The organism is Klenkia terrae, assembly GCF_900491935.1.
GTDB lineage: Bacteria > Actinomycetota > Actinomycetes > Mycobacteriales > Geodermatophilaceae > Klenkia > Klenkia terrae.
The window spans coordinates 1,176,774-1,232,684 of the sequence record NZ_UEXK01000004.1 but is presented as its reverse complement, the minus strand read 5'-3'; the positions used below and the strand labels follow the sequence as shown (position 1 = coordinate 1,232,684).

Here is a 55,911-nt window from a genome sequence, read left to right as displayed (position 1 = left end):
CGCGGCGGCCCTCGATGATCGTCGGGGTTGGCGGGGAACGCCGCGACGGGACGGTCGGGTTCCGACACACCGGTACCTGCGTGTCCGGGGTAGTGCGCGGTGCGCGGTAGTGTGCGATCCACCGACGAGGCCCGGAGGGCGCATGGACACCACGCAGTTGCTCAAGGGGGTGCTGGACCTCGCCGTGCTGGCCGTGCTCGACGGCGAGGACGGCTACGGCTACGACGTCGTCCGGCGGCTGCGCGCGGGTGGCCTGGAGGACGTCGGCGACGCGTCGGTCTACGGCACCCTGCGCCGGCTGTACGCCGCCGGGCACCTCACCTCCTACGTCGTCCCCTCCGTGGAGGGACCGCACCGCAAGTACTACGGCCTGAACGCCTCGGGCCGCGCCCAGCTGGAGACGTCGACCAAGACCTGGTCGGGGTTCGCGGACACGATGGCGGCACTGCTCGCCGGGAAGGCCCAGGTGGCGGCATGAGCGCACCGACCGGCACGCAGACGACCACCGACCCGGAGGTCGCGGCCTACGCCCGGCAGGTCCGCGAGGCCCTCGCCGACGTGCCCGCCGCCCGGCTGGAGGAGCTGCTCGAGGACCTGGAGGAGCACCTGGTCGAGGTCGCCGCGGAGACCCCCGGCCCGCTGACCGACCGACTGGGGTCCCCGGCCGACTACGCCGCGGAGCTGCGCCGGGCGGCCGGCCTGCCGGAGACGACGCCCGACGCACCGACCGGCACCGCCCGGCGGGGGCTCATCGAGCGGCTGCGCGAGCGGTACGGCGACCACTCGGCCGTCGTCGCCGTCCGGGAGTTCCTGCCCGAGCTGCGGCCGGCCTGGTGGGTGGTCCGCGGCTGGGCGGCCGTGGCGGCCGTCGACGCGGTGTTCACCGGCCCGGTGGACCTGCCGCTGCCGACCCTGGGGCTGGGGGTCATCGGGTGGCTGGTCACGGCCGGGGCGGTGGCCTGGTCGGTCCGCTGGGGCCTGCGCACCCGCGCGGCCGGGACGCCGCTGACCCACGCGACCGCCGCCGCCAACCTGGTCCTGGCGGTCTGCGCGCTGGTGGCGACGGTGGGCCTGGTCGCCGCCGCGCCGTCCCCGGACTACGCCTCCGAGGTCTCCTACGACACCGGGCCGACCACGCTGACCCACGAGGACGGGACGCCGATCACCAACATCGTCCCGTACGGCCCGGACGGCGAGCCGCTGACCGGGGTCCTCCTCTACGACCAGGACGGCCGCCCGATCGACAACCTGTCGACCTACACCATCGACGGCAGCGAGGTGCGCCCGCAGAGCGGGCCGGCCCAGCCGGACAACGCCTACCCGCAGGCTCAGGTGGTCACTGCGTACGACCAGTACGGCAACGCGCAGGAGACCGAGGTCCCGCTGCCGACGCCGACCCCGCCCGCAGCTGACCCGGCGGTGCCGACGCCGTAGGCAGGCCCGGTTCAGGGGCCCGCCGCGAGCTCGCGAGTGGTGGGGAGAACCGTGGCCCTACAGGAAGGGGCTGTTGAAGATGGCGAAGTAGACGGCGATGTAGTGGCAGGTGGCGGCCACGATCGTCATCGCGTGGAACACCTCGTGGTAGCCGAAGACGCCGGGCCACGGGTTGGGCTTCTTGATCGCGTAGGTGACCGCACCGACCGTGTAGAGCAGCCCGCCCGCGGCCAGCAGCACCATGGCGGTGACCCCGGCCAGGTCGAGGATGTCGCCGAGCACGAACACCGCGACCCAGCCCAGCGCGATGTAGATCGGGACGCCGAGCCAGCGCGGTGCGGTCGGCCAGACGAGCTTGAGCGACATCCCGGCCAGGGCGCCGGTCCAGACGATGCCGAAGATCCACCAGTTGGTCGGGTAGGGCACCGACAGGGCGGCGAAGGGCGTGTAGGTGCCGGCGATGAACAGGAAGATCATCGAGTGGTCGAGCCGCTTCATGAGCTTCCACCCGCGCGGTGACCAGCGGCGGCGGTGGTAGGCCGCGCTGATCCCGAACAGCCCGAGGATGGTCAGGCAGTACAGCGAGACCGGCAGCCCGGCCCGCACGCCGCCGTGCACCCAGGCCAGCGGGATGAGCACCGCGCCGGCCAGCACCGAGCCGAAGGCGGCGAACAGGTGCAGCCAGCCGCGCAGCCGCGGGCGGGTGTCGGGGTGGTCGAAGTCGGGGTCGCCGTAGTCGCTGTCCTGCCACTCCCCGGCGGGGCGGACGGCCTCGACCTGCTCGCCCTCGGCGAGGACCGTGGTCACCGCCTGGCCGGGCGGTGCCTCGAGCTCGGTCCCGTCGGAGGACACCCGGACGGTCTCCGTCGATCGGCTCGGCACGCTCATGCACCGAGGTTAAGGCCGTGGCCGGGCCGGCGACAGCCGCGGTGGCTGTGAGGCTGCCGGGGGTGCTGTGAGGTCCGACGCCGTCCGGCCCTCCCTGTGTGCCCGCCGTGGTCCTAGGGTGACCTTCCGTGGGGGCCCGCGAGCAGGTGCGTGAGGCGTTGACGGCGCTGTACGAGCGCCGACTGGTCCGCCGGCTGGACCGCAGCGCGGCCCCCCGGCACGTCGGCGTGATCGTCGACGGCAACCGGCGGTGGGCCCGGGCGACCGGCCTGGACGACGTCAACGACGGCCACCGGCGCGGTGCGGACAAGATCGTGGACTTCCTCGGCTGGTGCGACGAGACCGGGGTCGAGGTGGTGACCCTGTTCCTGCTGTCCACCGACAACCTGGCCCGCCCCGAGCCGGAGCTGACGCCGCTGCTGCGGATCATCGAGGGTGTCGCCGCCGACCTGTCGGGTCCCGACCGGCGCTGGGAGCTCAACGCGGTCGGCGCGCTGGGCCTGCTGCCGGCCGAGACCGCGGCGGTGCTCAAGCAGGCGGAGGAGGACACCCGCGGCCGGTCGGGCGCCTACGTCAACCTCGCGGTCGGCTACGGCGGGCGGCGCGAGATCGCCGACGCGGTCCGCTCGTTGCTGGCCGAGCACGCCGAGCGGGGGACGACGCTGCCCGAGCTCGTGGAGACCCTGGACGTCGAGCACATCGCCGGGCACCTCTACACCCGCGGCCAGCCCGACCCCGACCTGGTCATCCGGACCAGCGGGGAGCAGCGGCTGTCCGGGTTCCTGCTCTGGCAGACCGCGCACTCGGAGTTCTACTTCACCGACGTCTACTGGCCCGAGTTCCGGCGGGTGGACTTCCTGCGGGCGCTGCGCGACTACGCCGCCCGGCAGCGCCGCTTCGGCGGCTGAGACCGGCTGGGAGACTGGCGGCATGCTCACCGACGCGGTCGACGTCCCGCTGGAGTACGTCCGTCTCGGGCTGCGCTTCGACCGGCTCGAGGAGGGCTTCGTCGACGCCTACACCGGCGACCGGCGGATCCGGGCCGCGGTCGCCGACGAGCCCGCGCCCACCCCGCAGCTGCTGCGCAACCAGGCCCGCGGTCTGCTGCGCGAGCTGGACTCCACCGACCTGCCGGCCGACCGGGTCGCGCACCTCCGCGCCCAGCTGACCGCCCTGGAGTGCACCGCCCGGACGATGGCCGGCGAGCCGGTCGGCTACCGCGAGGAGGTCCGCGCCTACTTCCAGGTCGACGTCGAGCTCGGCGACCCGGCCGACTACGCCGCCGCGCACGCCGAGCTGGAGGAGCTGCTGCCCGGCTCGGGCAGCCTGGCCGAGCGGTACGCCCAGCACCGCCGCCGCGAGGAGTGCCCGCCGGCGTCGCTGGAGTCCGCCGTCCACGCGCTGTCCAGCGCGCTGCGCGACCGGGCGCGGGCGGCCTACGGGCTGCCCGAGGCAGAGACGGTGCAGTACGAGGTGGTCACCGACAAGCCGTGGTCGGGCTTCAACTACTACGAGGGCGAGTTCCGCTCGCGGGTGGCGATCAACGCCGACCTGCCGCACCGGATGAGCCAGCTGCCGCACCTGGTCGCGCACGAGTCCTACCCGGGGCACCACACCGAGCACTGCCGCAAGGAGCTGGGCCTGGTCCGGCGCGACGACCACCTGGAGCACACGGTGTTCCTGGTCAACACCCCCGAGTGCCTGATGGCCGAGGGGCTGGCCGACCTGGGCCTGGAGGCCGCGGTGGGTGCTGGGTGGGGCCCCTGGGCCGCCGAGGTGCTGGCCGACCTGGGGCTGCGGCTGGACGGCGAGCTGGCCGAGCGGATCGCCGCCGCGGCGGCCCCGCTGAACCGCGTGCGCCAGGACGCCGCGGTCATGCTGCACGACCAGGGTCTGGGCAGCGACGCGGTCACCGCGCACCTGCAGCGCTGGTCGCTGGTCAGCCAGGACCGCGCGACCCAGCAGCTGCGCTTCCTGACCCACCCGCTGTGGCGGGCCTACATCACCACCTACGTCGAGGGCTACGACCTGCTGGCCCGCTGGCTGGGTGCGCGACCGGCCGGGCAGCCGGTGGCCGACCGGTTCCTCCGGCTGCTCGACGAGCCCCTCACCCCGGGGCGGATCACCGCCGAGCTGACCGGGTGAGGCACACCGCGGGGGAGAAGCGGGTTCTCGGGCTGTGGAGCGCGGCCTGCCTGCTGGTGTTCCTCGTCGTCGGGTTGCTCTGGGTCGGCGACCTGTCGCTGCAGTGGCCGGTGCTCGCCGTCCCGGTGCTGTGGGCGGCGGTGGCGCTGCGGCCGCGCCGGTCGGAAAACGCTCGACCGCGCTGAGCCGGGGGAGGACACTCCCCGCGTGATCCACGCGCGCGGGCTGTCCCGCACCTTCCGCAAGAAGCGGGGCAAGCAGGCCAGCGAGGTCAAGGCCGTGGCCGGCGTCGACCTGGACGTCGAGGCCGGCGAGATCGTCGGGTTCCTCGGACCCAACGGGGCCGGCAAGACCACCACCATGCGGATGCTGACCACGCTGCTGACGCCCACCGCGGGCACGGCCACCGTGGCCGGCTGCGACCTGCTCACCGACCCGGTCGGGGTGCGCCGCCGGATCGGCTACGTGTCCCAGGCCGGCTCGACCGCCCCGGAGAACCGGGCCGGCGAGGAGCTGGTCTCCCACGCCCGGCTCTACGGCGTCAGCACCGCCGAGGCCACCGAGCGCGGGAAGCGGCTGTTCACCGAGCTGGACCTCGAGGGCCTGTGGGAGCGCCAGCCCAAGGCCATGTCCGGTGGCCAGCGCCGTCGCCTGGACATCGCGATGGGCCTGGTGCACGTCCCCGGTCTGGTCTTCCTGGACGAGCCGACCACCGGGCTGGACCCGCAGGCGCGGCCGGCCCTGCTGTAGGGGCCCGCGCCGAGCTTGCGAGGGGTGGGGGGCAGCAGGGTCCTTCTGCTACCTGGACGAGGCCGACGCGCTGTGCGACCGCGTGCTGGTCATCGACAAGGGCGCCATCGTGGCCAGCGGCACCCCTGACGAGTTGAAGAGCTCGGTGGGCGGCGACCTGCTCACCGTCACCGTGCCGCGCGCCGACCTCGCCGCCGAGGTCGCCGGCCGGATGGGCGCGCTGCCCGGGGCCGAGGCACCGACCGTCGACGGGGACCGGGTCAGCTGCCGGGTGCCGGCCGGCGGGTCGGCGCTGGTCGCCCTGCTCCGCGACCTGGACGCCGCCGGCATCGAGGTCGCCGGGGTGGAGAGCCGCCGGCCCAGCCTGGACGACGTCTTCCTGACCGTCACCGGTCGCTCGCTGCGCGACGGCGAGCACCCGGCCGAGCCCGCCCCCCAGCAGGAGCCCGCCCGATGAGCACCATGCTCCGCGACACCGGCACGGTCTTCGTCCGGGCGATGCGCACCTCGCTGCGCAACCCGGCCTGGCTGGTCATCAGCCTCATGCAGCCGGTGCTCTACATCGTGCTGTTCGGCCCGCTGCTCGAGCCGATCGCCGGCCAGCTCGGCGGGGCCAACGCCTACCAGGTCTTCGTGCCCGGGATCCTGGTGCAGCTGGGCCTGTTCGGCTCGGCGTTCGTCGGGTTCAGCCTGATCGCGGAGTACCGGGCCGGCGTCATCGAGAGCCAGCGGGTCAGCCCGGCCCCCCGGGCCGCGCTGCTGCTGGGCCGGGTGCTGCGCGACGTGCTGGTGCTCGCCGTCCAGGGCGTGGTGCTGGTGCTGGTCGCCGTGCCGTTCGGGCTGGACGCGTCGGTGGGCGGCGTCGTCCTCACGATCGTGCTGGTCGCCGTCCTCGGCGGGTCGCTGGCCGCGGTGTCCTACGCGCTGGCCCTGACGCTGAAGAGCGAGGACGCCTTCGCCCCGCTGCTGAACACCGTGCTGTTCCCGGTCGTGCTGCTGTCGGGGATCCTGCTGCCGATGACGCTGGCGCCGGGCTGGCTGCAGGCGGTGTCGGACGTCGTGCCGTTCAGCCACATCGTGGACGGCGCCCGGTCGCTGTTCGCCGGGGACTTCGGTGCGCCCGACGTCGGCTGGGGTGCGCTGTTCACCGTCGTCCTGGCCGGGTTGGGTGCCTGGTACGGCACGTCGCAGTTCCGCAAGGAGTCCGGCTGACCGACACGCCGGGGTGAGGAGTTGGCCGGAAGTCACCCGCCGGACATCTCGGCGGCCTAGCGTCCGGGGTGTCAGGGGAGCCCGACTCCCCGGACACGGGAGGCCCGGTTGGTCCGATGCGAGCTGTCGACCAGGGGGGCCGGTCCACGGCCTCTGCGCCGGGGCCCGGCCACCTTCGATGCGGGGCGCGTCCAGCGCCCTCCAGGAGTCGACTCGTGACCAACCGCCGCACGTACGTCCTCGACACCTCCGTCCTGCTGTCCGACCCGGGCGCGCTGGCCCGCTTCGGCGCGCACGACGTCGTCGTCCCCCTCGTGGTGATCGGCGAGCTGGAGGAGAAGCGGCACCACCCCGAACTGGGCTGGTTCGCCCGGCAGACCCTGCGGATGCTGGACGACCTGCGGGTGCAGCACGGCCGGCTGGACGCCCCGATCCCGATCGGCGACGAGGGCGGCACGCTGCACGTCGAGCTCAACCACTCCGACGCCTCGGTGCTGCCGGCCGGGTTCCGCAACGACAGCAACGACAGCCGGATCATGGTCGTCGCGCTGAACCTGCGGGCCGAGGGCCGGGACGTGTGCCTGGTGACCAAGGACGTCCCGCTGCGGGTCAAGGCGGCAGCGGTCGGCCTGGACACCGACGAGTACCGCGGCCTGGGGGCGGTGGACGCCGGCTGGACCGGGATGGCCGAGCTGTCGCTGACCGACGACGAGATCTCGGTGCTCTACGACGGGGGCACCCTGTTCGTGCCCGCGGCCGCCGAGCTGCCCACCCACACCGGGCTGGTCCTGCTCTCCTCCCGCGGCTCGGCGCTGGGCCGGGTGACCGCCGACAAGCACGTGAAGCTGGTGCGCGGGGACCGCGAGGCCTTCGGCCTGCACGGCCGCTCGGCCGAGCAGCGGATCGCGCTGGACCTGCTGCTGGACCCCGAGATCGGCATCGTCTCGATGGGCGGCCGGGCCGGGACCGGCAAGTCGGCGCTGGCGCTGTGCGCGGGGCTGGAGTCGGTGATGGAGCGGCGGGCGCACAAGAAGGTGGTCATCTTCCGGCCGCTGTACGCCGTCGGCGGCCAGGAGCTGGGCTACCTGCCCGGCTCCGAGGGCGAGAAGATGGCGCCCTGGGCGCAGGCGGTCTTCGACACCCTGGGTGCGCTGGTGAGCAGCGACGTGCTCACCGAGGTGCTGGCCCGCGGGCTGATCGAGGTGCTCCCGCTGACCCACATCCGCGGCCGCTCGCTGCACGACTCGTTCGTCATCGTCGACGAGGCGCAGTCGCTGGAGCGCGGCGTCCTGCTGACCGTGCTGTCCCGGCTGGGCACCAACTCCCGGGTGGTGCTCACCCACGACGTGGCGCAGCGGGACAACCTGCGGGTCGGTCGGCACGACGGCGTCACCGCGGTGATCGAGGCGCTCAAGGGCCACCCGCTCTTCGCCCACGTGACGCTGACCCGGTCCGAGCGCTCGCCGATCGCCGCGTTGGTCACCGAGATGCTCGAGGACATCCCCTTCTAGGGCAGCGTCCCGGCGTGGATCAGCTCAGCTGATCGAACTCCGTCCTGGCTCACCGGCGTCGGTGAGCCAGGACGGACTCTGCTGAACCCAGCTGATCCACGCCCGCGGGCCGGCGTCAGGCGTCGGCGGGTTCCTCGGCGGCCGGACGGCGGCGCCGGCGCCGCTGCGGTTCCGGCTTGGGCGCCGGGAAGACCGCGCGCAGCAGGCTGCTGGCCACCCACCCGGCCAGCAGGCACCAGGGCAACCGGTCGAGCACGTCGTCGGGGTCCAGCACGCCCGTCGCACCCAGCAGCAGGACCGGGACGGCGAAGAGCAGGGCTGCGCCGAGGACGTCCCAGCGCAGCGGGCTCATCGCCGCCCGGCCAGCCGCTCGCAGAGCAGAGCGGCCCAGCGGTGCGGGGTGGCCCGGGCGCCGTCGACGACGGCGACCGGCACGGGCAGGCCCTCGAGCAGCGCGGCCGGGTCGGGTGCGGAGTCGGTGTCGGTGACCACGACCGCGTCGACCCGGGGCAGGCCGGCCAGCCAGCTGCGCAGGGCGGCGGGCTTGCGGGTGGAGTCCAGGACGCCCCAGACGGCGGGGGCGTCCCATGCCTGCACCATCTGCGCCGCCCGGGCCCCGCCGGCGTCCCCGAGCGGGACGTCGACGGCGACCACGGTGGGCACGTCGGAGCCGGTCAGCAGCGCCCGGACCTCGGTGGCCGCGGCGGCACCGGAGATCTGGGCGTCGGCGGCGGCCAGCCCGGCCAGCGGGCCGCGCGTGCACCACAGCACCCGGGAGGGGTCCAGCCGCAGCGCGACGGCGAGGGCGCGGGCGGCGCCCAGCGCCTCGGCGCCGGGACCGACCACGACCAGGACGTCGCCCGGCTCGGACGGGATGGCCGGGGCGGCGGGCAGCGCCCGGCCCAGGGCCGAGGCGAGGGCGGCGAAGGTGCCCCGGCGGGAGGCCTCGGCGGCGAAGTCCGCGCCGAGCACCGACGGGGGGACCCCCAGGGCGGCGAGCCCGGCGGGTCCGCCCTCGGCCGGGCCGTCGGTGCCGCGGTTAAGGTGGGTGATGGTGGCCCAGCCCTGGCCGGCACCGCCGGCGTCGACGGCGTCCACGGCGTCCACCCGGGTGCCGCGCATCCGGGTGGAGGGGTGCGGCGGCAGCACCCGGGACCGGGTCGCCGACCCGGCCGGCACCGGCGGGCGCTGGCCGCGGACCCGGGGGGCCGCCGCGGGCAGGACGGCGCTCAGCGACGCCAGCACCGAGGTGGCGTCGGCGACCGGCGAGGGGTCGCTGGCCGTCCGGGCCAGCTCCTCGGCCATGCCGGCGGCCATCTCGTGGGCCATCTCCTGCACGAGCACGTCGGAGACCTCGGCGGCCTGCGCGGGCGCCTCGGCGAACTCGCTGTCGGCCACGGCCTGCAGCGACTCGATGAACCCCGAGGTCGCCTCGGCCGGGTCGTCGAGGGCGGTCAACCGGGCGGCCCCGACCACGGGCAGGTCGACCTGGGTGGGCAGGGTCCGGTGCCGGCCGGCCTCCTCGGCGCGGCGACGGCGGCCGGTGACGGCGCCCCCGGCCAGCGCCGCGGCGCGCAGGGCCTCCAGCGGGTCGGGCTGACCGGTCCGCGACGCACCGCGGGAGGCACCGAAGAGCACCTCGTCGTACCGGGAACCGGCCGAGTAGATCGGCCGGGGCTCGTCGACCACGGGGGCCGTGTCGTCCGCGGCGGCGGCGGTGACGGCCGGCTGCAGGCCGGTCGCGGTGCTGTGCCGCCCGCCGTCGGGCATGACCGACGGGACGGGCAGGGGACGGCGCACCGGGGTGCCCCACAGCGGGTCGATCTCGACGGGCGCGGGGACGTCGTCCTGCGCGGGGGCGTCGACGCGGTGGACGGTGCCGGCCGCGCGGGCCCGCTCGGCCGCCTCCCGGCGCTCGGCCCGGGTCCGGCGCCGGCCGATCTCCGAGCTGTCGCCCACGGCGGGGGAGGGCAGCTCGGTCCCGACCTGGGCGGCCTCGATCGCTGCGGCCTCGACCTCTGCAGCCTCGGCCTGGGCGGCCTCGGCCTGCGCTGCCTCGCGGGCGGCCCGCTCGGCGGCGGCCCGCTCCTCCTCGACGGCAGCGCGCTGGGTGGCCGCGGCGCGCTCGGCGGCGGTCCGCTCGGCCCGCTCGGCGGCGAGGCGGTCCGCCTCGGCCTGGGCGGCGGCGCGGCGCTGGTCCTCCGCGCGCTGGGCGGCGGCCTTCTCGGCGGCGGTGCGCAGGGCCGCGGCACGCCCGGTGGCGGCCTTCTCGGCCACGGCGCGGCGTGCCTCGGCGGCCGCGGTGCGCTCGGCCTCGGCGCGGGCGTCCTCGGCCGCGGCCTGCTCGGCGGCGACCCGGCGGGCCTCGGCGAGCTCGGACTGGATGCGGCGTGCCTCGGTCCGGGCGGCCTCGGCGGCGGCGGCCTGGGCAGCTGCCCGGCGGGCCTGGGCCTGCTCGGCGGCGACCCGTCGGACCTCGGCCTGGGCGGCCGCGCGCTCGGTCTCCATCCGCTCGGCCTCGATGCGCAGGGTCTCGAGCCGCTCGTCCTCGATGCGCTGGGCCTCGACGCGTAGGGCCTCGACCCGCTCGGCCTCGAGGCGCTCGGCCTCGTGCCGGGCGGTGTCGACGGGTGCCGACGGGGCCACGGCGGGCAGGGTCCGACGGGCCGGGGCGGCCTCGGCCAGCACCGGGAGGTCGGCGGCGGGCTGGTCGGCCGGCGGGGTGGCGGCGGCCAGCACGGACCGCAGACGGGCCGCGCGGTCACCGAGGGAGGGCTGAGCCGGCAGTGCCGACTGAGCCGGCTGCGCGGGGCGCTGGGCGGCCAGGTCGGCGTCGACGAAGTCGTCGAGCAGGTCGGGAGCCGGTCCCACCTCGGCGACCTGGCGCTCGGCCAGCTCCCCGGCGGCGCGGATGGCGGCCTCGCGGAGCTGGGCGGCCCCGGCGCGGGCCGCGGTCACCCGGGTCACCGCCGGTGCCGGCGGGCGCTGGGCGGCGGCCGGCATGCCGGCCCGGGGTGCGAGCTCGATGATGCTGGTGGCGTCCCACATCGGCTCCGGGGCAGCGGTGGGCGCAGCCACGGGCACCTCCGGCGTCGACGGCTCGGAGGCGGCCGGGCCGGGCCGGGCACTGCGACGGGCCGCGGCCCGGGCCCGGGCGGCTGCGCGTCGCTCCTCGGGGCTGCGCACCGGTGCTGCCGGTGCCTCCAGGGCCTCGGGGGCGGCGGTCAGCGCGGCGACCGCGATCGGCGGGGTGGTGCCGGCCCGGGCGGCGGCCACGGCCGCGGCCTCGGCGCGCTCGGCGGCGGCCCGCACGGCGGCGGCCCGGTCGTCCAGGGCACCGCTGTCCGTCCTCGACGCGACGTCGTGCTGCTCGGCGGCCACCCGCTGCTCCTCGTGCTCCTCGGCGTCGGCCACCGCGGCCTGCACCTCGTCGTCCTGGGTCACCACGCGCATCAGTGCCGCCGCGAACGGCGACGGCGGGGCCCCGCCGGCGTCGCTGTCGACCTCGGGCTCCACCGCCGGGTCGGCGGTCGGTCGCCCGGACCGGGAGGTCCGCTCCCACGCGGGGGCGGCGGGCTCGACCGGCTCCTCGGCGCGGCGGGTCGCCAGGGGACGACGCTCCGGCTGGGGAGCGGCCGGCGCCGGGGCGGGCTGCGGGGTGGAGGCCGGTCGGGCCTTGCCGGCCGGACGGGCCACCGACGTGGGGGAGTAGACCGCGACGTCGGAGCCGCCGGGGCCCAGCAGCTCGGCGAGCTCGTCGACCGGGTCGACCGGGGCCGGCGCAGCAGTGGCCGCGGTGCGCTGGGCACCGCGGACCTGCAGCGCGACCTCGAGCAGGTCGTCCACCGAGAGCCCGGACGACGGCCAGCCGTCGGTCTCGGCGGCGGGGGCGCCGGCGGTCCGGGGCAGCTCGGCGACCACCGTCGGGGTGGCGCTGCGGGCCGGGGCCACCTTGGGGCGGGCGGCCGCGACGGCCGGCTTTCCACCGGCGGGCTTGCCACCGGCCGGCTTGCCACCGGCGGGCTCGCCGCCGGTCACGGGGACGCGGGCGTCGTCCTCCCCGGCGCCGGGCAGCACGACGTCGGCGACGTACCGCTCCTGGCTGAAGAACCCGGCGACCCCGCCGCTGCGGATCCGGCGGACGCCGCGGATGCGGACACCCGGGCCGTACTCGGCACGGGCGGCCGCGATGGCCTCGTCACGGGTGTTCCCGGACGGCGCTTCAGGCGAGTGCGACGGCACCGTTCACCACTCCGATCGTCTCGATCTGGGCCGTACGGCTGACCTCGCCGTAGGAGATGACCGTGCAGCGGGCCACGACCTGGCGCATGAGCCGGGCCAGGGCCGGGCGGACCTGGGGGGAGCAGACCAGCAGGGCGGTGATGCCGAGCTTCTCGGCGTCGTCGAGCAGGTCGCTGGCGCCGCGGGCCAGGGCGTCGACCGCACCGGCGTCCAGGGCCAGGACCGCGCCCTGCTCGCCCTGGCGGACCGCGGACAGCAGGCGCTGCTCGAAGCCCGGGTCCAGGGTCATCACGTAGAGCTTCTCGTCCTCGGTGACGTAGGGCTGGCTGATCGCCGGGCCCAGCGCGCCGCGGGCGGCCTCGACCAGGCTGTCCAGGTCGGTGGCGCTCTTGGCCCGCAGCGACAGCGCCTCGAAGATCCGGACCAGGTCGCGGACGGAGACGCCCTCCTCGAGCAGGGCCTGCAGCACCTGCTGCACCTGCCCCAGGGTCAGGCCGGCCCCGGTGAGCTCCTCGACCACCACCGGGTGCGAGCGGCGCACCATCTCCATCAACAACTTGACGTCCTCCCGGCCCAGCAGCTGGGCGGCGTTCTGGCGCACGACCTCGGCCAGGTGCGTGGTGATGACCGACGAGCGGTCGACGACGGTCGCGCCGGCCATCTCGGCTTGGCGCTGCAGCTCGGCGGGCACCCACTTGGCGGCCAGCCCGAAGACCGGCTCGCGGGTCGGCTTGCCCGGCAGGCCCTCCAGGGAATCCCCGATGGCCAGCACGGTGCCCGCCGGCGACGTCCCCTTGGCGACCGGGACGCCGTTGAGCCACACCACGTACTGGGACGCGGGCAGGTCCAGGTTGTCGCGGGTGCGGACCAGGGGGATGACCAGGCCGGTGTCCATGGCGACCTTGCGGCGCAGCGCCTTCACCCGGTCCAGCAGGTCCCCGCCGCGGGCGGTGTCGACCAGCTCGACCAGGTCGAAGGCGACCTCGAGCTCCAGCGGGTCGACCCGCATCTTCTCGGCGATCGACTCCGGGGAGTCCGGGGAGGGCTCGTCAGCGGCCGGGGTGGGGTTCTCGTCCTCCACCGGGGGGTTCTCGTCCACCCGGGAGGCCAGGAAGAGGAACAGCGCGCCGGTGAGCAGGAACGGCAACTTGGGCAGGCCGGGGATCAGCCCGAGGCCGAGCAGCGCGCCGCCGGCGATCCGCAGCGGCTGCTTGGTACGGCCGAGCTGGGCGATCATGTCCGAGCCCAGGTCGCCGTCGGCGGCCGAGCGGGTGACCACGATGCCGGTGGCGGTCGAGAGCAGCAGGGCCGGGACCATCGAGGTCAGGCCGTCGCCGACGGCCAGCAGCGAGTAGGTGCTGACGGCGTCCCCGGCGCTCAGGCCGTTCTGCACCATGCCGATGACCAGGCCACCGACCAGGTTGACCAGCACGATGATGATCGCGGCGATGGCGTCGCCCTTGACGAACTTGCTGGCACCGTCCATCGAGCCGTAGAAGTCGGCCTCGGCGGTGACGTCGGCGCGGCGCCGGCGGGCCTGGGTCTCGGTGATCAGCCCGGCGTTCAGGTCGGCGTCGATGGCCATCTGCTTGCCGGGCATCGCGTCCAGGGTGAAGCGTGCGCCGACCTCGGCGACGCGCTCGGCGCCCTTGGTGATCACCACGAACTGGATGACGACCAGGATCAGGAAGATCACCAGGCCGACGACCAGCGAGCCGCCGATGACGAAGCTCCCGAAGGCCTCGATGACCGCGCCGGCGTAGCCGTCGGAGAGCACCAGCCGGGTGGAGGAGACGTTCAGCGCCAGCCGCAGCAGGGTGGCGATGAGGATCGCCGACGGGAAGACCGCGAAGTCCAGCGGGCGCTTGATCGACATCGCCACGAGCAGGATCAGCAGCGAGGCCGCGATGTTCAGCCCGATGAGCAGGTCCAGCAGCACCGCCGGCATCGGGACGACGAGCATCAGGACGATCATCACCACGCCGATCGGCACGGCAGCCTTCGTCCACTTCACGTGGTTGTTCATCGGCAGCCACGGGGGTCCCCGTGACCGCCCCGTCACGGGGGGAAGGCGTCAGACCCCGCCGACGCCGTCCACGCCGCCGGTGCCCCCGGTGGAGACCGGCTCGGCCCGGCGCCGGCCGGCGACCGGCAGCCCGGTGGTGTCCGGCGGGGTGAAGCCGGGCTGGTGGACACCGCCCGTGATGCCCTTGAAGCCCAGCTGCATGACGAAGGCCAGCACCCGGGCGACGGCGGTGAACAGCTGCGGCGGGATCTCCTGGCCGATGTCGCAGCTGCCGTGCAGCGCGCGGGCCAGCGGGATGTCCCGGACCTGGGGCACGCCGTGCTCGGCGGCCACCTCGCGCAGCCGGCGGGCCACCTCGCCGGATCCCTTGGCCACCACGCGGGGGGCGCCGAAGGAGGCGGAGTACTTCAGCGCGACGGCCACGTGGGTGGGGTTGGTGAGCAGCACGTCGGCGGTCTGCACGTCGGTCATCATGCGGTTGCGGGCCTGGGCGAGGGCGACCGCGCGGCGGTGGCCCTTGACGTGCGGGTCGCCCTCCTGCTGCTTGTTCTCCTGCTTGATCTCGTAGAGGCTCATCTTGAGCTTCTTCGTGCTCTGCATCTTCACGACCATGTAGTCGGCCACGGCGAGCACCAGGCCGGTCATGGCGGCCACCCGCAGCATCAGGAGCGCGGAGTCGGTGAAGACCGCGGCCACCGTGCCCAGCGGCATCGAGCCCGACGAGGCGACCAGGGACTTCGCGTCGTCGACGGTGAACATGATCGCCACGCCGATGGCGATGGTCTTGATCAGCGCCTTGACCGTCTCCCAGAGACCCTGGCCGCCGAACATGCGCTTGAGGCCGGGGAACGGGTTGAGCTTGGCGGCGGTCGGCTTCAGCGGCTTGCTGGCGAACACGACGCCGCCCTGCGCTGCCGAGGACAGCACGCCCACCACCATCACGCCGGCGGCCAGCGGCAGCGCAGCGGTGAGGAACGTGGACAGCGCCTGCCCGAGCAGCAGGTCGATCGAGGAGATCGCCGGCTGCCGGGCCACCTCCCCGATCTGCAGGAACAGCGCCTTCGCGCCGTCGTAGGAGCTGCCGACCATCGCCGGCAGCAGGAAGCTCGCCGCCACCGCGCCCAGCCAGGTGCCCAGCTCCTGCGTGCGCGGGATCTGGCCGTCCTTGCGCGCCTTCTTCAGGCGCTGCGGTGTCGGTTTCTCTGTCTTCTCACCGCCCGGACCGTCCTTGGCCACGGCGTCAGCCGGCCTCGAGGGCGAGCATCGCCCGGGTGGCGGTCTCCAGGAGGGAGTCCAGGGCGGTGGGCAGCAGCGGGAAGGTCAGACCCAGCATGACCATGGTCAGCATGATCTTGACCGGGAACCCCAGGGCGAAGATGTTCATCTGCGGCGAGGCCCGCGAGACCAGGCCGAGCGCGACGTCGGCCAGCAGCAGGACGGCGACCAGCGGGCCGGCGATCTGGACCGCGGCCAGGAACATGGTCGACATGGCGTGCACGACGGTCTCCCCGATCTGGTCGCCGGGCAGCACGGCGCCCAGCGGGAGCCCCTCGTAGGAGGTGAACAGGCCCCGGACCAGCATCAGGTGCCCGCCGCTGGTGAACAGCAGCGCGGTGGCCAGCAGGTTCTGCAACCGGCCGATCGTGGACGTGGTGCTCATCGACAGCGGGTCGTAGGCCGGCTGCAGGGAGAAGCCACCGGTGACGTCCAGGATGTCGCCGGCCAGCTGGACGGCGCTGAAGAACAGCTGGACGACGAAGCCCAGCGCCACCCCGATGACCACCTCGGTCAGCGCGGTGACCACCAGGTAACCCGTGGACAGGTCGCCGAGCTGGGCCTCGACCTGGGTCAGCACCACCAGCGCCAGGGCGACCGACATCGCGCCCTTGACCGGTGCGGGGATCGCCTTGGAGTTGAACGGCGGGGCCACCAGCACGAACCCGGCGGTGCGGGCGGTGGCCAGCAGCAGGGCCGCGAGCGTGGCCTCGGGGATGTCGAGGTCCACGCGGTCAGCTCCGGCCGAGCAGCGCCGGCAGGGTCTCGAAGAGGTGCTGGGTGAACGAGACCAGCTCCGACAGCACCCAGTTGCCGGTCAGCACCAGCGCGACCGCGACCGCGACGAGCTTGGGCACGAAGGAGAGGGTCTGCTCCTGGATCTGGGTCGCCGCCTGGAACAGCGAGATCGCGAAGCCGACCAGCAGCGCGGTCAGCAGGATCGGGGCGGAGACCTTCGCCGCCACGATCATCGTCTGCACCGCGAGGTCGGTGATCTGGGCGTCGCTCACTACCCGTAGCTCCCGTAGGAGCCCACCAGCGCGGTGGTGATGAGCGCCCAGCCGTCGACGACGACGAACAGCAGCAGCTTGAACGGCAGCGACACGATCACCGGCGGCACCATCATCATGCCCATCGCCATCAGCGCGGCGCTGACCAGCATGTCGAGCACCAGGAACGGGATGAAGACGACCAGCCCGATGATGAAGGCGCTCTTGAGCTCGCTGAGCACGAACGCCGGGACGAGGGTCAGCATCGTCACCGACGAGGGGTCGGCGGGCATGGTCTCGCCCGACAGCCCGACCATGAGCTTGAGCTCGTCCCCGCGGGTGTTGGCCAGCAGGAAGTCCTTGAGCGGTTCGACCCCGACGTCGTAGGCCTGGCCGACCGACAGCTGCCCGTCCAGGTAGGGCTGGATGGCGAGGTTGTTGATGTCGGCGATCACCGGGCCCATCACGAACAGCGTGAGGAAGAACGCCAGCCCGGTGAGCACCTGGTTGGGCGGGGAGTTCTGCAGACCCAGTGCGTTGCGGGTCAGCGACAGCACCACGACGATCTTGGTGAACGAGGTCACCAGCAGCAGCAGCGACGGGGCGATCGACAGCACCGTGATCGCCAGGATCAGGGTGATCGCGCTGGAGGGGCTGTTGCCGCCGATGTTGATGTCCAGCCCGCCGGTGGGGACGGTCGGGGCCACCGGCGCCGTGGGCGCCGTGGGGTCGTCCACCGCGAGGGCGGCGGAGGCCAGCAGGACCAGGAGGGTCGCGCCCGCGGCGGTGACCACCCCCACCCGGGTGGTCCAACGGCCGGCGCGCTCCGTGAGGAGCGCAGGCATCAGCGGCGCACCGTCTTCTCGCGCAGGCCCTCGACGACCTGGGTCCACGCGGCGCGGTCGAACACCGACCCGGCCACCAGACCGCTGCCGTGCCGGGTGACCGAGGGGGCCTTCCGGGGGCGCCGGGCACCGGGGACACCGGGGAGGCGGGGGAGCGCGATCTGCGTGGTGGGGGCGTCGTCGTCGGACGCTTCCAGCACGGCGACCGGACGGCGGGCGGTCAGCGCGGCCCGGCGGGCGGCGGACTGCGCGATGCGCTCCTCCTCGGCCTCGGCGAGCATCTCCTCGACGACCTCGCCGTCCATCTCGGCCAGCAGCGTCACGTGCTCCTCGGTGGTGCCGACCACCAGCACGCGGTCGGCGACCCGGAGCACGGCGACCGTGCTGCTCCGGCCCATCCGCTGGCGGGCGACGACCTCGATCAGCGAGCTGCCACCGCCCAGGCCGCGCTTCTTGGCCACCCGGGCGGCGAACCACAGGACGCCGGCGACGAAGGCCAGCGTCAGGATCAGCCGGATGATCATCCAGGTCATGCCGACGCCTGGCCCAGCTCGGCGGCCGCGGCGTCGGTGACCACCTCGGTGATCCGCAGCCCGAACTCCTCGTCGACCACGACCACCTCCCCGCGGGCGATCAGCGTGCCGTTGACGAGCAGGTCGGCCGGCGCGCTGGCCGCGCGGTCGAGCTCGACGATCTCGCCGGGGTAGAGCGAGAGCAGTTCCTGCACGGTCATCCGGGTGCGGCCGATCTCGACCGTCACCTCCATGGCCACGTTGCGCAGCAGCTCCAGGCTGCCGCGCTGCGTCCCGGCGCTGGGCCGGGGCAGGGTGACCTGCAGGGCGAGGGTGGCCTGGTGCTCGCCGCCGGCCAGCAGCGGGACGGCGAGGAACACGCCCTTGTCGCGCAGCCCGTCGAGGGCCGCCTCGGGCTCCTCCATCCGCTCGCTGGTGACCGTGACCCGGCCCAGCACGGCGGCCGCGGCCTCCAGGGCGGGTCGCATGGCCGCGGCGACGTCGAGCTTGCCGACCGGGGAGTTGGCCAGCGCCTCGACGACGGAGCCGGCGACGACGAGCACGACGTCCCCGCTGACCTCGCCGGACAGCCGGGCGGTGATGGCCGCGGGGGAGTCCCCGGGCAGCGGTGCGATGTCCGGGTCGTCGACCGGGGACCCGCAGGTCAGCGGAGAGGTCGAGGGCAGCAGTGCCCCGGCGGCCTGGGCGGCCGAGACCACGGCGGTGGAGATGGTGGCGGCGTCGTCGGTGCTCACTGGGGGTCCCTCGCAGTGCTGGTGTGTCCGGCTGGGGTGGCGACGATCTCGGCGGCCAGCCGACGGCGGTGGTTGCTGGCGACGGCGTGGGCGAAGACGACGTCGTTGGTGGTGACCTCGAGGGGGCTGTCCCGGGGGTGCCGGAGCAGGAGGACGTCGCCGACGGCGAGGCTGAGCAGGTCGGCGCTGGGCACCTTGATCGGCCGGAAGCGGGCGTTGACCTCGACCGGCACGGCGCCCAGGCGCTCGGACAGCGCTTCGGTGGCCTGCTTGCGCTCGCGCAGTGCCTGCGCGGACAGCTGCGGGGAGGTCGCGTCGTGCAGCGCGGTGGCGAACGGGGCGAACGGGATCATGATCGTCGCCTCGGTCTCGCGGTCCCCGAGGGTCAGGGTGAACGAGCTGACGACGACGGTCTCGCTGCCGACGGCGAGCTGGACCAGCTGCGGCTGGTACTCGAAGCCCTCGAGGCCGAAGTCGACCCGGATGACCGGCCGCAGGGCCAGGGCGAGCTCGTGCAGCACCCGCTCGACCGGGTAGCGGGTGAGGCGGGTCTCCATGCCCGTCATGGGGCGCTGGGGCTGGTCGGCGGCGCCGGACCCACCCAGCAGCTGGTCGATCATCGCCATCGCGACGTCCAGCGACCAGGTCATCAGCCCCCGGCCCTGGAGCGGCTCGAAGCTGATCACCGACATGAACACCGGGTTGTCCAGGTGCGCGATGTAGTCGTCGTAGGCGAACTGGTCGATGCCGCCGAGCTCCACCTTGACCTCGGTGCGCAGCACCTGGGTGAGGTTGTTGGCGGTCTGCCGGGCGAAGGACTCCAGCAGGTTCTGCAGCACCCGGACGTGGTCGCGGGAGAGCTTGGTGGGCCGCCGGAAGTCGTAGCTCCGGGGCTCGCCGCGACGCCGCCTGGACGCCAGCAACGCCGCCCCGCGGGGTGCGGGAGCGGCGTCGGCGAGGGTCACGAACCCTTCATCGGCGGTCAGGGTGGGGACCCTGACCGCCGCAGGCGTTACTGCGTCACGTACTCCGTGTAGTAGATGCCCATGACCAGGTCACCGGCCTCCTCGGTGTTGTAGGCCTCCTCGATCCGCTGCTCGAGCTCGGCCTTCATCGCGTCGCGGTTGCCGGTCACGTCCGTGGGCTGGGCCTCGGAGAACATGTCGATGATGATGTCGGTGGCCCGCGAGCCGTCGGGGGCCTCCTCGCCGGCCTCCTCGGTCAGCTGCAGGCTGACCCCGATCTTCAGGTAGCCCGCGCCGGCCAGGTTGACCGTCACCGAGTCCAGCGGGAGGACGATGCCGGCCACCGGGGCGGGCTCGGCCTCCTCGCCGGAGCCGGAGAAGACGAAGAAGTAGAGCCCGGCGCCGATCGCGAGCAGCGCGACGACGGCGATGATGATCAGCTTGAGCTTGCCGCCCTTCGCCACCTCCCCGTCCTCGGCGACGTCCTTGGCGCCCTTGGACTTCTTGCCCTTGGTGTCGGCGGCCGCGACCGGCCGCTCCTTCGTGGGTGCGGTCACGGGGTGCTCTCCTGGGTTCCGGCGGTGGGTGCGGTGGTGGACGGGGCGGCTGCCTGGGAGGCGAGCCCGGGGAGGAGGGAGCTGGCCTCGGCGGAGGCGGTGGAGAGGACGACGACGTCCACCCGGCGGTTGACCGACACCGAGGCCGGGTCGGCGTCGGGCAGCAGGGGGCGGGTGGCGGCGAAGCCGGCCGCCTGCATCCGGTTCTGGTCCAGCCCGTCGGTCTCGATCAGGTACCGCAGCACGGTGGTGGCGCGGGCCGTCGAGAGCTCCCAGTTGGAGGGGTACCGGCCACCGGGGGTGACCGGCAGGGAGTTGGTGTGCCCCTCGACCTTGAGGTCGTTGGGCAGCGCGGCCAGGGTCGGGGCGAGCGCGTCGAGCACGGCCTTGCCCTCCCCGCGCAGGTCGGCCTGCTCGGCGCCGAAGAGCACCTGGTCGGCCACGAGGTGCACGACCAGCCCGTCCTCGGTGATCTGGAAGGTCGCGGCCTGGGCGTCACCGGCGGCGGTGAGCGCGGCGGTGATCGCGGCCTGGGCCGCGGCGAGCTGGTCGAACTGGGCCTGGGCCTCGGCCTGGGTCTGCGCCGACTGCGCGGCCGCCGCGGCGGCGTCCGCCGTGGCCTGGGTCTCCGGGTCGACGGTCTGCGTGGGGTCGGTCCGGTTGTCGATCTGCATCGGGGAGTTGAGCTCGTCGAGCACGCTGGGCTGGGTGGTGACCGAGCCGTCGTCCAGGATCGAGGTGGGTGCACCGAAGCTGGTGGACAGGCCCTCGGCGAACGCGGCGAACTTGAGCTGGTCGACCTGGCTGATGGAGTACAGGACGATGAAGACCGCGGTCAGCAGGGTCATCATGTCGGCGAAGGACACCAGCCACCGTTCGTGGTTCTCGTGCTCCTCCTCCTCGTGCTCCTCGTGCCGACGCCGGCCCTTCTTGCCGGTGTCGTGCCCGCTCATGCGGCGGCCTTGGCCATGGCGGCCGCCTCGCTGGGCGGCACGAGGGAGGTGAGCTTCTGCCGGACGGTGCGCGGGCTGGTGCCGGCCTGGATCTCCGAGATGCCCTCGACGAGCAGCTTCATCTGGGCAGCCTGCAGGTCGCTGGTGCGCACGATCTTGGCACCGGCGGGCAGCCACAGGACGTTGGCCGACAGCACACCCCAGAGCGTGGCGACGAAGGCCGCGGCGATCAGTTCCCCGAGCTTGTCGGGCTGGTTGAGGTTCTCCAGCACGTGGATGAGCCCGATGACCGTGCCGATGATGCCGATGGTGGGTGCATAGCCGCCCATGGCGGTGAAGAACTTGGCCGCTACCTTGTCCTCGGCCTTCTTGGCCGAGATCTCGGCCTCGAGCACGGTGCGGAGGTCCTCGGGGTCGGTGCCGTCGACGGCCATCTGCAGACCGCGCTGCAGGAAGGGGTCCTGGATCTCCTTGATCGGGCCCTCCAGGGCCAGCAGGCCCTCCTTGCGGGCCTTCTCGGCGAGGGTGACCAGGATCTGGATCTTCTCGGCGGCGGGCGGGACGGCGGCGGGCATGAAGCCCTGCTTCATCCAGCCGCCGATCTTCTTGACGTCGGGCATCGTCAAGCCGGCCACGGCTGCGCCGAACGTGCCCGCGAAGACCAGGATGATCGGCGGGAGCAGGAGGATGGCCAGGGGGGACGAGCCCTCCATGATCATCGAGGCCAGGATGGCGACCAGCGCGATGCCGACGCCGATCAAGGTTGCCGGATCCATGTCAGCGCTCCTCGCGGTGGGGGAAGGGCAGGACGGCGTGGTCGCCGTCCCCGGTGGGGTCGCAGTCGGTGTCGTCGGGGACGACGGTGACCAGCGGGCGGGGGTGGGTGCCGCGGTCCATGGCGTAGGCGGTGGCCAGCACGTCGGCCCGGCAGTCGCGGATGGCGACCAGGACCTCCTGCAGGCTCTCGCGGACCAGGAAGCGGACGTTGTCGTTGAGCGAGATGACGGTGTCGGGGTGTGCCTCGACCCGCTCGATCAGATCGGGGTTGAGCGCGAAGGGCTCCCCGTTCAGGCGGGTCAGGCAGATCACCGGTTGCTCCGAGTCGTCGTCGTGGGTGGCGCAGTGGTGTTGTCGGCGCGTCCGACCGATCTCTGAAGCGGGACGGCCCGGTCACCCCTTCGGGATGACCGGGCCGTCTACGTGCTGGACGCCGGTCAGCGCTTGAGGTTGACCAGGTCCTGCAGCAGCTCGTCCGAGGCCGTGATGACCTTGCTGTTCGCCTGGAAGCCTCGCTGGGCGATGATCAGCCCGGTGAACTCCTCGGAGAGGTCGACGTTGCTCATCTCCAGTGCGCCGGAGGTGAGCGTGCCCAGCGACCCGGTGCCGGCCGCACCGATGAGCGCCACGCCGGAGTTGTCGCCGATGGCGTAGCTGGTGTTGCCCATGTTGATCAGGCCGGACGGGTTGTCGAAGGTGGCCAGCGCCAGCTTGCCGATCGCCCGTCGCTCGTTGTTGGTGTAGACGCCGGTGATCGTGCCGTCCTCGGCGAGCGCGAAGCTCGAGAGGCTGCCGGCGGTGAAGCCGTCCTGGTCGACTGCCGAGATCGCCGTCCCGGCGGCTTGAGCGGTCACCTGGCCGAAGTCGAAGGTGACACCGGCCGCGTTGCCCCAGCCGGGGATCGTCATCTTGTTGCCGGCCGTGGTTCCGGCGCTCAGGTTGGAGAACGTGGGAACCCCGCCCGCAGTGAACGCGACGTCGGCGGTGACCGGCGTCGGCGTGGTCGTCCCGTCTTCGTTGGCGATCTTGAGGGTCCACGTGCTGTTGCCGTTGGTGTTGTTGACGGTCTTCTGGGTCCACGTCAGGTTGAGCCGCTGCTCGACACCGGCCGCGTTGTAGACGGTGGCCTTGGCGACCCGGACGTTGGTGTCCGCGCCGTTGACGGCGGCGGCATCGATCATCACGTTTCGGCTCATGGTGACCGAGGTCGTCGCACGGGGCGGCAATGCGGCGCCGTACTGCACCTGCAGGTCCTCCAGGGTGCCGCCGGTGTCGATCTTGCCGGCTTCGTCGGCCATCCAACCCTGCACCCGGTTGCCGTCGGAGGTGATCAGCTTGCCGGCGCCGTCGAAGGTGAAGGAGCCGGCGCGGGTGTAGAGCTGCTGGCCCTGGTTCTCGGTGACGAAGAACCCGTCGCCCTGGATCATGAAGTCCAGCGCGCGGCCGGTGTTCTGGGTCTTGCCCTGGCCGAAGTCGGTCGTGATGGCGGCGAGCTTCACGCCGAGGCCGACCTGGGCCGGGTTGGTGCCGCCCTCGGTGGCGTCCGGGCCGCGGCCGCTGCGCAGCACCTGGGTGAGGGTGGTCTCGAAGACGGTGTTCTGGGTCTTGAACCCGACGGTGTTGACGTTCGCGATGTTGTTCGCGACGGTGTCCATCTTGGTCTGGTGGGCGCGCAGGCCGGAGATGGCCGAGAACATGGAACGCAGCACGGGGGCTCCTGGGTCGGGGAGGGCGGGTCGGGGANCTGCGGTGCCCGGGGTCACCGCGGCTGCGTCGACGCCGCCGTCACCGGTCGCCGGTCCCCGGTCTCCCGGCGGCTGGGCGGCGGGGAGGCCCTGGCCCGGGAGCAGGGCTGCGGGGGAGTCCGCCGCGGCGTCGGGGGTCGCCGGGACCGGCGCACCGTCGACCGGTGCCGCTGCGGGGCCGGGGACCTCGGGCGCGGGGTCGCCGGAGGTCGGGATCCCGGGGAGGGGCCGGCCGATGGTGGGCAGACCGGTGGCCGCGGTGACCGCTGCGGCCGGTCCGATGGAGGTGACGACGCCGGTGGTGACCGTCGTGCCGGTGGTGGGCAGAGCGGCGTCGGCAGTCGCCGGGCCGGTGGTGACGGTCGGCGCGGGAGGCGGCGGACCGGCGGCGCGCAGCGCGGCGGCCGGCGAGGCGGTGGGCGGAGCGGTGCTGAGCGGCCCGGTGGTGAGCGGCGTGGTGCCGAGCGGCACGGCCGTGGGCGGCAGGGCTGCCTCCGGTGCTGCCGGGACGCCGACGGCTGGGTCGGCCGAGCCGCTGGTGGGCGCAGCGAGGAGGGCCGCACCGGCGGCCACCTGCTGCTGCGCTGCGGGCACCGGCGCGCCGCCGGCCACCACGGGGGTGGCGGCCAGGGACGGGAACGCGGCGGTCGACGTCGCCGTCCCGTCGCCCGGGGGCGTCGGGACCGGCACCGCCGCACCCGACGGGAGCACCGCGGCCGGGACGGCGGCGAGGCCTGCGGTCGGGGTGGCCTCGACGACCGGGGCCGGCGTGGCGGTCACCGACGACTGCACGGCGAGCAGGAACCAGGCCGGGGGGACGAGCGTGGGCGCGGCAGCCGTGTCGGGGGTGGCGGTGTCGTCCGGGTCCCCGGCGGACGCATCGGGCCGGGCGTCGGCGTCGCCGGCGGGACCGCGCTGCGCGGTGACCTCGCCCTGCAGGAGACCGGCGAAGGCGGCGCCGGACGCGGGGTCGCCCACGGGCGCCGACCCGGTCGGGCCGGCCGTGACCGGCGCGGTGGACGGGCCGAGGGCGGCGGTCATGCGTACGCCGCCGCGGCCGCGGTGACCTTGCGGACGTAGTTCTGCGTCTCCGGGTAGGGCGGGATGCCGCCGGCCGAGGCGACCGCGCCGGGCCCGGCGTTGTAGGCGGCCAGCGCCAGGTCGGTGGAGCCGAAGCGGGCGGTGAGCTGGCTGAGGTACTTGGCCGCGCCGTCGATGGCGGAGGCGGGGTCCATCGGGCGGACGCCGAGGCCGGCGGCGGTGGCCGGCATGAACTGCATGAGGCCCTGGGCGCCGGCGGGGCTGACCGCGGTGGAGTCGAAGCCGGACTCCACCTTGGCCACCCCGGCGAGCAGGGAGGCCGGGACGTCGTACTTCGCGGCGGCCGCGGTGAACAGGTCGCTGTAGGGCACCCCGGACAGCGCCGAGGGACTCGCGGTCGGTGCGGCCGGTGCGGCGGTCGGCAGCACACGACGGATGACGGTGGGGGTGCCGACGTCCTGCACCTTGACGACGTCACCCTCCTGCGGCGAGGAGATCATCTTTCCGTTCCCCAGGTAGACGCCCACGTGGTCGATGCCGGGGCGGGACGAGGTGTAGTCGAAGAACACGAGGTCGCCGGGACGGGCGTCGGCCAGGCTGGGGACGGCGGTGCCCGCGGTCGCCTGCTGGCTCGACGTCCGGGGGATGGTGATGCCCACGTCGGCGAAGACCCGCTGGGTGAACCCGGAGCAGTCCAGGCCCTTCGTCGGGTCGGTCCCGCCCCAGAGGTAGGGCACCCCGAGGTAGTTGGTGGCCGCGTCCACGACCGCGGTCTCGGCGGTGGGCCCGGCGGCGGTGCTGCTGGTGCCCGTGGTGGCGGTCGCCGCGGTAGGGCCGGTCAGCCCGGCGGCCGACGCCGCGGACAGCCAGGCGGCGTTGGGTCCACCGGCGGCGAAGGAGGCCATGCGGCTCTGGATCTCGGCGATCCGGTTCTGGACCGCGGTCAGTCCCTCCACGTGCCCTCCTCTCCGTCGGTGCGGGGTCGGTACCGCCCGGTGACGATGTCGTCGACCGCGCGCTCCTCGGCCGCCAGCTCCGCGCGGACGGTCGCCAGGCGGTGCCGCTCGGCCAGCCGCTCCAGGGCCTTGGTGGCCTGGGCCGCGGACGTCCAGGCGGCGCGCACCGCCGCGGCCTGCTCGGCGGTGGCCCGGGCGGTCGCCCGTGCACCCACCTCATCGGCGGCCAGGGCGGACAACCCGACCATGGTCGCCACGAAGGCGGCGCCGTCCAGGTGCTGGGGAACCGCCGCGGTGCCCAGCGCGCGGGCGACGTCGGCGGCCTGCTGCTCGTGCCGGGCCGCCGCGCGGGCGGCCTCGGCGGCCGCGACCCCCGCGGCGCGCTCCTGGGCGCGCCGCAGCTCGAGCACCGACTGCAGGCGGAACGAGGAGCTGCGGCTCACGTGCCCGACACGATGCGGTGCAGCTGGGCCCAGGCCTCGTCGGGCGAGGTGCTGTCCTCCACGGACTGGCGCAGGAAGCCGGTGAGCTGGGGCTCCAGCACGCGGGCGCGGTCCACGAGCGGGTCGCTGCCGGCGGTGTACGCGCCGATCTCGATGAGCTCGCGGGCGTCCCGCAGGGCGCCGAGCAGCCGGCGTGCCTCGCGGGCGTCGGCCATCCGGTGCGGAGGGGTCACCGCGGAGGCGACGCGCGAGATCGACTCCAGCACGTCGATCGCCGGGAAGTGCCCGGCGGTCGCCATCTGCCGGGTGAGCACGACGTGGCCGTCCAGGATCGACCGGGCGGTGTCGGCGATCGGCTCGTTGTGGTCGTCGCCCTCGACCAGCACGGTGTACAGCCCGGTGATGGAGCCGACCGTGCCGGTGCCCGCCTTCTCCAGCAGCTTGGGCATCATCGCGAAGACGCTGGGCGGGTACCCGCGGGTGGCCGGGGGCTCCCCGGCGGACAGGCCGACCTCGCGCTGGGCCATGGCGGTGCGGGTGATCGAGTCCATCAGCAGCAGGACGTCGCGGCCGGAGTCACGGAAGTCCTCGGCGATCCGGGTGGCCACGAACGCGGCGCGCAACCGCACCAGCGGCGGCTCGTCGGAGGTGGCCACCACCACCACGGTGTTGGCCATGCCCTCGGCGCCGAGGTTCTCCTCCAGGAACTCCCGGACCTCGCGGCCACGCTCGCCGATCAGCCCGATGACCCGGACGTCGGCGTCGGTGCCCCGGGTGATCTGGGCCAGCAGCGTGGACTTGCCGACGCCGGACCCGGCGAAGATGCCCAGCCGCTGCCCGCGCCCGGCCGGGACCAGGGTGTCCAGGGCGCGGACGCCGAAGGACAGCGGGTCCTGCACGCGGGTGCGGGTGAGCGCGTGCGGGGTCTGGGTGGCCAGGTCGACCCAGCGGGCCCGGCCGGCCAGCGGGGGACCGCCGTCCACCGGTCGGCCCAGCCCGTCGAGCACCCGGCCGAGGAGGGCCTCGCCGACCGGCACCTGCAGGGGGGCGCCGGTGGGGCGCACCCGGGAGCCGACGTGCACCCCGGCGACCTCGCCGAGGGGCATGCAGGTCAACCGGTCGCGGTGCAGCGCGACGACCTCCGCGCGCAGCGGCTCGGTCCGGGCCGCGGGGTCGCCGCCGATCTCCACGATGTCGCCCACCGCGGCGGTGACGCCCTCGACGGAGATGGTCAGGCCCATGGCGCCGGTGACCGTGCCGGTGCACAGCGGACGGGCCGCGGTGCGGGCGCGGGCGACGACGTCGGCGACGCTCACGAGCGCAGCACCTCGGTGACCCGCGCGAGCGCCGGGCCCAGCTGGGCGTCCACCCGGCAGACGCCGGTCTCGGCGACGGCCCCGGCCGGCTCGACCCGGGGGTCGGCCAGCAGGCGGACCGACGCCGGCAGGCCGGCCAGGACGGGCGCCGGGATGCGCTGCAGGTCGTCGGGGTTCAGCCGCACCACGGTCGGTCCGTCCTCGGGGCTCAGCGCCAGGGCGCGGTGGAGGGCGTCGGTGCCGGGCTGCGCGCTGACCGCGAGCTCCCGGGCGAACACCTCCTCGACCAGGGTCAGGGTGGCGCCGAGCACGAGCTGGTCGAAGGTCTCGCCGCCCAGCGGGGGCGCGGCGTCGACCTGGGCGCAGGCCGCGGTGAGCGCGGCGACGGTCGAGGCGATCCGGGCCTCCCAGCGCTGCTGGGTCTGCGCCAGCCGCTGCGCCGCCTCGGCCTCGACCCGGGCGACCGCGTCCGCGGCGACGGCCAGCCCCTCGGCGTGCCCGGCGGCCCACCCGTCGGTCCGGGCCTGCTCGCGCAGCCGGTGCAGCTCGTCGGCGTAGACGTCCTCCAGCCGCGGCGCGGGCACGTCGCCGGCCCGCCGGCCGATCCGCGCACCGCTGCGCCGCTCGGCGACGTGCGGCACGGCGACCGAGGCCTCGCCGGCCCGCAGGACCGCCGACGACCCGTCGGGGTCGGTGCGGGACAGCACGGGCCGCTCCACCGGCGGCGGCAGGACGCGGCCCGGCCGGCCCGGTCCCGCGGTGCGGTCCCAGGCCACGGCGCGGGCGGTGGACTCCCCGCGCAGCACGGCTCCCTCAGGCGATGAGATCGTCGTCACCCCCTCTGTCGATCGTGATCTGACCGGACTCCTCCATGGTGCGGAGGACCGCGACCACCCGGGCCTGCGCCTCGCCGACGGCGGCTGCGCGGACCGGGCCGAGCAGCTCGATCTCGTCCTGCAGGTCGAGCGCGGCGCGCTCGGAGAGGTTGCGCATGACCTTGTCGCGGACGTCGTCCCGCACGCCCTTGAGCGCGGAGGCCAGGTCGGCGGCGGCGACCTCCCGCAGCACCAGCTGCATGGAGCGGTCGTCGACGACGACGATGTCCTCGAAGAGGAACATCTGCGAGCGCACGCGCTCGGCGAGGTCCGGGTCGGTGGTGGCCAGCGACTCCAGGATCGACTTCTCGGTCGGCCGGGAGGCGCGGTTGATGATCTCGACCAGGGTCTCGACGCCGCCCGCGGAGGTCAGCTCGGCGCTGGCCAGCAGGGAGCCCATGCGACGGCTGATCTCGTCCTCGACCAGACGGACCACCTCGGGGGAGGTGCGGTCCATCATGGCGATCCGCAGCGCCACGTCGGCCTGCCGCTCGGGCAGCAGCCGGCTCATCAGCTCCGCGGCCTGCGCGGCCGGCAGGTGCGCGAGCACCAGCGCGATGATCTGCGGGTGCTCCTCCCGGAGGAAGGACAGCAGCTGCCGGGTGTCGGCGTTGCGGAGGCTGGTGAACGGCGGGTCGACGTAGATGGTCTGCAGCCGGCCGAGGACGGCCTCGGCCTCGGCGTCGCCCAGGCCGGCGGTGAGGGCCTGGCGCGCGAAGTCGATGCCGCCCGCGCCCAGCGCCGGCGGGTTGATCATCCGCTCGTGGAACTCGTAGAGCACGTCCTGGACGTCGTCGGGGGCGACGTCCTTGAGGCGCATGAGCTCGCCGGTGAGCGCGTCGATCTCGTCCGGGGTGAGCTGGGCCATGACGGCGCCGGCCTCCTCGCGGGACATCTGGGCGAGGAAGAGCGCGGCCTTGCGCAGGCCGGACATGTCGCGCCGGGGCAGGCGGACGGGAGCCCGGTCGGGGTCGCCCCCGGGCTCCAGGCCCACCATCTGCTCGACGCTGACCAGGCTCATGTGCGGCTCTCGGCCAGCCAACCGCGCAGGGTGGAGGCCACCTGGTCGGGCTGAGCCTCGATCATGGTGGTGATCTCACCGCGCAGCCGCTGCCGCTCGAGGGCCTCGATCGCGTCCGAGGTCCGCAGGTCGTGACGGGCGTCCCGGGTGCTGGGGATCTGGAGGGCGTCGACGTCGTCCAGGTCGGCGTCGTACTCCTCGTAGTCGTCCAGGTCGCCCTTCTTCTTGCGGTTGCGCAGCCACACCAGGACGACGAGGAGCAGCAGGCCGCCCACGATCGCGCCGGTCTTGGCCAGCGACCACATCCGCTCACTGGCCGCTGCCGCGTCGGCGGCGGCGAGACCGGCCTGGGCGGCCTCCGCGGCGCTGGTGTTGAAGGCCATGGAGGCGACGGTGATCTGGTCGCCGCGGGCCGGGTCGAGCGAGACGGCCTGGCTGACCAGGTCCTGGATGGTCCCGTTGGGGACGGCGCTGCCGTCGGCCGAGTTGACGGCCACGGCCACGGTGAGCCGCTCGACCTGTCCCGGGGCCGCGATGGTGTTCGTGACCTCGGTGTTGACCGGGTTGTTGGTGGTGGTGTTGTCCTTGTTGTAGGACCCGTCCCCGCCGCCGGTGGTCGCACCGGTGGTGCCGTCGGTGCCCAGGACGCCGGCCGCGCCGCCGCCGGACCCGGTGTAGGTCTCGGTCTGGCTGGACTCCGACAACGCCGGGATCTCGGTGGGGTAGGTGTAGGTCGTCGCGGTGCTCTGGCTCTGGTCGAAGTTCATCGTCGCGGCGACGGTGACGATCGCGTTGCCCGCGCCGAGCACCTGGTCCAGCAGCCGCTGCGCGTTGGCCTGCAGGGTGGTCTGGAAGGTGGCGGTGTCGTCGGCCTGGCTACCGGTGCTGGCCCCGCCGGTCCCGGCGGACAGCTGCGTGCCGTTCTGGTCGGTCACCGTCACCCCGGAGGGCTGCATCCCGCTGATGCTGCTGGAGACCAGGTTGACCACCGAGGTCACCTGCTCCCCGGACAGCTCGGTGCCAGGGGTGAGCTCCAGCAGGACGGCGGCCGTCGGGTCGCTGGTGTCGGTCACGAAGACCTCGTCCTTGGGCATCGCGATGTGCACCGAGGCGGTCTTCACCCCGTTGATCGACTCGAGGGTGTTGTTGAGCTCGCCCTCGAGCGCCCGCTGGTAGGTGGTCTGCTGCTCGAACTCGCTGGTGGTGATGCCCTGCTCGTCGAGCAGCGCGTACCCGCTGTCGCTGCCGGCGCTGGGCGTGAGGCCCTTGCCGGCGATGGCCAGGCGCAGGCTGTAGACCTGCTCCTTGGGCACCAGGATCGTGTCGGCGCCCTGCAGCTCGTAGGTCACGCCCTCGGCGGTGAGCTCCTCGGTGATGGCCGCGGCGTCGGTCGAGGACAGGTTGGAGAACAGCGGCTCGTAGGTCGGCGTGGTCACCCAGCGCACGAAGAAGAAGGAGCCGAGCGCGAGACCGAGCACCAGGACGCCGGCGAGCGCCTTCTGCTGGAAGGTCATCGTGGCCAGCGTGGTGCGCACCCGGTCGAGCTGACCGGCCAGGGCAGCGGGCATCAGACCGGCATCCGCATGATGTCGTTGAAGGCCTCGACGGCCTTGTTCTTGATGGTCACGACGGCGGTCGTGGCGAGCTTGGCCTCGTTGGCCGCGATCATGTAGTCGTGCACGTTCTGCAGGTCACCGGTGGCGGCCTGCTTCGCGTAGGTGTCCGCGGTGCCCTGCAGACCCTGCAGCTGCCCGATGGACTGGGTCAGGATGTCGGCGAAGGAGCTGCCGTCGGCCGTCGTCGGGACCTGGGTCGCCGCGGTGCCCGTGGTGCCGGTGGACCCGATGGACCCGAGGCCGCTGGTGAGCATGCCGCTGATGTCCGAGGGCGGGACGCTGTTGCTGGCGCCGTTGTTGTAGTAGCCGGAGGTGACACCGGTCCCGTACCCGGTGGTCATCGCGAGCGGGCTGAGGGTCACAGGTTCTTCCCGAGGGAGAGGGCCGCGTTGTAGGCGTCGGTGGCACGCGAGATCGCGCTGATGTTGGCCTGGTAACCGCGCTGGGCGATGAGCAGGTTGGTCATCTGGGTGCCGAGGTCGATGTCGGGCATCCGGACGTAGCCGCCCTCGTCGGCGAGCGGGTTGTCGGGGGAGTAGACGAGCTTGCCCTCGCTGCTGCCGAAGGCCGCACCGGCCACTCGCACCCCGCCGGTGCCCGAGCCGTAGTCCACGGCCTGGGCGACGATGAACCGCTCCTTGAACGCCTCCTGGTCGGGGGCGGCGGCGGTGTTGATGTTGGCGATGTTGTCCGAGACCGCGTCCAGGTACTTGCGGTGCAGCGTCATGCCCGACCCCGCGATGCGGAGGGCGTCGAAAGCACTCACTGGGTCCTCATCGCCGAGCTCAGCAGGTCGTACTTGCCGTTGAGGGCCTGGAGGGCCAGCTGGTAGCGCAGGCCGGTCTCGGTCGCGATGACGGTCTCGGAGTCCAGGTCGACGTTGTTGCCGTCGGTCCGGGTCGCCGCCAGGGACCGGCTGACCGAGCCTCCCGTGATCGCGGGGGTGTCGCCGTCGGCGACCTGGGTGCGGAGGGAGGACTCGAAGTCCGTCCGGCCGGCCAGGAACCCGGGGGTGTTGATGTTGGCGATGTTGTCGTTGCTGGCCCGCTGGCGCTGGGCGAGCCCGGTCAGGGCCGCGTGCAGCGTGGTCATGGTGGTGTCGGAGATGCCGATCACCGGACGACCGTCCGCTCGGGCGTCACGCGCTCCATCTGACTACCTCCGGGTGCTGCGCGGACCGTGGGGAGGCAGGTCCGCCTGTGCACTCGTCATCGGCAGCCCGCGAGCCGGTCGTGACCATCGTGGCCGTGGCGACGTGTGTGACTGTCGGTGCGGGACGGTCGGGGGTGGGCGCTGGTGCGGTGTCCTCGTCGCCGGCGTCACCGTAGAGATGGTGAGTTCTGCCGAAGGACCGGGCCCGGACGCACGAGACCCCCCAGTCCGACGGGGTCGTCGGTGGGGGGTCCTGTGGTGATCTGCGGTCGGCGGGTCAGACCGGCCGGTCGATGAAGGAGGACTCCGGACGGCGGGGGCTCTGCGACATGCGGGCCGCCAGGTCCCGCTGCCGGCGGGACTGCGTGATGCCCTCGACGAGGGCCTCGGCGACGGCCAGCTGGTGCTGCAGGAGCCGGGCGGCGCGCTCGCGCAGGTCGGCCGGCAACGGGCCCAGGCCGGTCGGCGGCACCCAGTCGGTGGACCGGCGTCCCCAGGCGGCGATCTCCTCGGGCGAGGCCCCGGCCAGCGTGCGTGCCGCGGACTCGGTGTCCTCGTCGAGGTGGTCCAGCGCCTCGGCCCAGGTGCGCGGGGGTGTGTCCGAGCGGCGCCGGTGCCCGTCCTGCTGGTCGTCGGCCCGGTTCGCCGCCGTCGCCGGCCAGGGGTCGTACGCGCTCACGGCCCGCAGCGCGGGCAGGCTCACCCGGCGCTCGAGGCGAGGGTGGCCGCGGCCTCTGCCCAGGCGTCGCGGAGCGGCTCGACGACGGTGCGGCAGTCGGCCACGCGGCGGGCGTCGCCCTTGACGTTCGCGAGCACCATCTCGCTGTAGAGCCAGGTGTAGAGGGAGCTGAGCGCGCCGGCTCCCTCCCAGACCTCGGGGTTCAGCGTGCTGTGCAGCTCCAGGACGATGTCCTGGGCGTGCATCAGCTGTGAGCTGGCCTCGATGCGGTCACCCGCGGCGAGGGCGGCCTCGGCCCGGACCAGGTCCAGGGCCAGGCGGTCGTACAGCATGACGAGCAGACGCTGCGGGGAAGCGGTCTCGACGGCGGAGGACTGGTAGCGGGAGCGCAGCGCGGCGGTCATTCGGGGTTCTCCTGGGCTTCGGGGGAGCGGGGGCGTCAGGACGACTTGTTGGGGTTGTACAGCTGGCCGATCTGCGAGCTGAGCCAGGAGGACTGGTTCTTGATGGTGTTCAGCGCCGTCTCGAGCGTGGTGAACTGCTTGGTCAGCGTCGTCCGGCGGGCCTCGAGCCGGATGTCGAAGGCGTCGATCCGCGTCTGCAGCGTCGTGGCCAGGGAGTCCCGACCCTTCGCCAGCGCGACCAGGGTGCCGGTGGAGGAGTCGCTCGCGGTCTTCGCCAGCGCGGCGAGCTGGCCGGCGATGCCGGTGACGGCCGGCGTGCTGACGCCGTTGACCGTGGTCGCCCCGGTGCCGCTGATCAGCTTGGCGACGGTCGTCGGGTCGCTGGCCAGTTTGGCGGCGAAGACCGAGGCGTCGAAGGTGATGGTGCCGTCCTTGGCCAGCTGCAGGCCGACCGTGCTGGCGCTCTTCCCGCCGATGGCCGAGGAGATCGAGGTCAGCAGCTGGCTGGACAGCTGTACCAGCGTGCTGTCGCCCTGCAGGGTGGCGGTCGCAGCGCCGGCGGTGGAGACGGTGTAGCCCTTGATGACGCCCAGTGCGCCGTTGGCGGCGTCGACGAGCGCCTTGACCTTCGCGGTGATCGCGGAGCTGTCGGACCCGACGGTGACGGTCGTGAGCCCTGCGGACGACGTGTCGACCTTGCTCACGGTCAGGGAGACGCCGTTGGGCACGTTGGTGAAGGTGTTGGTGGCGGACTCGATGCGGAGGCCGTCGGGGCCGTCGAGGGAGATCATCGCGTTGGTGGCCTCGCGGATGACCGAGAACCCCGACTCGGCGGTGCCCGGATCGTTCCCCGCCGCGGCCGTCTCGCCGTCGCCGAGCAGGGTCCGGGCCCCGGCCGCCCCGGTGCCCTCGCTGCTCACCTGGAGGCGGAACTCGTTGGCGCCGAGCTGGATGATCGTGGCGCGGACGCCGTAGCCGCTGGCGTTGATGGCGGTGACCGCGTCGGCGAGCGTTGCGTCCGAGGGCAGGTCGATCCGGCCGACGGTGGCGCCGCTGCTGTCGAGCACCTTGATGGGCCAGGCCGGCTTGGCGTCGGGACGCTGCACCTGCGCCGTCGGGGACGACCACGTCGTGGTGCTGCGGATCTGCTTGTTCGTGGCCAGCTGCTCGACGCGGAAGCTCACGCTCGAGCCCTCGATGGCGGTGGCCGATGCGCTGGCCGTCACCGTCGATGAGGTGGTGGTCGCGGTGCGGGCCGCGGCGAGCCCGGCGCTGGTCAGGGCCTCGGCGGCGGTGCGGATCGCGTCGAAGCGGGTGTTCACCGCCCGGTAGGCGGCGGCCTTGGCCTGGGTCGCGGACAGCTGCGTCTTCAGCAGGTCCTGCGGCTTGGCCTCGACCTTCATCAGGTTCGTGATGATCGACGTCGTGTCCAGTCCGGAGACCAGACCGTCGACTCCCAGTGTCACCATGGCGCTGTCCTCCTCGTGGATCGTGTCGCGGTCGGTGGTTCTCCCTCTACATCGGCTGCCGCGGGCGGGAGTTGAGCCGAGGGCCGGCGTCCACCCGTTCGGGGGAGCCCGGCACAGCAGTGAGGGGGGCGGCCAGGTGGCCACCCCCCTCACCGGGAGTGCTGTGCTGCGGGTGTCTACCCCGCCTCAGCTCACTGCAGGAGCTTGAGGACCGACTGGGCGGACTGGTTGGCCTGGGCCAGCATGGAGGTGCCGGCCTGGACCAGGATCTGGTTCTTGCTGAACTCGGTCATCTCCGACGCCATGTCGACGTCGACGATGCGCGAGCGGCTGGCGGTCAGGTTCTCCACGGCGATGTTCAGGTTGGCCGTGGTCTGCTCGAGCCGGTTCTGGATGGCACCCAGGCTGGCACGCGAGGTCGAGACGGCGCTGATGGCCTTGTCGAGCAGGCCGAGAGCAGCATCCGGGCCGCCGACGGCCGTGACGTCGATCGCTGCCACGCCCAGGTCGGCGGCGGAGAACCCGCCGGCCGCTGCAGCCGCCGCGGTGTTCGTGCCCGCCGCGTTGATTCCACCGCCTGCGGTGATGGCACCGGTCGCCGCGGCGTCCTTGGCCTTGACCTGGAGACCGCCGAGGCTGTCGACCGTCGCGGTGTAGGCCAGCTTGAACTGGTTGTCGTTGTTCAGCTGCGTGGCGATGGTGTTGGCGTTGGTGGATGCCGTCAACACAGCGGTCGTGGTCGTGACGCCGTTGAGAGTGAACGTGGCAGCCGCCGCCGTGGTGGCGGCAGCGCCGTTGGCCCAGTTGCTGACGGCGCCGGAGACACCCGTCGACTTAACGCTGGCCGAGATGGTCTCGGCGGCGTTAGCGCCGACCTGGAAGGTACCGCTGTACGTGCCGTCCAGCAGCGCCTTACCGTTGAACTTGGTGGTGCCGGCGATGCGGGTCAGCTCGGAGTTCAGCTGGGTGATCTCGGACTGGATGTTGCCCTTGGCCTCGGTCGACAGACCGCCGTCGTTCGCGGCCTGGACGGACAGGTCGCGCATGCGCTGAAGGATGCCCTGGGTGGTGGCCAGCGCGCCTTCCGCGGTCTGCACGACGCTGACGCCGTCCTGGGTGTTGCGGACGGCGACCTTGAGGCCACCGATCTGGGACTTCATGCCCTCGGAGATGGCCAGGCCCGCAGCGTCGTCCGCAGCGCGGTTGATGCGGAAACCCGAGGACAGCTTCTCCAGCGACTTGCTCATCGCCGAGTCGTTGACCGACAGGTTGCGGTAGGCGTTCATCGCGGCGGTGTTGGTGTTGATGCGCATGCCCATGGTGATCCTCCTGGATGGGGGCGGTGCTGGATGATTCCCGCTGCATCCGTGCTGCGGGTGGTACGGATGTGTTTACGGCTGGAGTGCGGTGGTGCTTGAGCCGAACCGGGCAAGAACTTCGCCGGTCCGGCCCGGAGGGGTCAGGCCGGCTGGCCGAAGGCGCTGCGCACCCCGGCCGCCGTCCGCGGCGGGGGGTAGAACGCCCGCGCGCCGACGGGACGGCTGCGCTCGGCGCCGGCACCGGTGCGGGCGACGACCTGGGCGACGTAGCCGACCTGCTGGGTGCGGGCGCGGACGCCGCCCTGCGGCGCCACCGGTCGCTCCTCCCACGCCTCGCTCATCGCGGCGTGCAGCAGCGTCAGGGCGCGGGCACGCATCTGCGAGACCCGGGAGAGGGTGACCCCGAGGTCGACCGCGATGTCGGTCAGTGATTCGTCACCGAAGAAACTGCGCTCGACCACCTCGCCCAACCGGTCGGGGAGGGCGGCCATCGCCTCGTGCAGGTGCCGGGCCCGCTCGCGCTTGACCACCGCGCGCTCGGGGGAGTCGCCGGTCCCGGGGACGTCGAAGCCGGTCCCGTCCTCGCCGGTGCTGGCGTCGATGCTCACCATCACGGCCCGGTGCACGTCGACCTGCAGCGCGGACAGCTCGGTGGGGGACACCTGCAGCTCGGCGGCCAGCTCCGCGCGGGTCGGCGGTCGGCCGAGCTTCGCCGACAGCGCGTCGGCGGCGCTGTCGCTGCGCCGGGCGGCGGCCCGCACGGAGCGGCTCGCCCAGTCACCGGAGCGCAGCTCGTCGAGCACCGCGCCCTGGAGGCGGGGGAGGGCATAGGTGGCGAAGGTGGCGCCGGCGGCTTCGTCGTAGCGACGGGCCACCTCCACCAGCGCGACCTGCGCGCAGGACAGCAGGTCCTCCCGGCTCACGTGCGCCGGCAGGGAGATGCGGGCCGCGACGGCGTTCACCGCGTACTGGGCGAGGGCCAGGTGCTCGGTGACGAGCGCGTCGACACCGGCCCCGGCTGCGACCGGGGGGCGGCTCGACCGGGAGGGGCCCGCCTGGGGAGGCGACGGGCGGGACGTGTTCACGTCCCCTATCTCGGCGCCCCACGAGTCACACCTGACCCTCCTCGGCAACTCCGTCACCGAACTTGAGACTTCGGCTGAACCGTCGTCGGGTTCTGCCGAAGACAGCCCTCGAGACCGGTCCGCGGTGACGCAGCCCGGCGCCGCACCACCCCGACGACGAGAGGAGCTCCCGGTGGACTACCAGCACCTGTCGACCCTGCTCTGGCGGGAACAGGAACTCCTGGACCTGCTGCTGTTCAAGGCGGAGGAGAAGCAGTACCTCATCGTCTCCGGCAAGAACCGCTGGCTGCCCCGCATCGCCCACGAGATCGAGGTGGTGCTGGAGCAGCTGCGCACCCTGGAGGTCGAGCGCGCCGCGGTCGGCGAGGTGCTGGCCGAGCGTTTGGGCCTGCCCGCCAACCCCTCGCTGCGCACCCTCGCCGAGCACGCCGGCGCTCCCTGGGACGAGCTGCTCATCAAGCACCACGAGACGCTGCTGGTCCTGGTCAGCGAGCTGCGCGGGCTCTCCGACGCCAACCGCGACCTGATCGCGAACGGCCTGGCCGCCATCGACGAGGCACTGCTCAGCGTCCGGCCCAACGACGTCCGGACCTACTCGGCCTCCGGGCGTACCACCGCCGGCGCCAACCGCTCCGTCAGCCTGGACGGCGCGCTGTGAGCGGCTTCTCCACGCTGAATGTGGCCTCCCGGGCGCTCGCCGCCCAGCAGAAGGCCATCGAGGTCACCAGCCAGAACGTGGCCAACGCCAACACCGTCGGCTACACCCGGCAGCGGGTGGAGATGCAGTCGCTGTCCAGCGCCTCGGCCTACGGGCTGCAGGCCCGCGAGGACAGCCTGGGCAACGGCGTCAGCGCGGACAAGGTCATCCGGGTCCGGGACGCCTTCCTCGAGCGGCGCACCCAGCAGGAGTCCGGCCGGGCCGCCCAGGCCGCGACCACCGCCGCCGCCTTCGACCAGCTCGAGACCTCCTTCGGCGAGCCGGGCACCACCGGCATCCAGAGCCTGCTGACCGCGTCGTCCACGGCGTGGAGTCAGCTGTCCACCCGCCCCACCGACACCACGTCGCGGATCGCCGTCCTCGCCTCCGCCAAGGACCTGGCCAACGGTCTGCGGACGGCAAGCTCGGCCATCAGCGACCAGTGGACCAGCACCCGCACCAACGCGGACGACGTCATCGCCGAGGCGAACGCCACCCTGACCCAGATCGCCGACCTGAACCGGGTCATCCAGGCCACGGTCTCCCGCGGCAACCCGGCGAACGAGCTGATGGACCAGCGCGACGTCCTGGTGGCCTCCCTCTCCCAGAGCCTCGGGGCCACGGCGACGGACACCACCGACGGGATGGTCGACGTGGTCGTCGGCGGCAACACCCTGGTGAGCGGCTCCGGGGTGTCCCGCATAGCGCTGACCGGTGGCACGTCGCCGGACACGATGAGCACGACTCCGGTGCGGCTGTCCATCGTCCCCGGTGGATCCGTCCTGCAGCCCGGCGGCACGGTCGGCGGCCAGCTCGCCGCGATGAACACCGTGCTGCCGGGCTACCAGGCCAAGCTCGACGGCGTAGCGAGCGCCGTGATCAAGGGCGTCAACGACCTGGTCACCACTGGGTACGACCAGGACGGCATCGGCGGCAGGAAGCTCTACGACGGCACGAACGCACGGGACATCAGCGTCCTCCTTACCGACCCGGCCAAGGTCGCAGCGGCCGCCAAGATGCCCGTCATGGATGGTCTTGCCGTGAAGGATGCCTCGGCCGACGGGGACCTCGCGGACAAGGTCGCCCAGCTCGCCAAGCAGACGAACAGTGCGGACGCCACCTACCGCTCGATGATCACGACCCTGGGCATCGAGTCCCGGAGCGCGATCAGCCTGAGCACCACCGCAGCCAGCGTCCTCAAGCAGGTGGACCAGTCCCGCCTGTCGGTCAGCGGGGTCTCCCTCGACGAGGAGATGACCAACCTGCTCGTCTTCAAGCAGTCCTACGCCGCGGCCGCCCGGGTCGTGACCGCCATCGACGAGATGCTCGACGTCCTGATCAACAAGACCGGATTGGTCGGAAGGTGACCTGATGCGCATCACGCAGCGGACCCTGGCGGACATCAACATCCGCAACATGGGCCAGAACCTCTCTGCCATCGCCAAGCTCAACGACCAGATCTCGTCGGGCAAGGCGCTCACCCGGCCCTCGGACTCCCCGAGCGGGACGTCCACGGCCATGCGCACCCGGACGGACCTGGCCGCCAACGACCAGTACACGTCCAACATCTCGCAGGCCTCCACCACGCTGGCCGCCGCCGACGGTGCGCTGGGCACGATGGGCGACATGCTCCGGCGCGTCCGCGACCTCACCACGCAGGCCGCCAGCACCGGCTCGCAGAGCCCGCAGTCGCTGCAGGCGCTGTCCACCGAGGTCGCCGGCCTCCGTGACGGGTTGCTGGCCATGGCCAACCGCACCGTGAACGGCCGGCCGGTGTTCGGCGGGGCGACGTCGGGGACGGACGCCTACAGCGCGGCGGGCACCTTCACGGGCCGGACCGGCGTCCCCCAGAACATCCGGATCTCCACGACGGAGAGCGTGCGGACCGACATCGACGGGCCGAGCGCCTTCGGTGTCGGCGGCGACGACCTGTTCGCCCTGGTCGGCAACATCTCCAGGGAGATGACTTTCACACCCACCGGCGACCTGACCGGCCGCCTAGCCGACATCGACACCGCACTCGCGCGGCTGACGACGGCACGCACGGAGGTGGGTGTCCGGGTGAACCGGGTCGACACGGTGAAGTCGGTCAACGCGGACAACGTGCTGGCGCTGAAGTCCCAGCTGGCCGATGTCGAGGACATCGACCCGGCCAAGGCCTACCTGGAGCTCACCCTCCGGCAGAACGCCTACCAGGCCGCCCTGGCGGCCAGCTCGCAGTCGGTGCAGACGTCGCTGGTGGACTACATCCGCTGATCGACGCCTCATCGTCCCCGCACGCCCCAGTCGTCCCACCGGTCCCGCCGGGGGTTGCGCCACTGCCGATCATGGTGGTGGGACGACTGGCTCACGGCTGGCAGGACGCCGGCCGACCACCGACACCCATGGAGGGGTCCAGGTGCTCACGCTCACCCGAAACATCGGCGAGACCATCCGCATCGGCGACGACATCGAGGTCCACGTCGTCGAGGTCCGCGGCAACACCGTCCGGCTGGGTTTCAAGGCCCCCCGCGAGGTGTCGATCCACCGCGAGGAGGTCTACGAGCAGATCGCGGCGGCCCGCCGTCTGGCGGTGCGCGTGGCCGCCGACGCGGTCGGCGCGCTGACCGCGGCCCTCGGCGGCACCCGTTCGGCGACCGGCACACCGAAGCCTGCCGACACCGGCGACACGGCGGCCGTTTCCTTGGCGTGATCTGCCCACGAAATCGTCCGTAGTTGGGCGACACGAACCCCGATTTGGCTCAAGTCCGGCCCCCCGGTGCGCAATCCTTGCCTCAAGCACGTGACAGGGGGCAACGGACATGCGACACAGCGCAACCGACACCGCAGCGACCGCACCGCGGGACGACGCCGGCGAGGGCACCATCCACGGCACCGTGCTGGGCCTCGCGCCCGAGCAGGGTGCGCCCGAGGACGACGCGGCCGAGCCGGACGGTGCCGACCACCTGGTCGTGCACGTCCAGCTCCGCCCGCGTCGGGCGGCCGCGCGCAAGTGCCTCGTGGCCCTGGCCCAGCTGGCCACCGAGCACGCCGGGGTGCCGGTCGCCCTGGCCGGCCTGAGCAAGGACGACCGCGTCCTGCGCATCACCGTCGCCGTCGACCTCGGTCCGCGGCTCGAGGTGGCCCGGTTCAGCCCGGCCGCCCAGGCCGCCTACGGCTTCGTCTCGGACCTGTTCACGGTCCTCTACGACCACATGCCGGTGTACGCCACCGAGCCCACCGCCGAGGAGAGCGCCGTCGTGGCCCCCTTCCTGCGGGCCGGCGACCGGTCGTCCTGGACGGCCGCGCCCGTCTGGCAGACCGAGGTGCTCGGCGCCGTCAGCGCCTGACCCCAGCACGACCCCGATCGACCGTCGCACTCGTCCTCTCACCGAGTCGCGATCCCGCGGACCGCACCGGCGCACCGGCGCAGTCCGTCTTCCCCGAGATCCCGACCCGACGACAGGAGTCACCCGGTGTCCGAGCCGTTGCGCAGGTCCCACCCCCCACTGGTCTTCGGGGGCATGACCGAGGACGAGGCGTGGGCCTCGACCCCCATCACGCTGCGGGACCGGGTGCACTTCCGCACCGAGCGGGAGCTGCCGCTGGCCGAGTTCCGCCAGGCGCTGCCCGCCGGCACCACGGTGACCCTCGACGAGGGCGAGGGGCTGTACCGCGTGGACGGCGACGCGGGCGACGCGGCCACGCTGTCGGCGCTGGTGAAGAACTGGTGCGCCGTCCACGGGCACCGCACGGTCGGGCTGCGGGCCGAGAGCGGCGTGCGCCGCCGGGCGCCGCGCGACCTGCCGCCGCAGTTCCTCGCCGACCTGTGCCGGCACTACGGACCGGTCAGCCTCAAGCGGCTGCAGCGCAACATGAGCACGATCCGGCTGCACATCCCGGACAACGACGACGTCGTCCAGCAGGTCAGCGAGTGGGTCCTCAAGGCCGTCGCGCAGTACGACGAGACCAAGGGCGTGCCGTTCGGGGCGTTCCTGGCCACCCAGCTGTCCAAGTGGGTGCACGACCTGGGCCGGGCCGCCTTCGGCCGGACCGCCACGGACACGGAGAACAAGCAGCAGAAGGCCATCGCCTCCTTCACCACCGAGCACCAGCGCCGCCCCACCGAGCGGGAGCTGGCCGAGATCCTGGGCCAGAGCGTGGCGGTCCTGCGCAAGAACGCCCAGTCCGTGGCGACCCTCAACGGGTTGCGCAACCTGCAGTCGCTGGACGGCGTGCCCGACGGCGCCGACCACCTGCTCCCCGACACCGCCCAGGCACCCGACGAGATCCTCGGGGAGGCCGAGCAGACGCTGCTGTCCCACGCGCTGACGGCGGCCTGCGCGCCCGACGTCACCGCCCGGCCCGACCAGCGTGCCGGCCAGCCCAACGTCCTGGGCTGGGTCACCTGGTACCTGACGACGTGGGGCGGGCAGACCAAGACGCAGCTGTCGGCCGACCTCGGCACGTCGGTGCGCAACATGAACGTGCACGCCGACCGGGCCGAGCGGGTCCTCAAGGACCGCCTGCTCGAACTGGCCGGGTGACTCGGATTGATGAGGTCCTCCTGCTGCCGATAGATGAGGTCAGTGGGACGGAAGCGCCGCGAGGGGCCGTCCAGGGACGCAACGGGAGCGTGGCCGCGATGTCGATGGTGTTCGAGCAGGAGACCCGGGTCGTCCTGGTGCCGCACTGGCTGTCGGCGGCCGACCGCGACGCCCTCGCCGCTGCGCTGGAGACCGCGCTCGAGCGGGCCGACCTGCCCTCGAGCACCGCGGACCGCCTCGTCGACGTCCTCACCGAGCTGCACGTGGCCCGGGCCCGCGACGTGGTCTGGCCGTCGTCGGCCGCCCGCGTGCGCCTGGTGACCGGCTGGGACCCCGACACCCTCCCCGTGCGGCTGTCGGCCATGGAGCTCGCCTGCACCCTCAGCCTGCCCGAGCTGCCGGCACCGGTGCGCGCTGCGCTCACCGGTGGCCGCAGCGTCTGACCCCCGCTCGATGTCGACCCTGGGCGCGGCCCTCCGGTTGCTGCCCCGGCTGGACCGCCGGACCTGCGACCTCGGCGACCTGGTGGACGCCGCCCGGCTGCTGGTCGCGGCCGGTCGCCCGGGCCTGCGGCTGGTCCTCGACGAGGACGACCCGCGCCACCCCGAGCTGGTGGTCGAGGAGGAGGAGCGCTCCCGGCGCACCGACCTGGGCGACCTGGCCGGCGGGATCGTCGGCAGCCAGCTCGACCTGGGCCCCGCCGGCCTCGCGGCCGCGCTCGACCGCTGGCTCGACGAGCGCCCGGTCACCGACGCCGAGGCCGCCCGCCGCGGCATCGCCGTCCTCGGGTGGGCCGGTCCGGCCGGTGACGAGCTCGCCTGGCAGGTGGCCGTGCAGCGGCGCACCGGCCTGATGGCCTGGACCCCGCACCCGTTCACCGCCGTCCTCGACGTGCTCTCCGTGCAGGAGGCGGCCCGCGCGCGGGCTGCCGACGTGGTGGTCCGCTGCACGGCGGAGGGCCCCGTCCTCCTGCTGGACGCCGACCAGCCGCACCTGGCCACAGCTGCGCTCAGCGCCCCTGAGCAGGTCCTGGCCCGGGCCGCGGCGCTGGGCCTGCGGCTGTCCGACGGCAGCGTCGTCATCACCCCCGGCCGGCCGGTCGCCTGGGCCGGTCAGGCCGTCGCCCGGCGGTTGGCCGGCGAGACGGTCGAGCCGTGCGCCGTCCTGCGCTGGCGCGAGCTCTCGGACCTCCCCTGGTCCTGAGCTAGGGCCTCCGCTCAGCTGCGGAGGGCGCCGAACTCCCAGTGCCAGGGCTCCGGGTTCTCCCCGGTCGCCTGCGCCCAGTCCGGCTGCACCCAGCCGAAGTAGCCGGCGTAGGTCGCCATCCACTGGTGCTGGGCGGTCCCGAACCCGTTGACCCCGCCGCAGAGGTCCACCGCCAGGCCCCAGCCGTGGTTCGAGGTGCCGGGGACCGCGGTGATGCCGGGCTTGCGGCGGTGCGCGTCCTGCTGCGCGCCGAAGGAGCGGTAGGAGTCGGTGATGCACAGCGGGGTGCCGAAGGCGCGCTGGTAGGCCTGCGACAGCGCGGTGTAGGGCGCGGCCGCGTCGCACCGCAGCAGCTGCCCGCCGCCGATCGGGCACAACGTCGAGGTCGGGATGCGGCCGTTGGACCACCCGCCCCAGGCCGGGTCGACCGGTGCGGCCGTGACCGGGGTCGAGGGCCCCCCGCAGGTCGCCGGCAGGGTGCCGGTGCCCGGGGGCAGGGCGTTGGGGGTGGCCGCGGGCACGGTGACCCGGATGCCGGTGGCGCCCTCGGGGAGGGTCGACACGACGACCTGGTGCGCGGCGGCCGAGGCCGTGACGACGAGACCGGCGCCCACCGAGATGCCGACGTCGTCCAGCCCGGTGAGGTCGTCGACCCCGAAGACCAGGTCGCCGGCCTGCAGCCGGTCGCCGGGCACGACGGACCCGCCGGTCCACTGGGTGGCCAGGTCGGCGCCCAGGGCGGTCCCGGCGGCGGTCCAGACGGTGTCGGCGAGGCCGGCGCAGTCCACGCCGGTCGTGCTGGTGCCGCCGGCCAGGTAGGGCGTGCCCAGCTGGGCGAAGGCGAAGCTGACCGCCGCGGCGGCCTCGGCGGAGGGCACGGGGACGACGGCGCCGTCGACGACGCCCGCGGCCACGCCGGGCACCGGGGCGCCGGAGGCGTCGCGGGCCGGGGTCAGACCACCGGGCAGGTCGCCGGCGCGCAGCTGCTGGGCCGTGGGCAGGGTGATGCCGGCCGCGGTGAGCGCGGCCAGCCGGGCCTGCCAGGCGGCGCGGGCGGCGCCGTCGGTGGCCTGCTGGTCGGCCGACGAGGGGCCGACGGTCAGCCCGGCCAGGGCGACGGTCACCACCGGGTCGAGCGCGGTGGCCCGGTCGCGGGCAGCGGTGGTGACCTCGGCGACCTGCCGGCGTGCGGCCGCGAGGACCGCCTCGGCGGTGGCGACGCGCCCGGCGGCGGCCTCTGCGGTGCGCGCGGTGGACTGCGCCGTGACGGTCAGCCCGGCCAGCTGCTGCCCGGTCCGCTGCGCCGCGACGGCGAGGGAGCCGGCGACGGCGGGGTCGGTGCCCGCCGGGTAACCGGCGGCTACCGCCCGGTCGACGGGGGTGCCCTGGTACAGCGCGCCGGCACCGGTGCCGACGGCGGTCCGGGCGGCGGCCAGGTCGGCCTGCGCGGTGGTCTGCGCGGCGCGCGCGGCGGCCAGCTCGTTCTCGGCTGCGGACACGGCGACCCGGGCGGCGTGCAGGTCGGTGGTGGTGGCGGTCAGGTCGTCCCGCAGCTGGGTCGCGGCGGCCGCGGGGTCCAGGGCGATGGAGGCGGCGGCCGGGGTCTCCGGCTGCACGCCGGACATCACGACGGCGGCGACGAGGACGACGGCCAGGGCGCCGCCGATCGCGCCGGTGCGATGGGTCCAGCGGACGACCGCGGCCAGGCGCCGGGCGCGGGCGTCGGCCTTGCGCTGCGCCCGGGCGGCCAGTGCCTGCCGACGGGCCGCCGCCCGCGCGCGGGCGCGGGCCCGGGCGAGCTCCTCGGGTGTCCGGGTCGCCGGCCGCGGGGCGGCCGGTCGCCGGGCAGGGGCAGGCGAGCGCGCTGGCACGGTGCTCCCCCCGGCACCCGGTCGCGCCCGCGCCGGTGGCGGGCAGTCGGTCGACCGGTGTCCACGGAGGGGATCGGGACGTCGACGGCACCGGTTGAGGCAGCTACCCCGCCCGGGAGCCCGCTCTCACCCGTCCGGGGGAGCCCACCACGCACCGTGCCGGTCGTGCAGCGCGATCCGGACGGTGCCGCCGTCCGCGGTGGTCACGACCAGCTCCACCGCGACGACGGTGCGTCCGTCCGGGTCGGGCAGCAGGCGCCCGGAGGCCAGCGGCACGGGCGGCACGCGGAAGGTGTCCCCGTCGTCCATCTGTCCTCCGGGGCCGGCTCAGCGCTGGTCGAGCGGGACGAACGCGCGCTCGGTGGGGCCGGTGTAGAGCTGCCGCGGGCGGCCGATCTTGGTGGCCGGGTCCTCGATCATCTCGCGCCACTGGGCGATCCAGCCCGGCAGCCGGCCCAGGGCGAACAGCACGGTGAACATGCGGGTCGGGAAGCCCATGGCCCGGTAGATCAGGCCGGTGTAGAAGTCGACGTTCGGGTAGAGCTTGCGCTGCACGAAGTAGTCGTCGGTGAGCGCGACCTCCTCGAGCTGCCGGGCGAGGTCGAGCAGTTCGCTGTTGCCGCCCAGCTTGTCCAGCACGGAGTCCGCGGTGTTCTTCACGATCGCCGCGCGCGGGTCGTAGTTCTTGTAGACCCGGTGCCCGAAGCCCATGAGCTTGACGCCGGGCTCCTTGTCCTTGACCCGCTTCACGAAGGCCGGGATGTCGCCGCCGTCGGCCTTGATGCCCTCGAGCATCTCCAGCACCGACTGGTTGGCCCCGCCGTGCAGCGGGCCGAACAGCGCGTTGATGCCGGCGGAGACCGACGCGAACAGGTTGGCGTGCGAGGAGCCCACGAGCCGCACCGTCGAGGTCGAGCAGTTCTGCTCGTGGTCGGCGTGCAGCACGAAGAGCATGTCCAGCGCCTTGACCAGCTCGGGGTCCAGGTCGTAGGGCTCCGCGGGGAACCCGAAGGTCATGCGCAGGAAGTTCTCCACCAGCCCGAGGGAGTTGTCCGGGTAGAGGAACGGCTGACCGACCGACTTCTTGTAGGCGTAGGCCGCGATCGTCGGCAGCTTCGCCAGCAGGCGGTAGGTGCTCATCTCGACCTGGTCGTGGTCGAAGGGGTCCAGCGAGTCCTGGTAGAAGGTCGACAGGGCGCTCACCGCCGACGACAGCACCGGCATCGGGTGCGCGTCGCGCGGGAAGCCCTTGAAGAACTGCTTGAGGTCCTCGTGCAAGAGGGTGTGCCGGCGGATCTTGCCGTCGAACTCCTCGAGCTGCGCCGGGGTCGGCAGCTCGCCGTGGATGAGCAGGTAGGAGACCTCGACGAAGCTGGCCTTGCCGGCCAGCTGGTCGATCGGGTACCCGCGGTAGCGCAGGATCCCGGCGTCGCCGTCGATGTAGGTGATCGCCGAGCTGCAGGCCGCGGTGTTCACGAACCCGATGTCCAGCGCCACGTTGCCGGTGGTGGCCAGCAGCTTGCTGGTGTCGAAGCCGTCGGAACCCTCCGACGCGGCGCGCAGGGGGAACTCCAGTTCACCCCCCGGGTAGTGCAGCGTGGCCGGACCGGTTACCTCGGTGTCTGCTGTGGCGCTCATTGAGTCAGGACGCTACCGACTCGGGGATGCCGCGGCACCACCGAGTCGGCAGCGGGTGTCACGGGTGGGTCATCGACAGCACGTCGAGGGCGGCGTCCAGCTGCTCCTCGGTGAGCTTCCCCTGCTCGACGTAGCCACGCTCCACCACGACCTGGCGGATCGTCTTCTGCTCCTTGAGCGAGGTCTTGGCCACGATCGCCGCCTCCTCGTAGCCGATGTACTTGTTCAGCGGCGTGACGATGGACGGCGAGCTCTCGGCGTAGGTGCGGCACTGCTCGACGTCGGCGGTGATGCCGTCGACGCAGCGGTCGGCCAGCAGCCGGGAGACGTTGGCCAGCAGCCGGATGGACTCCAGCACGTTGCGGGCCATCAGCGGCAGCGTCACGTTCAGCTCGAAGGAGCCGGTCGTGCCGGCGAAGGTGACCGCGGCGTCGTTGCCGATGACCTGGGCGGCGACCTGGATCGCGGCCTCGGGCAGGACCGGGTTCACCTTGCCGGGCATGATCGAGGAGCCGGGCTGCAGGTCGGGCAGCGCGATCTCGCCCAGGCCGGTCCGGGGGCCCGAGCCCATCCAGCGCAGGTCGTTGCAGATCTTGACCAGCCCGACGGCGATGGTCTTGAGCTGGCCGGAGGCCTCGACCAGGCCGTCGCGGGAGCTCTGCGCCTCGAAGTGGTCGCGCGCCTCGGTCAGCGGCAGCTCCATCTCGGTGGCCAGCCGCTCGATGATCGCCGCGGCGAACCCGGGCGGGGTGTTGATCCCGGTGCCGACCGCGGTGCCGCCCAGCGGCAGCTCGCCGATGCGGGGGAGGGAGGCCTGCAGCCGCTCCACGCCGTACCGGATCGCCGCGGCGTACCCGCCGAACTCCTGGCCGAGGGTGACCGGGGTGGCGTCCATCAGGTGCGTGCGGCCGCTCTTCACCACGGTGGCGAACTCGGTCGCCTTGCGCTCGAGGGAGGCGGCCAGGTGCTCCAGCGCCGGCACCAGGACGACGACGACGGCCCGGGTCGTGGCGATGTGGATCGCGGAGGGGAACACGTCGTTGGAGGACTGCGACGCGTTGACGTGGTCGTTGGGGTGCACCGACAGCCCGGAGGCCTCCGACGCCAGCGTCGCGATGACCTCGTTGGTGTTCATGTTCGACGAGGTCCCCGACCCGGTCTGGAACACGTCGATCGGGAAGTGGTCGTCCCAGTCCCCGCGGGCCACCTCGGCCGCGGCGGTGCCGATGGCGGCGGCCACGTCGTCGGGCAGCACACCGAGCGAGGCGTTCACCGCAGCGGCGGCCCCCTTGATGGCGGCCAGCGCACCGATCAGCTCGCGCTCGATCGGGGTGCCGCTGATCGGGAAGTTCTCCACGGCGCGCTGGGTCTGCGCACGCCACTTGGCGTGGGCCGGCACCCGGACCTCGCCCATGGAGTCGTGCTCGATGCGGAAGTCCTGCTCGGTGGCCACGCTGCTCTCCCGGGGGAACGTCGGTCGGTTCGGCACCGACCCTAGACAACCGGCCGGGGTACCCGTGCCGCAGGCACTGGTGGACCGGTCACCGGTTGCCTACGCTGCGCGGCGACGCCGATCGAGGAGCACCGCCATGTCCCAGCCCCCGTACCCCCCGAACGACGGATCCCAGCCGCCCTACGGGCAGCAGCCCGACCCGTACGGGCAGCAGGGCCAGTACGGGCAGCCGCAGTACGGCCAGCCCGACCAGTACGGGCAGCAGGGCCAGTACGGGCAGCAGCCCCAGTTCGGCCAGCCCGACCAGTACGGCCAGCAGGGCCAGTACGGGCAGCCGCAGTACGGGCAGCCGCAGTACGGCCAGCCCGACCAGCAGTTCGGCCAGCAGCCCTACGGCCAGCAGCCGCCGAAGAGCAAGGGCCCGCTGATCGCCCTGGCCATCGGCGCGGTCGTGGTCGTGGCGGCGATCGTCGTCGGGCTCGTGCTGTTCCTCGGTGACGACGACGACTCCGGCACCACCGCCGCACCCACCTCGACCTCGGCCTCGTCGTCGGCTGCCTCGTCCTCGAGCTCGTCCGGGTCGTCGTCCAGCTCGTCGTCCGGCGGCGGGTCCGGCGGCGGGTCCGGGTCGGTGCCCGAGGGGACCGCCCCCAGCGGCCTCGGGGACGACGCGGAGCTCGACCAGCTGGCGGAGCAGTGCTTCGCGGAGGACTGGGCGGCCTGCGACACGCTGTGGCTGACCTCCGACGTCGGCTCGGACTACGAGACCTACGGCGAGACCTGCGGCGGGCGCAACGACCCGTCCGCGGGACAGTGCGCGTCCACCTACGGGGACGGCAGCGGCGGCTCGTCCGGCGGGGACATCCCGCCCCCCGGCGCGAGCCCGGACGGACTCGGCACCGATACGTCGCTGAACGCGCTGGCCAGCAGCTGCTACGGCGGCTCGATGAGCGACTGCGACTCGCTCTACTTCGCCGCCTCCGCGCCCGAGCAGCAGGTCTACCGGGACTACGGCGACTCCTGCGCCGGCCGGCAGGCAGTCGGGACCGGCGTCACCTGCCGGACGGCGTTCCCCGGCTGACCCCGGCCGCGCGCGGGCTCCGTCGCCGTCGGTAGGTCACCGGACGGTCACGGGAAGTGGCCTGGTGGCCAGCGGATCCCTAGGATCCGCTGGCCACCGGAACCGAGGAGTCCACCGCATGTCGCAGCCCCCCTACCCGCCCGCCGACGGTCAGCAGCCGTGGGGTGGTGACCAGTACGGGCAGCAGCCCCGGTACGGCCAGCCGCAGTACGGGCAGCCCGGGTACGGCCATCCCCAGTACGGGCAGTAGCCGCAGTACGGGCAGGACCAGTACGGGCAGCAGCAGTACGGGCAGCAGCAGTACGGACAGCAGCCGGCCTACGGTCAGGCGCCCTACGGCCAGCCGCCCAAGGACAACAAGAACACGATCATCGCCGCGTCGATCGCCGCCGTCGTGGTGATCGCGGCGATCGTGGTCGGCCTGGTGGTCTTCCTCGGCGGGGACGACGACGACACCACGACCACGGCGCCCACGAGCACCGCGGCGTCGACCAGCTCGTCGTCCTCCAGCTCGTCGTCCTCCGGCTCGTCGTCCTCCAGCTCGTCGTCCTCCAGCTCCTCGTCGGCGAGCAGCTCGTCGGACGACGGCGACATCTACGGCACCATCGTCGAGGGCACGCCCACCTCGCCGGACGGTCTCGGCGACGACCCCGAGCTCGACGGGTACGCGCAGCAGTGCTTCGACGGCGACGTCGAGGGGTGCTACGACCTGTACTTCAGCTCGGACATCGGCTCGGTCTACGAGATGTACGCCGAGAGCTGCGGCGGGCGGGTGCCCTACACCGAGCAGTCCTCGGTGTTCGACTGCTCGGACTTCTGACCCCCCACGACCGACGACGGCCGGGTCCCCCGCGTGGGGGCCCGGCCGTCGTCGCGTCGCCGTCGATCAGTAGGGCGGGTCGCCCGCCGAGAGCTGGTTGAGCTTCTCGAGGGAGTGCAGGCTCTCGATGGCCCGGATGGTGCCCGACCGGGAGCGCATGACCAGCGACTGCGTGGTGCACCCGCCCGAGCGGTACTGCACGCCGCGCAGCAGCTCGCCGTCGGTGATGCCGGTGGCCACGAAGAACACGTCGCCGCGGACCAGGTCGTCGATGTCGAGCACCCGGTCCAGGTCGTGGCCGGCGTCGATGGCCTTCTGCTTCTCCTCGTCGTCCTTGGGCATGAGCCGGCCCTGCAGGGCGCCGCCCATGCACTTGAGCGCGCAGGCGGTGATGATGCCCTCGGGCGTGCCGCCGATGCCCAGCAGCAGGTCCACGCCGGTGCCCTCGCGGGCCGCGGCGATGGCGCCGGCGACGTCGCCGTCGGAGATGAACTTGATCCGGGCCCCGGCGTCGCGGACCTCCTGGGCCAGCTTCTCGTGCCGGGGGCGGTCGAGGATGACCACGGTGACGTCGGCCGGCCAGGCTTTCTTCGCCTTGGCCACGCGGCGGATGTTCTCCTTCACCGGCAAGCGGATGTCGACCACGTCGGCGGCGATCGCGCCGGTGGCGATCTTGTCCATGTAGAACACGGCCGACGGGTCGTACATCGCGCCCCGGTCGGCCACCGCGAGCACCGAGACGGCGTTGGGCATGCCCTTGGCCATCAGCGTCGTGCCGTCCACCGGGTCGACGGCGACGTCGCACTCGGCCCCGGTGCCGTCGCCGACCTCCTCGCCGTTGAACAGCATCGGGGCCTCGTCCTTCTCGCCCTCCCCGATGACGACGGTGCCGCGCATGCTGACGGTCTGGATCAGCGCCCGCATGGCGTCCACCGCCGCGCCGTCCCCGCCGTTCTTGTCACCGCGGCCCACCCAGCGACCGGCGGCCATCGCGCCGGCCTCGGTCACCCGGACCAGCTCCATGGCGAGGTTGCGGTCGGGGCGGATGCCCGTGGGCGGCGTCTGCTCGTGGAAGGCGGAGTGGTAGGTCGGGACCGGACCGTCCGGGACGGGCAGGGACAACGAGGACCTCCTCGGGAGGCCGCCGCGCCGGTGGAGCACCGCCGGGCGACGGGATGGGGGAGCGCTGCTGCGATCCTAGGTGCATGGCCGACACCGCACCCCAGGGTCAGCAGGCTCCCGACGCCACCCAGGCCGCGGTCGTCCGCACCTCGGCCGACGAGCGCGCGGCCAAGTTCACCGCCGCCAACATGGTCCGCTCGCTGCTCCCGCTGACCGTGATCGTGCTGGCCCTGGTGGGTCTGGTGGCGCTGCGGCAGAACTCCGCCGACCCCGTCCGCCCCGTCGAGATCCAGTCCGGCATCCAGCTGGCCGCCGCACGCGCGAGCTACCCGCTGCTGGTGCCGCTGGACCTGCCCGAGGACTGGCGGCCCACCAGCATCCGCACCGACGCCGGCGCCGCCACCGAGGACGGCGACCCCGTGACCCTGGCCATCGGCTGGGTCACCCCCGACGAGGAGTACGCCGGCTACGTCGTCGGGGACGACCCCCGGGCCGACGACCTGGACACCGTGCTCAGCGGTGCCGACGAGGTCGGCACCGTGCAGATCGGCGGCCGGGACTGGACGCAGCTGACCACCCAGCGGGAGGAGACCGCCTACCGGCTGGACGCCGGCGACGACGTCGTCGCGGTGGTCACCGGCTCGGCGTCGGACGACGAGCTGCGCACCCTGGCCGCAGCGGTGGCCGTCTACTCCGCCGGCTGACGGAAGGACCCCGTCCAGCCCTCCGCCCGCAGGCTCGCGAGGGAACCCGGGACGGGGCCGCACAGGCGTCAGTCGTCCTGCGGACTGGCTCTCTGCAGCCGCTCGCGGGCGGCGTCCAGCCAGTGCTGGCAGACCCCGGCCAGCTCCTCGCCGCGCTCCCACAGGGCCAGGGACTCCTCGAGGGTCAGCCCGCCGCCCTCCAGCTTCCGGACGACGTCGGCGAGCTCCTCGCGGGCGTCCTCGTAGCTCTGGGTCGGCGGTGCGTCGTCAGGTGTCCCGGGCGTGCTCACGGTTGCCCATCCTGCCGGTCGACGCGCACCGGGATGCGACCGCCGGCCACCCGCACCGCGAGCGCCTGGCCGTCGGCCACGTCGTCGGGGTCGCGGACGAGCCCGCCGTCCGCGGTCTGCACCAGGGCGTAGCCGCGCTCCAGGGTGGCCTGCGGGGACAGCGCGGTGACCCGGGCCCGGGCGTGCTCCAGGTCCCGGACGGCCAGGTCGACCCGGTGGACCAGCGTCCGGGTGGCCCGGAGCCGGAGTGCCGCGACGTCGTCGTCCCGGCCGGCCAGCAGCCGCCGGGGCTCGGCGATCGCCGGCCTGCTGCGCACCTGGTCCAGCCAGCGCTGCTGCTGGTCCAGCCGGCCGGTCACCAGGGCCAGCGCCCGGGCGCGCAACCCGTCGACCAGTCGGCGCTGCTCGCCGATCTCCGGGACCACCCGGTGCGCGGCATCCGTGGGGGTGGCCGCCCGGACGTCGGCCACGTGGTCGACCAGCGTCGTGTCGGTCTCGTGCCCGACGGCGGTGACCACGGGCGTGCGGCAGGCGGCGATCGCCCGCACCAGGCCCTCGTCGGAGAAGGGCAGCAGGTCCTCCACCGACCCACCCCCGCGGGCCAGCACGATGACGGCCACCTCGGGGTCGCGGTCCAGCCGCTGCAGCGCCGCCATGACCTCGCCGGCGGCCGAGGGCCCCTGCACGACGCAGTGCTGGACGGCGAACCGGACGGCCGGCCAGCGCCGCCGCGCGGTGACCAGGACGTCGCGCTCGGCGGCGCTGTCCTTGCCGGTCACCAGCCCGACGACGGCCGGCGCGAAGGGCAGCGGTCGCTTGCGGACGGCGTCGAAGAGCCCCTCGGCGGCCAGCAGCCCGCGGATCCGCTCGATCCGGGCCAGCAGCTCGCCCAGGCCGACCGCCCGGATCTCGGTGGCCCGCAGCGAGAACGACCCGCGGGCGATGTAGTAGTCCGGCCGGGCCCGCACGAGCACCCGGGCACCCTCGGTGAGCGCCAGCCCCGGCCGGTCGGCGACGTCGCGCGGGCAGGTGACCGGGACCGACAGGTCGGCCGCGGTGTCCCGCAGGGTGAGGAAGACCGTCGCCGCGCCCCGCCGGGAGAGCTGGGCGACCTGGCCCTCCACCCACACCTCGCCGAGCCGGCCGATGTACTCGGCGACCTTGCGGGCCACCGTGCGGACCGGCCACGGCTGCTCGGCGGAGGAGGGGGCGGTCACGGGTCGAGCCTGCCAGGTGCCGGCCGCGGCGGCTGCCAGCCCGCTCCCAGGCCCCGGCCAGGACCGGGGTGCAGCCTGCTGCGGTGCGGGTGCGGACGTGGGGTGGACTGGTCGGTGCGGTGGTGGTCGCCGGGGTGCTGGTCGCCGCCGGTGTGGTGCCCTGGGTGCTGGTGGCCGACGCGGCCGGGCAGGCGGTCGGTGACCGCCAGGGGCCGCTGTCGGCGGCCACCGTGGCTGAGGTGACCGAGCAGCCCCTGCCGGCGGTGACCCAGGTGCTCGCCGCGGACGGCTCGCTGATCACGGACTTCTACGACCGCGACCGGGTGCCGGTCGCCGCCGACGCGATCGCGCCGGTCATGGGCACCGCGCTGGTCGACGTGGAGGACTCCCGCTTCTACTCCCACGGCGGCGTGGACCCGATCGGCACGCTGCGGGCCCTGGTGGCCGACCTGTCCTCGGGCGGGGCCGCCCAGGGTGGGTCGACGCTGACCCAGCAGCTGGTCAAGCAAGTGCTGCTGCAGGACGCGACCACGACCGCCGGGCAGCAGGCGGCCACCGCCGACACGGTCGCCCGCAAGCTGACCGAGGCCCGGCTGGCCCTGGCGGTGGACGCCCGGCTCAGCAAGTCCGAGATCCTCACCCGCTACCTCAACACGGTCTACTTCGGGCACGGGGCCTACGGCGTGCAGGCCGCCGCGCGGACCTACTTCTCGGTCGATGCATCGGCCCTGACGCCGCTGCAGGCGGCCACCCTGGCCGGGCTGGTGCAGAACCCGTCGGCCGACGACCCGATCGCCCACCCGGACGCGGCGCAGGCCCGCCGGGACGTCGTCCTGCAGCGGATGCACGACCACGGCGACCTGGACGACGCCGACCTGGCCGCCGACACGGCCGCCCCGGTGGCGACCACGCCGACCGCAGCGCCGCCGCAGGGCTGCGCACAGGCGCTGGGCGGCGGGTTCTTCTGCAGCTACCTCCGCACCTACCTCACCGGCACGCTCGGCCTGACCGACGCCGAGCTCGACGGCGGTGGGCTGACCATCCGCACGACGCTGGCGCCGGGCGTCCAGCAGGCCGGCGACGCCGCCGTCGTCCGCACGGTGCCGCGGGACAGCTCGTTGGCCGCGGTCTACGACGTCGTGCAGCCCGGCACCGGGCACGTGCTGGCGATGAGCGTGAACCGGACCTACGGCTGCACCGGGGACGGGTGCACCTCGGTGGACCTGCCGACGGCGGCCGCCCGCGGGTCGGGATCGACCTACAAGCTGTTCACCGCGGCGTACGCCCTCCAGCACGGCTACACCGCATCGTTCACCCAGACCACCTCGGACCCGTACACGTCCACGGTCTACAAGCGGGACGGCGGCACCCGGGGCGTGCCGTACACGGTGGGCAACGCCGGGCACTACCCGGCGACGCTCGACCTGGCCGACGCACTCGTCGAGTCCTCCAACACCTTCTTCGTCGGCCTGGAGGACCACCTCGGCAGCGTGGCGGGACCGGTGCACGAGGCGCAGACCCTCGGCCTGGCGTCGCTGACCGACGACGACGCCCAGCAGATCGTCGACGGCGAGCAGGGCTCGTTCACCCTGGGACCGCAGGCGACCAGCCCGCTGGACCTGGCCGACGCCTACGCCACGGTGTTCTCCGGCGGCACCCGGTGCGACCCCACCCCGGTGACCGCCGTCCTCGGGCCCGGCGGCACCCAGCTGGCCGGCAGCGGGGGAGCCCTGGACACCGGGGACCACTGCACGCCCGGGGCGCTGCCGGCGCCGGTGGCCCACACCCTCGCCCAGGTCATGCGCGGTGACGTCGAGTCCGACATCGGCACCGCCTCCCGGGCGCGGGTCTCCGGGCACGACATCGCCGGCAAGACCGGCACCACCCAGGGCAACGTGTCGGTCGCCTTCGTGGGGTCCACTCCCGACTACACCGCGAGCGTGCTGGTGTTCGACCCGGACCAGAACGTCGACGTCGGTGGCTTCGGCGGGGGGAAGAGCGCCCAGATCTGGCACGACGCGATGGCCCCGGTGCTCGCCCAGGGACCGACCCCGGACTTCCCGGCGGCCGACCGGACGGTGCTCGGCGTGCCGGCGGGCGGGGACTGCCCGTTCCGGGAGGGCGACCTGGCGCTGGTCTGCTGAGCGCAGCCGCGCTCAGTCGATGCAGGTGGAGGTGTCGAAGCTGTGGCCGCCGTCGGGCGCCGGATCCGCCGCGACGGCGCCCCCCTCGGCACCCGTCGCGGCGGCGGCCCCGGTGACGGTGCCGGAGCCCAGGCCGGCCAGCGCCGGCGCGGCGGCGCCGGCCCGCCCGGCGGCCCCCGGGGCCG

The 55,911-nt window shown here is 73.7% G+C and carries 59 protein-coding genes; 22 read left to right on the top strand and 37 right to left on the bottom strand.

Annotated features, from left to right (window positions below; genetic code table 11):
* Window positions 1–142: 142 nt before the first annotated feature.
* Both LFA75_RS06380 and LFA75_RS06375 read left to right on the top strand, forming a co-directional pair.
* Window positions 143–478, top strand: coding sequence for a PadR family transcriptional regulator (locus LFA75_RS06380; RefSeq protein WP_225232841.1), 336 nt, complete (start codon window positions 143–145; stop codon window positions 476–478).
* Window positions 475–1,434: an HAAS signaling domain-containing protein gene (locus tag LFA75_RS06375; protein WP_225232840.1), complete on the top strand. Its 960-nt coding sequence runs from the start codon at window positions 475–477 to the stop codon at window positions 1,432–1,434. The genes LFA75_RS06380 and LFA75_RS06375 overlap by 4 nt, the downstream gene beginning before the upstream one ends.
* A 57-nt stretch (window positions 1,435–1,491) precedes the next feature.
* On the opposite strand, the gene trhA is transcribed toward LFA75_RS06375, so the two are convergent.
* Entirely contained in the window at window positions 1,492–2,322 is an 831-nt protein-coding gene (gene trhA, locus LFA75_RS06370; protein ID WP_225232839.1) for a PAQR family membrane homeostasis protein TrhA, read from the bottom strand.
* Window positions 2,323–2,450: 128 nt separating this feature from the next.
* On the opposite strand from trhA, the gene LFA75_RS06365 reads away from it, so the two are divergent.
* The 7 genes from LFA75_RS06365 (at window position 2,451) to LFA75_RS06335 (ending at window position 7,940) form a co-directional block, all read left to right on the top strand.
* Entirely contained in the window at window positions 2,451–3,230 is a 780-nt protein-coding gene (locus tag LFA75_RS06365) for an isoprenyl transferase (RefSeq protein WP_225232838.1), read from the top strand.
* 22 nt (window positions 3,231–3,252) lie between these two features.
* Window positions 3,253–4,467, top strand: a complete 1,215-nt coding sequence (locus LFA75_RS23800) for a DUF885 domain-containing protein (protein WP_263639359.1) — start codon at window positions 3,253–3,255, stop codon at window positions 4,465–4,467.
* Window positions 4,464–4,652, top strand: a complete 189-nt coding sequence (locus LFA75_RS06355) for a hypothetical protein (RefSeq protein WP_225236016.1) — start codon at window positions 4,464–4,466, stop codon at window positions 4,650–4,652. Before LFA75_RS23800 ends, LFA75_RS06355 begins: the two co-directional genes overlap by 4 nt.
* 22 nt (window positions 4,653–4,674) lie before the next feature.
* Window positions 4,675–5,217: an ATP-binding cassette domain-containing protein gene (locus LFA75_RS06350; RefSeq protein WP_318249966.1), complete on the top strand. Its 543-nt coding sequence runs from the start codon at window positions 4,675–4,677 to the stop codon at window positions 5,215–5,217.
* 82 nt (window positions 5,218–5,299) lie between these two features.
* The gene (locus LFA75_RS06345) at window positions 5,300–5,674 is read left to right on the top strand and encodes an ATP-binding protein DrrA1-3 family domain-containing protein (RefSeq protein WP_225232837.1); all 375 of its coding nucleotides are present in this window, start codon (window positions 5,300–5,302) and stop codon (window positions 5,672–5,674) included.
* Entirely contained in the window at window positions 5,671–6,429 is a 759-nt protein-coding gene (locus LFA75_RS06340; protein ID WP_225232836.1) for an ABC transporter permease, read from the top strand. Before LFA75_RS06345 ends, LFA75_RS06340 begins: the two co-directional genes overlap by 4 nt.
* Before the next feature lie 215 nt (window positions 6,430–6,644).
* Window positions 6,645–7,940 (top strand): PhoH family protein, encoded by a 1,296-nt coding sequence (locus LFA75_RS06335; protein WP_225232835.1) that lies wholly within the window; start codon window positions 6,645–6,647, stop codon window positions 7,938–7,940.
* A 115-nt stretch (window positions 7,941–8,055) separates the two neighbouring features.
* On the opposite strand, the gene LFA75_RS06330 is transcribed toward LFA75_RS06335, so the two are convergent.
* The 29 genes from LFA75_RS06330 to LFA75_RS06185 all read right to left on the bottom strand — a co-directional run bounded on the left by LFA75_RS06330 (window position 8,056) and on the right by LFA75_RS06185 (window position 36,957).
* On the bottom strand, window positions 8,056–8,292 hold the full coding sequence (locus tag LFA75_RS06330; protein WP_225232834.1) for a hypothetical protein: 237 nt from the start codon (window positions 8,290–8,292) through the stop codon (window positions 8,056–8,058).
* Window positions 8,289–12,182, bottom strand: coding sequence for a hypothetical protein (locus LFA75_RS06325; RefSeq protein WP_225232833.1), 3,894 nt, complete (start codon window positions 12,180–12,182; stop codon window positions 8,289–8,291). The genes LFA75_RS06330 and LFA75_RS06325 overlap by 4 nt, the downstream gene beginning before the upstream one ends.
* Window positions 12,163–14,208: a flagellar biosynthesis protein FlhA gene (flhA, locus tag LFA75_RS06320; protein ID WP_225232832.1), complete on the bottom strand. Its 2,046-nt coding sequence runs from the start codon at window positions 14,206–14,208 to the stop codon at window positions 12,163–12,165. The genes LFA75_RS06325 and flhA overlap by 20 nt, the downstream gene beginning before the upstream one ends.
* Window positions 14,209–14,256: 48 nt before the next feature.
* Window positions 14,257–15,444 (bottom strand): EscU/YscU/HrcU family type III secretion system export apparatus switch protein, encoded by a 1,188-nt coding sequence (locus LFA75_RS06315; protein ID WP_225232831.1) that lies wholly within the window; start codon window positions 15,442–15,444, stop codon window positions 14,257–14,259.
* Between the two features lie 4 nt (window positions 15,445–15,448).
* The gene (gene fliR, locus LFA75_RS06310) at window positions 15,449–16,213 is read right to left on the bottom strand and encodes a flagellar biosynthetic protein FliR (protein ID WP_225232830.1); all 765 of its coding nucleotides are present in this window, start codon (window positions 16,211–16,213) and stop codon (window positions 15,449–15,451) included.
* A 4-nt stretch (window positions 16,214–16,217) separates the two neighbouring features.
* Window positions 16,218–16,493, bottom strand: coding sequence for a flagellar biosynthesis protein FliQ (fliQ, locus tag LFA75_RS06305; protein ID WP_225232829.1), 276 nt, complete (start codon window positions 16,491–16,493; stop codon window positions 16,218–16,220).
* Window positions 16,493–17,317, bottom strand: coding sequence for a flagellar type III secretion system pore protein FliP (gene fliP, locus LFA75_RS06300; protein ID WP_225232828.1), 825 nt, complete (start codon window positions 17,315–17,317; stop codon window positions 16,493–16,495). Before fliP ends, fliQ begins: the two co-directional genes overlap by 1 nt.
* Window positions 17,317–17,850 (bottom strand): FliO/MopB family protein, encoded by a 534-nt coding sequence (locus LFA75_RS06295; protein WP_225232827.1) that lies wholly within the window; start codon window positions 17,848–17,850, stop codon window positions 17,317–17,319. Before LFA75_RS06295 ends, fliP begins: the two co-directional genes overlap by 1 nt.
* Complete coding sequence (gene fliN / locus LFA75_RS06290) at window positions 17,847–18,584, bottom strand: flagellar motor switch protein FliN (RefSeq protein ID WP_225232826.1); 738 nt, start codon at window positions 18,582–18,584, stop codon at window positions 17,847–17,849. Before fliN ends, LFA75_RS06295 begins: the two co-directional genes overlap by 4 nt.
* On the bottom strand, window positions 18,581–19,549 hold the full coding sequence (locus LFA75_RS06285) for a flagellar motor switch protein FliM (RefSeq protein ID WP_225232825.1): 969 nt from the start codon (window positions 19,547–19,549) through the stop codon (window positions 18,581–18,583). Before LFA75_RS06285 ends, fliN begins: the two co-directional genes overlap by 4 nt.
* Window positions 19,550–19,596: 47 nt before the next feature.
* Entirely contained in the window at window positions 19,597–20,106 is a 510-nt protein-coding gene (locus LFA75_RS06280) for a flagellar basal body-associated FliL family protein (RefSeq protein ID WP_225232824.1), read from the bottom strand.
* Complete coding sequence (locus LFA75_RS06275; RefSeq protein ID WP_225232823.1) at window positions 20,103–21,059, bottom strand: OmpA/MotB family protein; 957 nt, start codon at window positions 21,057–21,059, stop codon at window positions 20,103–20,105. The genes LFA75_RS06280 and LFA75_RS06275 overlap by 4 nt, the downstream gene beginning before the upstream one ends.
* Window positions 21,056–21,835, bottom strand: coding sequence for a motility protein A (locus LFA75_RS06270; protein WP_225232822.1), 780 nt, complete (start codon window positions 21,833–21,835; stop codon window positions 21,056–21,058). Before LFA75_RS06270 ends, LFA75_RS06275 begins: the two co-directional genes overlap by 4 nt.
* Window position 21,836: 1 nt before the next feature.
* On the bottom strand, window positions 21,837–22,148 hold the full coding sequence (locus tag LFA75_RS06265; protein WP_225232821.1) for a flagellar FlbD family protein: 312 nt from the start codon (window positions 22,146–22,148) through the stop codon (window positions 21,837–21,839).
* A gap of 125 nt (window positions 22,149–22,273) precedes the next feature.
* A complete protein-coding gene (locus LFA75_RS24265; RefSeq protein WP_455428474.1) occupies window positions 22,274–23,491 on the bottom strand; it encodes a flagellar hook protein FlgE in 1,218 nt (405 codons plus the stop codon).
* Between the two features lie 1,127 nt (window positions 23,492–24,618).
* Window positions 24,619–25,578, bottom strand: coding sequence for an NlpC/P60 family protein (locus LFA75_RS06255; RefSeq protein ID WP_263639358.1), 960 nt, complete (start codon window positions 25,576–25,578; stop codon window positions 24,619–24,621).
* Window positions 25,566–26,021 carry a flagellar export protein FliJ gene (locus LFA75_RS06250; protein ID WP_225232819.1) on the bottom strand — a complete coding sequence of 152 codons (456 nt, stop codon included), beginning with the start codon at window positions 26,019–26,021 and terminating at the stop codon, window positions 25,566–25,568. The genes LFA75_RS06255 and LFA75_RS06250 overlap by 13 nt, the downstream gene beginning before the upstream one ends.
* A complete protein-coding gene (locus tag LFA75_RS06245; RefSeq protein WP_225232818.1) occupies window positions 26,018–27,337 on the bottom strand; it encodes a FliI/YscN family ATPase in 1,320 nt (439 codons plus the stop codon). Before LFA75_RS06245 ends, LFA75_RS06250 begins: the two co-directional genes overlap by 4 nt.
* Window positions 27,334–28,143 carry a FliH/SctL family protein gene (locus LFA75_RS06240; RefSeq protein ID WP_225232817.1) on the bottom strand — a complete coding sequence of 270 codons (810 nt, stop codon included), beginning with the start codon at window positions 28,141–28,143 and terminating at the stop codon, window positions 27,334–27,336. Before LFA75_RS06240 ends, LFA75_RS06245 begins: the two co-directional genes overlap by 4 nt.
* Window positions 28,144–28,150: 7 nt before the next feature.
* The gene (gene fliG, locus LFA75_RS06235) at window positions 28,151–29,233 is read right to left on the bottom strand and encodes a flagellar motor switch protein FliG (protein ID WP_225232816.1); all 1,083 of its coding nucleotides are present in this window, start codon (window positions 29,231–29,233) and stop codon (window positions 28,151–28,153) included.
* A complete protein-coding gene (gene fliF / locus LFA75_RS06230) occupies window positions 29,230–30,801 on the bottom strand; it encodes a flagellar basal-body MS-ring/collar protein FliF (RefSeq protein WP_225232815.1) in 1,572 nt (523 codons plus the stop codon). Before fliF ends, fliG begins: the two co-directional genes overlap by 4 nt.
* Window positions 30,801–31,211 carry a flagellar hook-basal body complex protein FliE gene (fliE, locus tag LFA75_RS06225; RefSeq protein WP_225232814.1) on the bottom strand — a complete coding sequence of 137 codons (411 nt, stop codon included), beginning with the start codon at window positions 31,209–31,211 and terminating at the stop codon, window positions 30,801–30,803. Before fliE ends, fliF begins: the two co-directional genes overlap by 1 nt.
* Window positions 31,208–31,615, bottom strand: a complete 408-nt coding sequence (locus LFA75_RS06220) for a flagellar basal body rod protein FlgC (RefSeq protein WP_225232813.1) — start codon at window positions 31,613–31,615, stop codon at window positions 31,208–31,210. Before LFA75_RS06220 ends, fliE begins: the two co-directional genes overlap by 4 nt.
* Entirely contained in the window at window positions 31,612–31,965 is a 354-nt protein-coding gene (flgB, locus tag LFA75_RS06215; RefSeq protein ID WP_225232812.1) for a flagellar basal body rod protein FlgB, read from the bottom strand. The genes LFA75_RS06220 and flgB overlap by 4 nt, the downstream gene beginning before the upstream one ends.
* A gap of 313 nt (window positions 31,966–32,278) precedes the next feature.
* Entirely contained in the window at window positions 32,279–32,680 is a 402-nt protein-coding gene (locus LFA75_RS06210) for a hypothetical protein (RefSeq protein ID WP_225232811.1), read from the bottom strand.
* A gap of 20 nt (window positions 32,681–32,700) precedes the next feature.
* Window positions 32,701–33,084 carry a flagellar export chaperone FliS gene (fliS, locus tag LFA75_RS06205; protein ID WP_225232810.1) on the bottom strand — a complete coding sequence of 128 codons (384 nt, stop codon included), beginning with the start codon at window positions 33,082–33,084 and terminating at the stop codon, window positions 32,701–32,703.
* Between the two features lie 35 nt (window positions 33,085–33,119).
* Window positions 33,120–34,553: a flagellar filament capping protein FliD gene (gene fliD, locus LFA75_RS06200; protein WP_225232809.1), complete on the bottom strand. Its 1,434-nt coding sequence runs from the start codon at window positions 34,551–34,553 to the stop codon at window positions 33,120–33,122.
* Window positions 34,554–34,744: 191 nt separating this feature from the next.
* On the bottom strand, window positions 34,745–35,866 hold the full coding sequence (locus LFA75_RS24000) for a flagellin N-terminal helical domain-containing protein (protein WP_318249965.1): 1,122 nt from the start codon (window positions 35,864–35,866) through the stop codon (window positions 34,745–34,747).
* 146 nt (window positions 35,867–36,012) lie between these two features.
* On the bottom strand, window positions 36,013–36,957 hold the full coding sequence (locus LFA75_RS06185) for a sigma-70 family RNA polymerase sigma factor (RefSeq protein ID WP_225232808.1): 945 nt from the start codon (window positions 36,955–36,957) through the stop codon (window positions 36,013–36,015).
* A 172-nt stretch (window positions 36,958–37,129) separates the two neighbouring features.
* Here LFA75_RS06185 and LFA75_RS06180 point away from each other — a divergent pair, with 172 nt between their 5' ends.
* The 8 genes from LFA75_RS06180 (at window position 37,130) to LFA75_RS06145 (ending at window position 43,383) form a co-directional block, all read left to right on the top strand.
* A complete protein-coding gene (locus tag LFA75_RS06180; RefSeq protein WP_225232807.1) occupies window positions 37,130–37,615 on the top strand; it encodes a flagellar protein FlgN in 486 nt (161 codons plus the stop codon).
* Window positions 37,612–39,021 carry a flagellar hook-associated protein FlgK gene (gene flgK / locus LFA75_RS06175; RefSeq protein WP_225232806.1) on the top strand — a complete coding sequence of 470 codons (1,410 nt, stop codon included), beginning with the start codon at window positions 37,612–37,614 and terminating at the stop codon, window positions 39,019–39,021. The genes LFA75_RS06180 and flgK overlap by 4 nt, the downstream gene beginning before the upstream one ends.
* Window positions 39,022–39,025: 4 nt before the next feature.
* A complete protein-coding gene (gene flgL / locus LFA75_RS06170) occupies window positions 39,026–39,910 on the top strand; it encodes a flagellar hook-associated protein FlgL (protein ID WP_225232805.1) in 885 nt (294 codons plus the stop codon).
* Window positions 39,911–40,052: 142 nt separating this feature from the next.
* Complete coding sequence (gene csrA / locus LFA75_RS23795; protein WP_263639357.1) at window positions 40,053–40,346, top strand: carbon storage regulator CsrA; 294 nt, start codon at window positions 40,053–40,055, stop codon at window positions 40,344–40,346.
* A gap of 109 nt (window positions 40,347–40,455) precedes the next feature.
* Window positions 40,456–40,983 carry a hypothetical protein gene (locus tag LFA75_RS06160; RefSeq protein ID WP_225232804.1) on the top strand — a complete coding sequence of 176 codons (528 nt, stop codon included), beginning with the start codon at window positions 40,456–40,458 and terminating at the stop codon, window positions 40,981–40,983.
* 174 nt (window positions 40,984–41,157) lie between these two features.
* Window positions 41,158–42,180, top strand: a complete 1,023-nt coding sequence (locus tag LFA75_RS06155) for a sigma-70 family RNA polymerase sigma factor (protein WP_225232803.1) — start codon at window positions 41,158–41,160, stop codon at window positions 42,178–42,180.
* A gap of 98 nt (window positions 42,181–42,278) precedes the next feature.
* Complete coding sequence (locus tag LFA75_RS06150) at window positions 42,279–42,623, top strand: hypothetical protein (protein ID WP_225232802.1); 345 nt, start codon at window positions 42,279–42,281, stop codon at window positions 42,621–42,623.
* A gap of 10 nt (window positions 42,624–42,633) precedes the next feature.
* Entirely contained in the window at window positions 42,634–43,383 is a 750-nt protein-coding gene (locus LFA75_RS06145; RefSeq protein ID WP_225232801.1) for a hypothetical protein, read from the top strand.
* A gap of 14 nt (window positions 43,384–43,397) precedes the next feature.
* On the opposite strand, the gene LFA75_RS06140 is transcribed toward LFA75_RS06145, so the two are convergent.
* From LFA75_RS06140 to LFA75_RS06125, 4 genes are all read right to left on the bottom strand, one after another.
* A complete protein-coding gene (locus tag LFA75_RS06140; protein ID WP_225232800.1) occupies window positions 43,398–45,257 on the bottom strand; it encodes an NlpC/P60 family protein in 1,860 nt (619 codons plus the stop codon).
* A gap of 126 nt (window positions 45,258–45,383) precedes the next feature.
* A complete protein-coding gene (locus LFA75_RS06135) occupies window positions 45,384–45,566 on the bottom strand; it encodes a hypothetical protein (protein ID WP_225232799.1) in 183 nt (60 codons plus the stop codon).
* Window positions 45,567–45,584: 18 nt separating this feature from the next.
* The gene (locus tag LFA75_RS06130) at window positions 45,585–46,895 is read right to left on the bottom strand and encodes a citrate synthase (protein ID WP_225232798.1); all 1,311 of its coding nucleotides are present in this window, start codon (window positions 46,893–46,895) and stop codon (window positions 45,585–45,587) included.
* A 58-nt stretch (window positions 46,896–46,953) separates the two neighbouring features.
* Entirely contained in the window at window positions 46,954–48,348 is a 1,395-nt protein-coding gene (locus LFA75_RS06125) for a class II fumarate hydratase (RefSeq protein ID WP_225232797.1), read from the bottom strand.
* Between the two features lie 136 nt (window positions 48,349–48,484).
* Between LFA75_RS06125 and LFA75_RS06120 the strand changes: the two genes are divergently transcribed.
* The 3 genes from LFA75_RS06120 (at window position 48,485) to LFA75_RS06115 (ending at window position 50,249) form a co-directional block, all read left to right on the top strand.
* A complete protein-coding gene (locus LFA75_RS06120; RefSeq protein ID WP_225232796.1) occupies window positions 48,485–49,429 on the top strand; it encodes a hypothetical protein in 945 nt (314 codons plus the stop codon).
* A gap of 118 nt (window positions 49,430–49,547) precedes the next feature.
* Window positions 49,548–49,679, top strand: a complete 132-nt coding sequence (locus LFA75_RS23790; protein ID WP_263639356.1) for a hypothetical protein — start codon at window positions 49,548–49,550, stop codon at window positions 49,677–49,679.
* A 144-nt stretch (window positions 49,680–49,823) separates the two neighbouring features.
* On the top strand, window positions 49,824–50,249 hold the full coding sequence (locus LFA75_RS06115) for a hypothetical protein (RefSeq protein WP_225232795.1): 426 nt from the start codon (window positions 49,824–49,826) through the stop codon (window positions 50,247–50,249).
* A 66-nt stretch (window positions 50,250–50,315) separates the two neighbouring features.
* On the opposite strand, the gene glpX is transcribed toward LFA75_RS06115, so the two are convergent.
* Entirely contained in the window at window positions 50,316–51,371 is a 1,056-nt protein-coding gene (gene glpX, locus LFA75_RS06110) for a class II fructose-bisphosphatase (RefSeq protein ID WP_263639355.1), read from the bottom strand.
* Between the two features lie 83 nt (window positions 51,372–51,454).
* Here glpX and LFA75_RS06105 point away from each other — a divergent pair, with 83 nt between their 5' ends.
* A complete protein-coding gene (locus tag LFA75_RS06105; protein WP_225232794.1) occupies window positions 51,455–52,075 on the top strand; it encodes a DUF4245 domain-containing protein in 621 nt (206 codons plus the stop codon).
* Between the two features lie 68 nt (window positions 52,076–52,143).
* Here the strand turns inward: LFA75_RS06105 and LFA75_RS06100 are convergent, their stop codons facing one another.
* Both LFA75_RS06100 and xseA read right to left on the bottom strand, forming a co-directional pair.
* Window positions 52,144–52,365: an exodeoxyribonuclease VII small subunit gene (locus LFA75_RS06100; protein WP_225232793.1), complete on the bottom strand. Its 222-nt coding sequence runs from the start codon at window positions 52,363–52,365 to the stop codon at window positions 52,144–52,146.
* Window positions 52,362–53,582, bottom strand: coding sequence for an exodeoxyribonuclease VII large subunit (gene xseA / locus LFA75_RS06095; protein WP_225232792.1), 1,221 nt, complete (start codon window positions 53,580–53,582; stop codon window positions 52,362–52,364). The genes LFA75_RS06100 and xseA overlap by 4 nt, the downstream gene beginning before the upstream one ends.
* 83 nt (window positions 53,583–53,665) lie before the next feature.
* Between xseA and LFA75_RS06090 the strand changes: the two genes are divergently transcribed.
* Window positions 53,666–55,726, top strand: coding sequence for a transglycosylase domain-containing protein (locus LFA75_RS06090; protein WP_225232791.1), 2,061 nt, complete (start codon window positions 53,666–53,668; stop codon window positions 55,724–55,726).
* Window positions 55,727–55,911 lie beyond the last annotated feature (185 nt).

Bases quoted from the DNA above. Each gene is read 5' to 3' on its own strand.
- trhA (WP_225232839.1), bottom strand. From the start codon at position 2,322: ATGAGCGTGCCGAGCCGATCGACGGAGACCGTCCGGGTGTCCTCCGAC.
- LFA75_RS06135 (WP_225232799.1), bottom strand. From the start codon at position 45,566: ATGGACGACGGGGACACCTTCCGCGTGCCGCCCGTGCCGCTGGCCTCC.
- flgL (WP_225232805.1), top strand. From the start codon at position 39,026: ATGCGCATCACGCAGCGGACCCTGGCGGACATCAACATCCGCAACATG.
- LFA75_RS24265 (WP_455428474.1), bottom strand. From the start codon at position 23,491: ATGGACACCGTCGCGAACAACATCGCGAACGTCAACACCGTCGGGTTC.
- LFA75_RS06160 (WP_225232804.1), top strand. From the start codon at position 40,456: ATGCGACACAGCGCAACCGACACCGCAGCGACCGCACCGCGGGACGAC.
- LFA75_RS06105 (WP_225232794.1), top strand. From the start codon at position 51,455: ATGGCCGACACCGCACCCCAGGGTCAGCAGGCTCCCGACGCCACCCAG.
- LFA75_RS06130 (WP_225232798.1), bottom strand. From the start codon at position 46,895: ATGAGCGCCACAGCAGACACCGAGGTAACCGGTCCGGCCACGCTGCAC.
- fliF (WP_225232815.1), bottom strand. From the start codon at position 30,801: ATGCCCGCTGCCCTGGCCGGTCAGCTCGACCGGGTGCGCACCACGCTG.
- LFA75_RS06340 (WP_225232836.1), top strand. From the start codon at position 5,671: ATGAGCACCATGCTCCGCGACACCGGCACGGTCTTCGTCCGGGCGATG.
- fliS (WP_225232810.1), bottom strand. From the start codon at position 33,084: ATGACCGCCGCGCTGCGCTCCCGCTACCAGTCCTCCGCCGTCGAGACC.
- flhA (WP_225232832.1), bottom strand. From the start codon at position 14,208: ATGAACAACCACGTGAAGTGGACGAAGGCTGCCGTGCCGATCGGCGTG.
- fliG (WP_225232816.1), bottom strand. From the start codon at position 29,233: ATGAGCCTGGTCAGCGTCGAGCAGATGGTGGGCCTGGAGCCCGGGGGC.
- fliD (WP_225232809.1), bottom strand. From the start codon at position 34,553: ATGGTGACACTGGGAGTCGACGGTCTGGTCTCCGGACTGGACACGACG.
- LFA75_RS24000 (WP_318249965.1), bottom strand. From the start codon at position 35,866: ATGCGCATCAACACCAACACCGCCGCGATGAACGCCTACCGCAACCTG.
- LFA75_RS23800 (WP_263639359.1), top strand. From the start codon at position 3,253: ATGCTCACCGACGCGGTCGACGTCCCGCTGGAGTACGTCCGTCTCGGG.
- LFA75_RS06145 (WP_225232801.1), top strand. From the start codon at position 42,634: ATGTCGACCCTGGGCGCGGCCCTCCGGTTGCTGCCCCGGCTGGACCGC.
- LFA75_RS06275 (WP_225232823.1), bottom strand. From the start codon at position 21,059: ATGAGCGGGCACGACACCGGCAAGAAGGGCCGGCGTCGGCACGAGGAG.
- LFA75_RS06150 (WP_225232802.1), top strand. From the start codon at position 42,279: ATGTCGATGGTGTTCGAGCAGGAGACCCGGGTCGTCCTGGTGCCGCAC.
- LFA75_RS06155 (WP_225232803.1), top strand. From the start codon at position 41,158: ATGACCGAGGACGAGGCGTGGGCCTCGACCCCCATCACGCTGCGGGAC.
- LFA75_RS06295 (WP_225232827.1), bottom strand. From the start codon at position 17,850: ATGACCTGGATGATCATCCGGCTGATCCTGACGCTGGCCTTCGTCGCC.
- LFA75_RS06375 (WP_225232840.1), top strand. From the start codon at position 475: ATGAGCGCACCGACCGGCACGCAGACGACCACCGACCCGGAGGTCGCG.
- LFA75_RS23790 (WP_263639356.1), top strand. From the start codon at position 49,548: ATGTCGCAGCCCCCCTACCCGCCCGCCGACGGTCAGCAGCCGTGGGGT.
- LFA75_RS06270 (WP_225232822.1), bottom strand. From the start codon at position 21,835: ATGGATCCGGCAACCTTGATCGGCGTCGGCATCGCGCTGGTCGCCATC.
- LFA75_RS06380 (WP_225232841.1), top strand. From the start codon at position 143: ATGGACACCACGCAGTTGCTCAAGGGGGTGCTGGACCTCGCCGTGCTG.
- LFA75_RS06120 (WP_225232796.1), top strand. From the start codon at position 48,485: ATGTCCCAGCCCCCGTACCCCCCGAACGACGGATCCCAGCCGCCCTAC.
- fliP (WP_225232828.1), bottom strand. From the start codon at position 17,317: ATGCCTGCGCTCCTCACGGAGCGCGCCGGCCGTTGGACCACCCGGGTG.
- LFA75_RS06330 (WP_225232834.1), bottom strand. From the start codon at position 8,292: ATGAGCCCGCTGCGCTGGGACGTCCTCGGCGCAGCCCTGCTCTTCGCC.